Annotated in this window: 44 protein-coding genes and 3 pseudogenes (2 of these 47 cut by a window edge); 33 read left to right on the top strand and 14 right to left on the bottom strand. The window is 71.7% G+C overall.

All coding sequences use genetic code 11. The features are described from left to right. From IH54_RS0104245 to IH54_RS0104220, 6 genes are all read left to right on the top strand, one after another. A protein-coding gene (locus IH54_RS0104245; RefSeq protein ID WP_052397053.1) for an ABC transporter ATP-binding protein crosses the window boundary here: on the top strand, positions 1–182 show its final stretch. 817 nt of this gene lie to the left of the window's left edge; only the last 182 of its 999 coding nucleotides appear in the window; its start codon lies beyond the left edge, outside the window; its stop codon occupies positions 180–182. Between the two features lie 23 nt (positions 183–205). Further along, positions 206–928: an ABC transporter ATP-binding protein gene (locus tag IH54_RS0104240; RefSeq protein ID WP_031512913.1), complete on the top strand. Its 723-nt coding sequence runs from the start codon at positions 206–208 to the stop codon at positions 926–928. A 138-nt stretch (positions 929–1,066) separates the two neighbouring features. Continuing rightward, positions 1,067–3,616 (top strand): sensor histidine kinase, encoded by a 2,550-nt coding sequence (locus IH54_RS0104235; protein WP_031512912.1) that lies wholly within the window; start codon positions 1,067–1,069, stop codon positions 3,614–3,616. Positions 3,617–3,693: 77 nt separating this feature from the next. After that, a complete protein-coding gene (locus tag IH54_RS0104230; protein ID WP_031512911.1) occupies positions 3,694–4,377 on the top strand; it encodes a response regulator in 684 nt (227 codons plus the stop codon). A gap of 24 nt (positions 4,378–4,401) precedes the next feature. Further along, positions 4,402–4,800, top strand: coding sequence for an OB-fold nucleic acid binding domain-containing protein (locus tag IH54_RS0104225; RefSeq protein WP_078861927.1), 399 nt, complete (start codon positions 4,402–4,404; stop codon positions 4,798–4,800). Between the two features lie 3 nt (positions 4,801–4,803). After that, positions 4,804–5,589, top strand: a complete 786-nt coding sequence (locus tag IH54_RS0104220; RefSeq protein WP_420711706.1) for a DUF3159 domain-containing protein — start codon at positions 4,804–4,806, stop codon at positions 5,587–5,589. Between the two features lie 105 nt (positions 5,590–5,694). Here IH54_RS0104220 and IH54_RS0104215 read toward each other — a convergent pair whose 3' ends face one another. Together IH54_RS0104215 and IH54_RS0104210 are read right to left on the bottom strand one after the other, a co-directional pair. Then, a complete protein-coding gene (locus IH54_RS0104215) occupies positions 5,695–6,369 on the bottom strand; it encodes a potassium channel family protein (RefSeq protein ID WP_031512908.1) in 675 nt (224 codons plus the stop codon). Next, the gene (locus IH54_RS0104210) at positions 6,366–7,034 is read right to left on the bottom strand and encodes a potassium channel family protein (protein WP_078861926.1); all 669 of its coding nucleotides are present in this window, start codon (positions 7,032–7,034) and stop codon (positions 6,366–6,368) included. Before IH54_RS0104210 ends, IH54_RS0104215 begins: the two co-directional genes overlap by 4 nt. A gap of 254 nt (positions 7,035–7,288) precedes the next feature. Here IH54_RS0104210 and IH54_RS0104205 point away from each other — a divergent pair, with 254 nt between their 5' ends. From IH54_RS0104205 to IH54_RS47875, 4 genes are all read left to right on the top strand, one after another. Further along, a complete protein-coding gene (locus IH54_RS0104205) occupies positions 7,289–9,340 on the top strand; it encodes an APC family permease (protein ID WP_031512906.1) in 2,052 nt (683 codons plus the stop codon). A 206-nt stretch (positions 9,341–9,546) separates the two neighbouring features. After that, positions 9,547–10,866, top strand: coding sequence for a class I SAM-dependent RNA methyltransferase (locus IH54_RS0104200; protein WP_031512905.1), 1,320 nt, complete (start codon positions 9,547–9,549; stop codon positions 10,864–10,866). Between the two features lie 50 nt (positions 10,867–10,916). Further along, positions 10,917–11,111, top strand: coding sequence for a hypothetical protein (locus IH54_RS0104195; RefSeq protein WP_031512904.1), 195 nt, complete (start codon positions 10,917–10,919; stop codon positions 11,109–11,111). A gap of 108 nt (positions 11,112–11,219) precedes the next feature. Next, positions 11,220–11,360 carry a hypothetical protein gene (locus tag IH54_RS47875; protein ID WP_324607741.1) on the top strand — a complete coding sequence of 47 codons (141 nt, stop codon included), beginning with the start codon at positions 11,220–11,222 and terminating at the stop codon, positions 11,358–11,360. Between the two features lie 69 nt (positions 11,361–11,429). Here the strand turns inward: IH54_RS47875 and IH54_RS0104185 are convergent, their stop codons facing one another. Beyond that, positions 11,430–11,975 carry a DUF1697 domain-containing protein gene (locus tag IH54_RS0104185; RefSeq protein WP_031512903.1) on the bottom strand — a complete coding sequence of 182 codons (546 nt, stop codon included), beginning with the start codon at positions 11,973–11,975 and terminating at the stop codon, positions 11,430–11,432. Positions 11,976–12,189: 214 nt separating this feature from the next. Between IH54_RS0104185 and IH54_RS0104180 the strand changes: the two are divergent. The 9 genes and pseudogenes from IH54_RS0104180 to argF form a co-directional block, all read left to right on the top strand. Then, positions 12,190–13,371 (top strand): annotated as a pseudogene (locus tag IH54_RS0104180) (AAA family ATPase); the annotation flags it as partial. A 338-nt stretch (positions 13,372–13,709) separates the two neighbouring features. Beyond that, complete coding sequence (locus tag IH54_RS0104175) at positions 13,710–14,117, top strand: nucleotide pyrophosphohydrolase (protein WP_031512901.1); 408 nt, start codon at positions 13,710–13,712, stop codon at positions 14,115–14,117. A 148-nt stretch (positions 14,118–14,265) separates the two neighbouring features. Further along, positions 14,266–14,727: a DUF6099 family protein gene (locus tag IH54_RS0104170; protein WP_031512900.1), complete on the top strand. Its 462-nt coding sequence runs from the start codon at positions 14,266–14,268 to the stop codon at positions 14,725–14,727. 33 nt (positions 14,728–14,760) lie between these two features. Further along, entirely contained in the window at positions 14,761–15,681 is a 921-nt protein-coding gene (locus IH54_RS0104165; RefSeq protein ID WP_031512899.1) for an LLM class F420-dependent oxidoreductase, read from the top strand. 9 nt (positions 15,682–15,690) lie between these two features. Next, positions 15,691–16,671, top strand: coding sequence for a homocysteine S-methyltransferase (mmuM, locus tag IH54_RS0104160; protein WP_078861925.1), 981 nt, complete (start codon positions 15,691–15,693; stop codon positions 16,669–16,671). A 75-nt stretch (positions 16,672–16,746) separates the two neighbouring features. Next, a complete protein-coding gene (locus tag IH54_RS0104155) occupies positions 16,747–18,264 on the top strand; it encodes a 3' terminal RNA ribose 2'-O-methyltransferase Hen1 (protein ID WP_052397051.1) in 1,518 nt (505 codons plus the stop codon). Further along, the gene (locus tag IH54_RS0104150; RefSeq protein ID WP_031512896.1) at positions 18,261–20,852 is read left to right on the top strand and encodes a polynucleotide kinase-phosphatase; all 2,592 of its coding nucleotides are present in this window, start codon (positions 18,261–18,263) and stop codon (positions 20,850–20,852) included. Before IH54_RS0104155 ends, IH54_RS0104150 begins: the two co-directional genes overlap by 4 nt. A 107-nt stretch (positions 20,853–20,959) precedes the next feature. Next, positions 20,960–22,183 carry an arginine deiminase gene (locus IH54_RS0104145; RefSeq protein ID WP_031512895.1) on the top strand — a complete coding sequence of 408 codons (1,224 nt, stop codon included), beginning with the start codon at positions 20,960–20,962 and terminating at the stop codon, positions 22,181–22,183. Positions 22,184–22,333: 150 nt separating this feature from the next. Continuing rightward, positions 22,334–23,344 carry an ornithine carbamoyltransferase gene (gene argF, locus IH54_RS0104140; protein ID WP_031512894.1) on the top strand — a complete coding sequence of 337 codons (1,011 nt, stop codon included), beginning with the start codon at positions 22,334–22,336 and terminating at the stop codon, positions 23,342–23,344. Between the two features lie 150 nt (positions 23,345–23,494). Here argF and IH54_RS0104135 read toward each other — a convergent pair whose 3' ends face one another. Then, positions 23,495–24,367, bottom strand: coding sequence for a geranyl diphosphate 2-C-methyltransferase (locus tag IH54_RS0104135; protein ID WP_043179772.1), 873 nt, complete (start codon positions 24,365–24,367; stop codon positions 23,495–23,497). A 98-nt stretch (positions 24,368–24,465) separates the two neighbouring features. Continuing rightward, on the bottom strand, positions 24,466–25,521 hold the full coding sequence (locus IH54_RS0104130) for a family 2 encapsulin nanocompartment cargo protein terpene cyclase (RefSeq protein WP_031512892.1): 1,056 nt from the start codon (positions 25,519–25,521) through the stop codon (positions 24,466–24,468). Positions 25,522–25,880: 359 nt separating this feature from the next. Here IH54_RS0104130 and IH54_RS0104125 point away from each other — a divergent pair, with 359 nt between their 5' ends. Next, positions 25,881–26,300 (top strand): cold-shock protein, encoded by a 420-nt coding sequence (locus tag IH54_RS0104125; protein ID WP_031512891.1) that lies wholly within the window; start codon positions 25,881–25,883, stop codon positions 26,298–26,300. A 271-nt stretch (positions 26,301–26,571) separates the two neighbouring features. Here IH54_RS0104125 and IH54_RS0104120 read toward each other — a convergent pair whose 3' ends face one another. Continuing rightward, positions 26,572–28,998, bottom strand: coding sequence for a ricin-type beta-trefoil lectin domain protein (locus IH54_RS0104120; RefSeq protein WP_052397050.1), 2,427 nt, complete (start codon positions 28,996–28,998; stop codon positions 26,572–26,574). Between the two features lie 649 nt (positions 28,999–29,647). Here IH54_RS0104120 and IH54_RS46055 point away from each other — a divergent pair. Both IH54_RS46055 and IH54_RS0104115 read left to right on the top strand, forming a co-directional pair. Next, positions 29,648–30,247, top strand: a pseudogene (locus IH54_RS46055) (RICIN domain-containing protein); the annotation flags it as partial. A 3-nt stretch (positions 30,248–30,250) separates the two neighbouring features. Beyond that, the gene (locus IH54_RS0104115) at positions 30,251–31,774 is read left to right on the top strand and encodes a glycoside hydrolase 43 family protein (RefSeq protein WP_234343368.1); all 1,524 of its coding nucleotides are present in this window, start codon (positions 30,251–30,253) and stop codon (positions 31,772–31,774) included. A 156-nt stretch (positions 31,775–31,930) separates the two neighbouring features. Here the strand turns inward: IH54_RS0104115 and IH54_RS0104110 are convergent, their stop codons facing one another. The 3 genes from IH54_RS0104110 to IH54_RS0104100 form a co-directional block, all read right to left on the bottom strand. Next, complete coding sequence (locus tag IH54_RS0104110; RefSeq protein ID WP_031512888.1) at positions 31,931–33,460, bottom strand: helix-turn-helix domain-containing protein; 1,530 nt, start codon at positions 33,458–33,460, stop codon at positions 31,931–31,933. 270 nt (positions 33,461–33,730) lie between these two features. Then, positions 33,731–35,086, bottom strand: a complete 1,356-nt coding sequence (locus IH54_RS44300) for a hypothetical protein (protein ID WP_031512887.1) — start codon at positions 35,084–35,086, stop codon at positions 33,731–33,733. Next, the gene (locus tag IH54_RS0104100) at positions 35,083–35,904 is read right to left on the bottom strand and encodes a class I SAM-dependent methyltransferase (RefSeq protein ID WP_031512886.1); all 822 of its coding nucleotides are present in this window, start codon (positions 35,902–35,904) and stop codon (positions 35,083–35,085) included. The genes IH54_RS44300 and IH54_RS0104100 overlap by 4 nt, the downstream gene beginning before the upstream one ends. A gap of 250 nt (positions 35,905–36,154) precedes the next feature. On the opposite strand from IH54_RS0104100, the gene acnA reads away from it, so the two are divergent. The 10 genes and pseudogenes from acnA to IH54_RS0104050 all read left to right on the top strand — a co-directional run bounded on the left by acnA (position 36,155) and on the right by IH54_RS0104050 (position 50,650). After that, positions 36,155–38,872 (top strand): aconitate hydratase AcnA, encoded by a 2,718-nt coding sequence (gene acnA / locus IH54_RS0104095; protein WP_031512885.1) that lies wholly within the window; start codon positions 36,155–36,157, stop codon positions 38,870–38,872. Positions 38,873–39,295: 423 nt separating this feature from the next. Beyond that, a complete protein-coding gene (ngcE, locus tag IH54_RS0104090) occupies positions 39,296–40,723 on the top strand; it encodes an N-acetylglucosamine/diacetylchitobiose ABC transporter substrate-binding protein (RefSeq protein WP_031512884.1) in 1,428 nt (475 codons plus the stop codon). A 43-nt stretch (positions 40,724–40,766) separates the two neighbouring features. Then, positions 40,767–41,690, top strand: coding sequence for a carbohydrate ABC transporter permease (locus IH54_RS0104085; protein WP_031512883.1), 924 nt, complete (start codon positions 40,767–40,769; stop codon positions 41,688–41,690). A gap of 10 nt (positions 41,691–41,700) precedes the next feature. Next, entirely contained in the window at positions 41,701–42,624 is a 924-nt protein-coding gene (locus tag IH54_RS0104080; protein ID WP_031512882.1) for a carbohydrate ABC transporter permease, read from the top strand. 303 nt (positions 42,625–42,927) lie between these two features. Continuing rightward, on the top strand, positions 42,928–44,130 hold the full coding sequence (locus tag IH54_RS0104075) for an ROK family transcriptional regulator (RefSeq protein WP_031512881.1): 1,203 nt from the start codon (positions 42,928–42,930) through the stop codon (positions 44,128–44,130). Positions 44,131–44,269: 139 nt separating this feature from the next. Beyond that, positions 44,270–45,370: a sugar ABC transporter substrate-binding protein gene (locus IH54_RS0104070; protein WP_031512880.1), complete on the top strand. Its 1,101-nt coding sequence runs from the start codon at positions 44,270–44,272 to the stop codon at positions 45,368–45,370. Between the two features lie 264 nt (positions 45,371–45,634). Then, positions 45,635–46,423 (top strand): ATP-binding cassette domain-containing protein, encoded by a 789-nt coding sequence (locus IH54_RS0104065; RefSeq protein WP_031512879.1) that lies wholly within the window; start codon positions 45,635–45,637, stop codon positions 46,421–46,423. A 14-nt stretch (positions 46,424–46,437) separates the two neighbouring features. Beyond that, positions 46,438–47,703 carry a sugar ABC transporter permease gene (locus IH54_RS0104060; RefSeq protein WP_052397076.1) on the top strand — a complete coding sequence of 422 codons (1,266 nt, stop codon included), beginning with the start codon at positions 46,438–46,440 and terminating at the stop codon, positions 47,701–47,703. 257 nt (positions 47,704–47,960) lie between these two features. Then, positions 47,961–49,680 (top strand): annotated as a pseudogene (locus tag IH54_RS39285) (1-deoxy-D-xylulose-5-phosphate synthase). Positions 49,681–49,789: 109 nt separating this feature from the next. Continuing rightward, entirely contained in the window at positions 49,790–50,650 is an 861-nt protein-coding gene (locus IH54_RS0104050) for a DsbA family protein (RefSeq protein ID WP_159011635.1), read from the top strand. Positions 50,651–50,724: 74 nt separating this feature from the next. Here the strand turns inward: IH54_RS0104050 and IH54_RS0104045 are convergent, their stop codons facing one another. The 5 genes from IH54_RS0104045 to IH54_RS0104025 form a co-directional block, all read right to left on the bottom strand. Continuing rightward, complete coding sequence (locus tag IH54_RS0104045; protein WP_031512876.1) at positions 50,725–52,854, bottom strand: 3-hydroxyacyl-CoA dehydrogenase NAD-binding domain-containing protein; 2,130 nt, start codon at positions 52,852–52,854, stop codon at positions 50,725–50,727. Then, the gene (locus tag IH54_RS0104040) at positions 52,851–54,071 is read right to left on the bottom strand and encodes a thiolase family protein (protein WP_031512875.1); all 1,221 of its coding nucleotides are present in this window, start codon (positions 54,069–54,071) and stop codon (positions 52,851–52,853) included. The genes IH54_RS0104045 and IH54_RS0104040 overlap by 4 nt, the downstream gene beginning before the upstream one ends. Positions 54,072–54,180: 109 nt before the next feature. Continuing rightward, the gene (locus tag IH54_RS0104035) at positions 54,181–55,431 is read right to left on the bottom strand and encodes a ribonuclease D (RefSeq protein ID WP_031512874.1); all 1,251 of its coding nucleotides are present in this window, start codon (positions 55,429–55,431) and stop codon (positions 54,181–54,183) included. Positions 55,432–55,570: 139 nt separating this feature from the next. After that, positions 55,571–56,239 (bottom strand): response regulator transcription factor, encoded by a 669-nt coding sequence (locus IH54_RS0104030; protein ID WP_031512873.1) that lies wholly within the window; start codon positions 56,237–56,239, stop codon positions 55,571–55,573. A gap of 223 nt (positions 56,240–56,462) precedes the next feature. Then, positions 56,463–57,101 (bottom strand): DUF3000 domain-containing protein, encoded by a 639-nt coding sequence (locus IH54_RS0104025; RefSeq protein WP_031512872.1) that lies wholly within the window; start codon positions 57,099–57,101, stop codon positions 56,463–56,465. Positions 57,102–57,187: 86 nt separating this feature from the next. On the opposite strand from IH54_RS0104025, the gene hemE reads away from it, so the two are divergent. After that, a protein-coding gene (gene hemE, locus IH54_RS0104020) for a uroporphyrinogen decarboxylase (protein WP_031512871.1) crosses the window boundary here: on the top strand, positions 57,188–57,671 show its 5' end (the start). It continues 575 nt past the right edge of the window; 484 of the gene's 1,059 nt are visible here — the first part of the coding sequence; the start codon lies at positions 57,188–57,190; its stop codon lies beyond the right edge, outside the window.

The raw sequence follows: 57,671 nt of genomic DNA, 5'->3' as shown, positions 1-57,671 counted from the left end.
GGCGGCTCCAGCTCCCGCGGGAGTACACCGAGCGCTACGGCCTGAGCCGCCGCGTCCGGCTCACCGCGGAGCGCGACCACATCGGGGTGTGGCCCGACCGCGGCGCCGGGGAAATGGCGGCGGCGGGCGACGAGGCCGGGCAGCCGCCAGGCGGGGAGCAGCGGGGGCGGGACGAAGGATGAGCGACCAGGAGGGAGGCGCGGGGATGGCCGAGCAGTCCGCGACGGCGGTGGCGACGGTGCAGGGGACCGGCGAGATGGTGGTGGTCGAGGACCTGCGCCGGACGTACGGCAGCGGGGAGACGGCCGTGCACGCGCTGCGCGGGGTGTCCTTCTCGGTGGGGCGCGGCGAACTGGTCGCCCTCAAGGGCCGTTCCGGTTCCGGCAAGACCACCGTGCTCAACCTGGTGGGCGGCCTGGACTCGCCGGACGGCGGGCGGATATCGCTGGACGGCACCGACCTCGCCGGGCTCGGCGACGACGACCTGCTGGCCCTGCGCCGCGACCGCATCGGCTTCGTCTTCCAGTCCTTCGGTCTGATCCCGATCCTCACCGCCGCCGAGAACGTCGGTGTGCCGATGCGGCTGCGCAAGGCCCCGCCCAAGGAGCGCGAGGAGCGCGTGTCGCTGCTGCTCGCCCTGGTGGGCCTCGCCGACCACGCCGCCCAGCGCCCGGGCGAGCTGTCCGGCGGCCAGCAGCAGCGGGTCGCCATCGCCCGCGCGCTCGCCAACCGCCCGGACCTGATCATCGCCGACGAGCCCACCGGCCAGCTCGACGCGGACACCGGGCTCGCCGTGATGGAGCTGCTGCGGGCGGTGGTGCGCAGCGAGGGCGTCACCGCGCTGGTCGCCACCCACGACAGCCAGCTGATCGCCCTGGCCGACCGGGTGCTGGAGCTGCGCGACGGCCGGATCGTCTCGGACGGCTGAGCCGCGCCCGCGACGTCGGGCCCTTTCGGCGCTGCCGAGGGACCATGGACGTACGCAGGCGTCAAGACGGCGTCAAGGTGCGCCCGGACGGAGGCCCCGAGTCCGATGTGTCCGCTTCGGCCGATCTAAGGTCTGACCATGGCACGCGGCACGTTGCGCATCTACCTGGGGGCCGCCCCCGGTGTCGGCAAGACCTACGCCATGCTCTCCGAGGCCCACCGGCGGGCCGAGCGCGGCACGGACGTCGTGATCGGCTACGTCGAGCACCACCGCAGGCCGCGCACCGAGGTGATGATGCACGGCCTGGAGGAGATGCCGCGCCGGGAGTGCGAGTACCGCGGCACGGTCTTCACCGAGATGGACCTCGACGCGATCCTGCGCCGCGCCCCCGAGATCGCACTCGTCGACGAACTGGCCCACACCAACGTGCCCGGCTCGCGCAACGCCAAGCGCTGGCAGGACGTCGAGGAGCTGCTCAAGGCGGGCATCGACGTCGTCTCCAACGTCAACATCCAGCACCTGGAGTCCCTCGGCGACGTCGTCGAGTCGATCACCGGGGTGCGGCAGCGCGAGACCGTGCCGGACGAGGTGGTCCGCCGCGCCGACCAGATAGAGCTGGTCGACATGTCGCCGCAGGCGCTGCGCCGCCGCATGGCGCACGGCAACATCTACGCGCCCGACAAGGTCGACGCGGCCCTGTCCAACTACTTCCGCCCCGGCAACCTGACCGCGCTGCGCGAGCTGGCCCTGCTGTGGACCGCCGACCGGGTCGACGAGTACCTCCAGGAATACCGCGCCGAGCACCGCATATCCGCCGCCTGGCAGGCCCGCGAGCGCATCGTCGTCGGCCTCACCGGCGGGCCCGAGGGCCGCACCCTGATCCGGCGGGCCGCCCGGATGGCGGCCAAGGGCTCGGGCAGCGAGATCATGGCCGTGCACATCGTGCGCAGCGACGGCCCGGTGTCCGGCTCGACGAAGGAGCTGGCCGTCCAGCGCACCCTGGTCGAGGACCTCGGCGGATCCTTCCACCACGTCATAGGCGACGACGTCCCCGACGCCCTGCTGGACTTCGCCCGCGGGGTCGACGCCACCCAGATCGTGCTCGGCAGCAGCCGCCGCAAGCCCTGGCAGTACGTCTTCGGCCCCGGCGTCGGCAGCACCGTCGCCCGCGAGAGCGCCGACATCGACGTCCACATCGTCACCCACGAGCAGGCCGCCAAGGGCCGCGGCCTGCCCTCCGCGCGCGGCGCGAAGCTCGGCCGCTCCCGCGTCGTCGCCGGCTGGCTGACCGGCGTGGCGGGCCCGCTGCTGCTGACGCTGCTGCTCACCCAGTGGCACCCCGGCATGGGCCAGGCCACCGACATGCTGCTCTTCCTGGCCCTCACGGTGGCCGCAGCCCTCACCGGCGGGCTGCTGCCGGCCCTGGTGTGCGCGGTGGGCGGCTCGCTGCTGCTGAACTACTACTTCACCCGCCCCACGCACTCCTTCACGATCGCGCAGCCGGAGAACATCATCGCGATCGTGATCTTCGTGATGGTCGGCACAGCCGTCGCCTCGGTGGTGGACCTCGCCGCCCGGCGCACCCAGCAGGCCGCCCGGCTGCGCGCCGAGGCGGAGATCCTGTCGCATCTGGCGGGCAGCGTGCTGCGCGGCGAGAGCTCGCTGGACGCGCTGCTGGAGCGGGTGCGCGAGACCTTCGCGATGGATTCCGTGGTGCTGCTGGAGCGGGACGACGACAACCCCGCGAGCGACGCGTGGACCTGCGCCGCCTCCGTCGGCGCCGTCCCGTGCGTACGCCCGGAGGACGCCGACGTGGAGGTGGCCGTCAACGACCGGCTCTCGCTCGCGCTGCTCGGCCGGGTACTGCCCGCCGCCGACCGCCGGGTGCTGTCCGCCTTCGCCGCGCAGGCCGCGGTGGTGCTGGACCGCAAGCGGCTCGCCGACGAGGCCGGCCAGGCCCGCGAGCTCGCCGAGGGCAACCGGATACGCACCGCGCTGCTCGCCGCCGTCTCGCACGACCTGCGCACCCCGCTGGCCGGCATCAAGGCCTCGGTCAGCTCGCTGCGCTCCGCGGACGTCGCCTGGTCGCCGGAGGACGAGGCGGAGCTGCTGGCCGGCATCGAGGACGGCGCCGACCGGCTGGACCACCTGGTGGGCAACCTGCTGGACATGTCCCGCCTGCAGACCGGCACCGTCAACCCGCTGATCCGCGAGCTGGACCTCGACGAGGTGGTGCCCAGGGCGCTCGGCGGCGTCCCCGACGGCAGCGTCACCCTGGACATCCCCGAGTCGCTGCCGATGGTCGCCGTCGACCCGGGCCTGCTGGAGCGCAGCGTCGCCAACGTCGTCGAGAACGCCGTCAAGTACAACCCGCCCGGCGAGCCCGTGCTGGTCGCGGCGAGCGCGCTCGGCGACCGGGTCGAGGTGCGGGTCGCCGACCGCGGCCCGGGCGTCCCGGAGGACGCCAAGGAGCAGATATTCGAGCCGTTCCAGCGGTACGGCGACGCCCCGCGCGGCACCGGCGTCGGCCTCGGCCTCGCGGTCGCCCGCGGCTTCGCCGAGGCCATGGGCGGCACCCTGGTCGCCGAGGACACCCCCGGCGGCGGCCTGACGATGGTGCTCACCCTGCGGGCGGCGGCCGGCGGCGCGCCGGCCCGCCCCGGTCTGCCGGCGACGGCGACCACGTGAGCGGCGGGGCGGCGGGCCGGGAGCCCGCGGCGGGCGGGGGCGAGCGGCGCGAGCCGGGGAGCGGAAGAGAGCGGCGGATGTACCGGGTGCTGGTGGTCGATGACGAACCGCAGATCGTCAGGGCGCTGGTGATCAACCTGCGGGCGCGGTCCTACGAGGTGGACGCCGCGCACGACGGCGCGGCCGCGCTGCGGCTGGCGGCGGCGCGGCACCCCGACGTCGTGGTCCTGGACCTGGGGCTGCCCGACATGGACGGTGTCGAGGTCATCCGGGGCCTGCGCGGCTGGACCCGGGTGCCGATCATCGTGCTGTCCGCCCGGCACGCCTCCGACGAGAAGGTCGAGGCGCTGGACGCCGGGGCCGACGACTACGTCACCAAGCCCTTCGGCATGGACGAGCTGCTGGCCCGGCTGCGCGCCGCGGTCCGCCGCGCCGCGCCCACCGCGCCGGACGAGGGAGCCTCGGCCGTGGAGACCGACAGCTTCACCGTCGACCTGGCCGCCCGCAAGGTGCACCGCGACGGCGCCGACGTCCGCCTCACCCCCACCGAGTGGCACCTGCTGGAGGTGCTGGTGCGCAACCCCGGCCGGCTGGTGTCGCAGAAGCAGCTCCTCCAGGAGGTCTGGGGCCCGGCGTACGGCACGGAGAGCAACTACCTGCGGGTCTACATGGCGCAGCTGCGCCGCAAGCTGGAGGCGGACCCGGCCCGCCCGCGGCACTTCATCACGGAACCCGGCATGGGTTACCGCTTCGAGGCGTGAGGTCCGGCCGGTACGCTGGAACGCATGAGTGGTGCCATCCGTGACGAGCGACCCGCGGGCCGCTTCCGTCGTATGCTCGGCCGGCTGTCGTCCTCCCAGGAGGAACTGCACTCCGAGGAGCTCCAGGAGGAGTCCCGGGCGGTCGGCTGTACGCGGATCAAGGACTGCTCCGACCGCCAGATAGTGTCCGTCACCGGTACGCTGCGTACGGTCACTCTCCGTCCTCGGGCGGGGGTGCCCGCACTGGAGGCGGAGCTGTTCGACGGATCCGCCGCGCTGGACGTGGTCTGGCTCGGCCGCCGCAGCATCACCGGGATCGAACCCGGCCGCCGCATCATCGCCTCCGGCCGGATCTCCATGAACCATGGCCGTCCGGTGCTGTTCAACCCCAAGTACGAACTGCGTCCGGTCGGACAGGAGTAGCCGGTGGCGTCGATCGACAACACGGACCACGAGGACCACGAGCGCGCCCGCCCCGCGGGCGGCCCACCCGGCGGCGGTGGCGACCCCGACGTGCGGGCCGCGACCGAGGCAGCCCTGCTGGAGGCGTTCGGCGGGGTGCTGGGCATGGTGGAGACCACCGTCCCGGGCCTGGTCTTCGTGGTGATCTACACGATCAACCACAGCATCGCGCCCTCCGCGTTCGCCGCGCTCGCGCTGTCGCTGGTGCTGGCCGTCGTGCGGCTGGTCCGCAAGGACACCCTCAAGCACGCCTTCAGCGGCGTCTTCGGCATCGGCTTCGGCGTGCTCTTCGCGATGATGTCGGGCAACGCGAAGAACTTCTACCTGCCCGGCATGCTGTACACCCTGGGCCTGGGCATCGCGTACGTGGTCTCGGCGCTCGCCCGCTTCCCGCTGCTGGGCCTGATCCTCGGCCCGGTCTTCCGGGAGAACCTGTCCTGGCGCACCCGCAACCCCGGCCGCCTGGTGGCGTACACCAAGGCCAGCTGGGCCTGGGGCCTGATCCTGCTGGCCAAGTCGGCGATCCTCTTCCCGCTCTATTGGTGGGGCGACGCCACGCAGCTGGGCTGGGTCAAGGTCGCGCTCGGCATCCCGCCCTTCCTGCTGTCGGTCTACTTCACCTGGATCTTCCTGGTGAAGGCGCCGCCGCCGATCGACGTCTTCGCCGAGATGGAGGCGGCCGAGGAGGAGCGCAAGGCCGAGAAGGAGCGCGCCGCGTCGGCGGAGAGCGCCGAGCAGCCGGTCAAGTAGCCCGAAGGCCTCGCCAGCAGCCGGAGAGCCTCAGCACACGACGGCGGTGGCCCGGGTCCTTTCGAGGACCCGGGCCACCGCCGTCAGCACGCCCTGCGCGGCCGCTCAGGCGCCGCTGCGGTCCTGGACCGACAGCAGGTCCTCCAGCTGCTCCTCGCGGTGCGGTGCGGCCACGAACAGCAGCTCGTCGCCCGCCTCCAGCGCGTCGTCCTTGGAGGGGGTCAGCACCCGGTTGCCGCGGATGATGGTGACCAGCGAGGTGTCCTGCGGCCACTCCACGTCGCCGACGCGGGTGCCGACGAGTGCGGCCTCCTCGGGCAGCGTCAGCTCCACCAGGTTGGCGTCGCCCTGGCTGAAGCGCAGCAGCCGGACCAGGTCGCCGACGCTCACCGCCTCCTCGACCAGTGCGGACATCAGCCGCGGGGTGGACACGGCGACGTCCACGCCCCAGGACTCGTTGAAGAGCCACTCGTTCTTCGGGTTGTTCACCCGGGCGACGACCCGCGGCACGCCGTACTCCGTCTTGGCGAGCAGCGACACGACCAGGTTGACCTTGTCGTCGCCGGTCGCGGCGATCACCACGTTGCAGCGCTGCAACGCCGCCTCGTCGAGCGAGGTGATCTCGCAGGCGTCGGCCAGCAGCCACTCGGCCTGCGGGACCCGCTCCACCGAGATCGAGGTGGGGTTCTTGTCGACGAGCAGCACCTCGTGCCCGTTCTCCAGCAGCTCGGCCGCGATGGACCGGCCGACCGCGCCGGCGCCGGCAATGGCCACCCTCATGAGTGGGCCTCCTCGGGTCCCTTGGCGAAGGCCGCCTCGACGGCCGCGACCTCGTCGGTGCGCAGCATCACATGCACCAGGTCGCCCTCCTGCAGCACGGTCTGCGCTCCGGGCAGCATCGCCTCGCCGAGCCGGGTGATGAACGCCACCCGGGCGCCGGTCTCCTCCTGCAGCTGGCTGATCTTGTGGCCGATCCAGGCCGGCGACGTGTGCACCTCCGCGAGCTGCACCCCGCCGCTGGGATCGCGCCACAGCGGCTCCGCGCCGGAGGGCAGCAGCCGGCGCAGCATCTGGTCGGCCGTCCACCGCACGGTGGCCACCGTCGGGATCCCGAGCCGCTGGTAGACCTCGGCCCGCCGGGGGTCGTAGATCCGCGCCACGACGTTCTCGATCCCGAACATCTCGCGCGCCACCCGGGCCGCGATGATGTTGGAGTTGTCACCGCTGCTGACCGCCGCGAAGGCTCCCGCCTCCTCGATCCCGGATTCGCGCAGCGTGTCCTGGTCGAACCCCACCCCGGTCACCCGCCGCCCGCCGAACCCGGACCCGAGACGGCGGAAAGCCGTGGGGTCCTGATCGATCACCGCGACCGTGTGACCTTGCTGTTCGAGGGAGTGCGCGAGGGTGGACCCCACCCGCCCGCACCCCATAATCACGACGTGCACGACCGTCCTTCCGGCTGCCAACGTTTTCGCCCGAGACCGGCCCGCGACCGATCTGGTCGTCAGGGCCCTCGTCCAGCGTCTCAGACCGCGGCCAAAGCTACACACGCGCCCGGCACGGCAGAAGGTTGCGTCCCCCGGCGTCCCCCGGCGCAGGGTGCCGGCCGCGCGGGGCGCACGCCGGGCACACAAGATCACCACAGTCCGAGCCCGACCGGGGGGATCCGCACGTATTGACGATCCCTTAACATCGCGGGGTGTCCAAACTGACCGACCTGCCGAAGCGGATCCTCATCGGCCGGGCGCTGCGCAGCGACAAACTCGGCGAGACGCTGCTGCCCAAGCGGCTGGCGCTCCCGGTCTTCGCGTCCGACTCGCTGTCGTCGGTGGCGTACGCGCCGGGCGAGGTGCTGCTCGTCCTGTCGATCGCCGGCGGGGCGGCCTACCACTACAGCCCGTGGATCGTCGTCGCCGTCGCGGTGGTGATGTTCACCGTCGTCGCGTCCTACCGGCAGAACGTGCACGCCTACCCCTCCGGCGGCGGCGACTACGAGGTCGCCACCACCAACCTGGGGGCCAGGGCGGGCCTGACCGTCGCCAGCGCGCTGATGGTGGACTACGTCCTCACCGTCGCGGTGTCGATCGCCTCGGGCATCGAGAACCTCGGCTCGGCCGTGCCGTTCTTCGTCACGCACAAGGTGCTGGGCGCGGTCGTCATGATCATCGTGCTGATGCTGATGAACCTGCGCGGGGTGCGCGAGTCCGGCACGATCTTCGCGATTCCGACCTACGCCTTCGTCTTCGGCGTCTTCTGCATGATCGCCTGGGGCATCCTGCGGATCGCCACCGGGCACGACATGCATGCGCCCACGGCGCATCTCACCATCCATGCCGAATCCTCCGGGATCGGCGGCTTCGCCCTGGTCTTCCTGCTGCTGCGCGCCTTCTCCTCCGGCTGCGCCGCGCTCACCGGCGTCGAGGCCATCAGCAACGGCGTCCCGGCCTTCCGCAAGCCCAAGTCGAAGAACGCCGCGACCACGCTCGCGCTCATCGGCCTGCTGGCGGTCACCATGCTCCTCGGCATCATCGCGCTCGCGGTGAACACCAAGGTCCGGATGGCCGAGAACCCCGCCTCCGACCTGCTCGACCACGGCAGGCCGGTCGGCTCGGGCTTCACCCAGGACCCGGTGATCGCCCAGGTCGCCGAGGCGGTCTTCGGCCACAACTCGGTGGCGTTCATCTTCCTGGCCACCGCCACCGCCCTGGTGCTCTTCCTGGCCGCCAACACCGCCTACAACGGCTTCCCGGTGCTCGGCTCGATCCTCGCCCAGGACCGCTACCTGCCCCGCCAGCTGCACACCCGCGGCGACCGGCTGGCCTTCTCCAACGGCATCGTGCTGCTCGCGGCCTTCGCCTGCATCCTGGTCGTCGTCTACGGCGCCGACTCCACCCGGCTCATCCAGCTCTACATCGTCGGCGTCTTCGTCTCCTTCACCCTCAGCCAGACCGGCATGGTCCGGCACTGGAACCGGCTGCTGCGCACCGAGACCGACCAGGCCAAGCGCCGCCACATGGTCCGCTCCCGGGCCATCAACACCTTCGGCGCCTTCCTCACCGGCCTGGTGCTCGTCATCGTGCTGCTGACGAAGTTCACCCACGGCGCCTGGGTCGCCGTCCTCGGCATGTGCGTCTTCTACGCCACCATGACGGCGATCCGCCGCCACTACACCCGGGTCTCCGACGAGATCGCCGCCGAGGACCAGCCGGGCGACGACTACGTGCGCCCCTCGCGCGTGCACTCCATCGTGCTGGTCTCCAAGGTCCACAAGCCCACACTGCGCGCGCTGTCGTACGCCAAGCTGGTCCGCTCCGACACCCTGGAGGCGCTCAGCGTCAACGTCGACCCCGACGACACCAAGGCCCTCCAGGCCGAATGGCAGCGGCGCGGCATCGACGTGCCCCTCAAGGTCCTCGACTCGCCCTACCGCGAGATCACCCGGCCGATCATCGACTACGTCAAGGGCCTGCGCCGCAACAGCCCGCGCGACGTGGTGGCCGTCTACATCCCCGAGTACGTCGTCGGCCACTGGTACGAGCACCTGCTGCACAACCAGAGCGCGCTGCGGCTCAAGGGCCGGCTGCTCTTCACCTCGGGCGTGATGGTCACCTCGGTGCCCTACCAGCTGGAGTCCTCCGAGGTGGCCCGGCTCCGGGCGCGCCGCCGTGCCGACTGGAACGCCCCCGGCTCGATCCGCCGCGGCCCCGTCGGCTCCCAGCCGCGGCAGCCGGAGCGGCCGCGCGAGCACTGAGGTCGGCGGGGGCGGCGGCGGGCCCGTAGAGTGGACTGCCGCGCCCACGCCGCGACGCCGTGCCCGCGCCCCGCGGCCGTACCGTCCCGGCAGTACGCAGTACGCAGCACGCAGCACGCAGCACGCAGCACGCAGCATCCCTCAGCACCGCGCCGTCCCGGCATCCCTCAGCACCGCACCCACGCACCCGCAGGAGCACCACCGCCATGCAGACCGAGCCCGCCCCGTCACTGGTCGGCCAGGAGTACGAGGTAGAGATCGGGCCGGTGGCGCACGGCGGTCACTGCCTCGCACGCAACGAGGCCGGGCAGGTGCTCTTCGTACGGCACGCCCTGCCCGGCGAGCGGGTCGTCGTCCGCGTCACCGAGGGTGAGGAGGGCGCCCGCTACCTGCGGGCCGACGCCGTACGCGTCCTGACCGCGTCCAAGGACCGGGTCGAGGCCCCCTGCCCCTTCGCCGGGCCCGGCCGCTGCGGGGGCTGCGACTGGCAGCACGCCGCCCCCGGTGCGCAGCGCCGCCTGAAGGCCGCCGTCCTGACCGAGCAGCTCGCCCGCCTCGCCGGCCTCACCCCCGAGCAGGCCGGCTGGGACGGCACGGTGGAGCCCGCGCCCGGCGACAAGGTCGCCAAGGGCGAGGTGCCCGCGTGGCGCACCCGCGTGCAGTACGCGGTGGACGCCGAGGGGCGCGCGGGCCTGCGCCGGCACCGCTCGCACGACGTCGAGGTCGTCGACCACTGCATGATCGCCGCGCCCGAGGTCTCCGAGCTCGGCGTCGAGGCCCGGACCTGGCCGCAGATGGCCGCCGTCGAGGCGATCGCGGCGACCGGCTCCAGCGACCGCCAGGTTGTGCTGACCCCCCGCCCGGGCGGGCGGCTGCCCATCGTCGAGCTCGACCGCCCGGTCTCCGTACTGCGCATCGGCGAGCGCGACCACGCCGTCCACCGCGTGCACGGCCGCGACTTCGTGCGCGAGCGCGCGGCGGGCCGCACCTGGCGGGTCGGCGACGGCGGCTTCTGGCAGGTCCACCCCAAGGCGGCCGACCTGCTCGTCGAGGCCGTCATGCAGGGCCTGATGCCGCGCAAGGGCGACATGGCCCTCGACCTGTACTGCGGCGTCGGCCTGTTCGCCGGCGCGCTGGCCGAGCGCGTCGGCGAGAGCGGCGCCGTGCTCGGCATCGAGTCCGGCAAGCGCGCGGTCCAGGACGCCCGCCACAACCTCCAGGACCTCCCGCGGGTCCGTATCGAGCAGGGCAAGGTCGACCACGTCCTGCCCCGCACCGGCATCACCGAGGCCGACCTCGTCGTCCTCGACCCCCCGCGCACCGGCGCCCGCCGCCCCACCGTCCAGCACCTCGCCGGCCTCACCCCCCGCCGCATCGCCTACGTCGCCTGCGACCCCGCCGCCCTCGCCCGCGACCTGGCCTACTTCGCCGAATCCGGCTACCACCCGGTCCGGCTGCGCGCCTTCGACCTCTTCCCGATGACCCACCACATGGAGTGCGTGGCCATTCTGGAGCCGGCGAAGTAGGGCGGCCGCGGGCGCCTCGGCGCTCGGTACCGGTCCGGCATGATCGGGGTATGGCGACGACACTCCGACTCCCCGCCGACCCCGACGCGAAGCTCACCGAGCGTGCCCGCCGGGAGGGCCGCAGCAAGCAGGAGCCTGCCGTCGAGGCCGTCCGCGAAGCCCAGAACCGGGCCGAGCCGAAGGCCGACGACGTCCTGGCCGAACTCCTCGACAGCGATGCGGAGATCCTGCACTACCTGAAGTGACCGAAGTCCGCGACGCCGGACCGACGAGATCCCGGCCGTCGCCCGCGTGGGCGACGGCGGCGGGCCGGGCGTGCGTGACACGGGGCTTCCGGTGTCGGGGATCAAGCGGTGCCGGACGGACGTGTTCCGGGCGACACCGCCCCGCCGCCCGTCTCCGTGGCCGGCCCGTTCGTCGAGGAAGTGGCACAGGACGCCGTCGACGTCCCGGCCGTCGCCAAGCGCCTGGCGGCCTGGTTCCCCGTTTCCTGACGTTCGGCGGCCGGGGCCCGTGGGCCGAACGTCGGGTCGTCGCGTATCGAGCGGGTCGCGGCGTGCCGCTCAGGCGCCGCTGAGCTCCAGCAGTTTGGTGACCGTGTTCCAGTTGCGGGCCGTGGCCGCGACGCCGAGCCCGCGGTCGGTGAGGCGCGCGGCCAGTTTGGAGTCGCGGATCGAGTTGGGGAGGTGGGCGTAGATCTCCCGCTCGCCCGCGCGCAGTTCGTCCGGCGCGTAGGCCGGGAGGTCGAGCGCGGCGATGCGGTCCTGCGGGACGGGCCCGGCGAGGAAGACGACCAGGAAGCGCGATCCGTCGACACCGGTCATGTCGAAGGGGTTCGCCGCGACGACCCGCGCGAGATCCGCGGCCGTACGCACCATGCAGGTGATGTCCAGGCCCAGTTCGTCGGCGAGCGCCTGCCGCAGCGCGTCCTCCAGGCGGCGCGGGTCGCGCTCGGCGTGCGCGAAGACGGCGTTGCCGCTCTGCAGGTGCGTGCGGACGTCCGTGCCGCCGAGGGCGGTCAGCAGCTCACGCAGCGTCTGCATCGGGACCTTCGCCCTGCCCCCGACGTTGATCCCGCGCAGCAGCGCTACATACCTGGTGGTGGTCACCTTCGACACGGTAGCCGCCGGGTACGACAACGGGGCGCGGGCGGCAGGGCAGGCGAGGGGGTAGTGGGGCGTACCGGGGAGGGCCCGCGGGGGGCGGCGCCGGAGCGTGAAAGGGCGCGTCCAATCACGGAAACACGCGTAACGTCCCTCGTTCGGGTGATGTCGAGGACGGTGGAACGGTTCCGCACGCCGGACGCTGGCTACGTTCGCCGCCATGACCACCAGTGCCCCCCGGCGCGCGGGCCACCTCCGCCCTGCCGTCACCGAACTGCGGCTGTCCGCCTTCAAGTCGCACCGCGGGGCGACCTTCCGGCTGGGCCCCCTCACCCTGCTCACCGGCCGCAGCGGCACGGGCAAGTCCAGCGCCCTCGAAGGACTCGCCGCGCTCGGCAAGCTGGCCTCCGGCGCGGAACTGGCCGAGGTCTTCGACGCCGGCGTGCGCGGCGGCGCGGCCGCGTGCGTGCCGCAGGGCCTGCCGCCGGACGCCGAGGGGCGGCGCGGCTTCCGCCTCGGATGCACCGTCAACGGCCCGATGGGCCCGGTCCGGCTGGACGTCGCGGTGCAGGCCGAGCCGACGCTGCGGATCGTCGGCGAGCGGCTGATCGGTGCGGGCCGGACGCTGCTGACCACCGCGCTGCGCGACCCCTCCCGGCCCACGGTGCAGGCAGCCTGGCACACGGCGGGCGACGTTCCGGTGACGCGCGCCCCGCTGCCCGACAACGTCCTGGCCACCGCGCTGCTGCCGCTGCGCGTCTCGGGCCGTACGGACGGGCAGCGGCAGGTGCTCGCGGCCGCCGAGCAGCTGGTGGTGGCGCTGCGCGGCGTCTTCACCGTCGCGCCGCGGCCCGAGCTGATGCGCGCGCCCGTCGTGCCGGGTGACGGGCGGCTGCGGGCCGCGTGCGACAACCTGTCCGCCGTCCTGGCCAGGACCGAGGGCGAGTGCGTCACCCGGCACGCCGCGCTCGTCAACGCGGTGCGCGAGGTGTGCGCCCCGCCCGTCGAGGGGCTGACCGTCCTGCCCGCCTTCCTGCCGTCGCCGCGCGACGGGCTCGCGCCGCTGGACGCCGTGATCGCCGCCGTCGACCGCGGCTCGCTCGGCGTGGTGCCGGTCGACCGGCTCGGTGACGGCGAACTGCGCTTCGTGGCGCTCGCGCTGGTGCTGCTCACCGGACCGGGCGTGCTGGACGTCGACACGACCACGGAGCTGCTGCCCGCCGGCCAGGTGCTGACCGTGCTGGCGGACGGCTTCGACGTCGGGCTGGACCGCAGGCAGGTGCGCGAACTGCTCCGACTCGCACGGGTGGCCGCCGCCCGCGGGCACATCCGGCTGATCGGCACACTGCAGGACGCGGAATGCGCCGAGGGCTCGGCCGGGGTGACCCTCGCGCGGCTGGGCGTGAAGCGGCGCGTGCCGGCCCAGGACACGGGGGAGGGCTGCTCCGCGGGGGAGGGCGGCGATCCGGGTGCGGGCGGCTCGGCGGCGGGGGCCGCGGGCGGTTCCGGCGCGGGCAGCGATGGTGCGGGCGGCGCTCCGGGGGCGGACGGCGGTGCGGAGCTGGGCGGCTTCGCGCTGGGCGACGACCCCGAGCCGGAGGACGACCTGGTGCCGGGCGGGGCCTTCGGCCCGGGCGAGGCTCCCGCGCCGGGCGCGGGCATCCCGGAGGGTGACGAGCCGGTGGGGGGCGCGGGCGCCCGGGGTGAGGCCGGCGGGAGCGATGGGGTAGACCAGGCGGGGTGACCGGACAACCACTGGACGTCGCGGGCTTGCAGCGCCGCCTCGTCGACTTCGCCGCGGCCCGCGACTGGCAGCCCTTCCACACCCCCAAGAACCTCGCGTCGGCGCTGAGCGTCGAGGCGGCCGAGCTGCTGGAGATCTTCCAGTGGCTGACGCCCGAGCAGGCTGCCGCCGTGATGGCGGACCCGGAATCCGCGCACCGTGTGCGCGACGAGGTCGCCGATGTGCTGGCGTACCTGCTCCAGTTCTGCGCGGTGCTGGACGTCGACGTGCTGGCCGCGCTCGACGCGAAGATCGACCGCAACGAGCAGCGCTTCCCGAGGGCGCCACGGGGCGCGGGGGTGGAGGAGCCTGCGGGTGGGGCGGGCTCGGACCGGTCGGCGGGAGGGGCGCCGGAGCCAGGCTGACCTGCGCCGATTCCTCCCGGGCGCCGTCCGCGCGAGGTTATCCACAGGGGCAGGGAATTATCTTTCGCTGAACGTCCGCGATCTGTCACGCTGAGTGATGTCGGCAGGCGGTGAAAGGGTCACCGCCCCGTGGGCGAGGGGACAGGCGATGGATGCGGCACGGCTGGTGGCGGAGTCGGAGCGGGTGATGCGCGGTGCGCCGCGGCCCGAGGACGTCATCGAGGAGGCCTGGCAGGCGGGCGAGCTGGTCGAGGCGGTGTCGCGGCTGCTGGCAGCGGGGCGTGCGGCAGCCGGGTCCGTGGGGGAGGAGACGCTGCCGGGGCGGGTGGTGCCGCCGGTCGCGGTCGCGGGGGCAGGTCCGCCGCGCGCCGCCCGGCTGACGACGGTGCGCGATCCGGCGGGGGCGCTGCGGGCCCTGCGGGTGCTGCTGGGCGAGATCAACCAGGCGCTGGTGGTGCTGACATGCGCGGTGGAGGACGAAGGGGCGTACTGGAGCTGCGTCGAGGCGCTGGACGCGGTGGACGAGGCGAGGGAGCGGGTACGGGCGCTGGTCCGCGAGGGCGCGGGCGACGGCGGCGCGCGCGGCGGGGAGTCGTCATGCGGCGTTTGACGTGGTGGCGCGTGAGGAGTGCAGGATGGGGGAATGGACCTGCGAATCTTCACCGAGCCCCAGCAGGGGGCCGACTACGACACGCTCCTCCGTGTCGCCAAGGCGACGGAAGACCTCGGCTTCGACGCCTTCTTCCGCTCGGACCACTACCTGACGATGGGCGGCGACGGGCTGCCCGGGCCGACGGACGCGTGGATCACGCTCGCGGGCCTGGCCCGGGAGACGCGCCGGATCAGGCTCGGCACGCTGATGACCGCGGGCACCTTCCGGCTGCCGGGAGTGCTGGCGATCCAGGTGGCGCAGGTCGACGCGATGTCGGGCGGCCGGATCGAGTTCGGGCTCGGCGCCGGCTGGTTCGAGGCCGAGCACACGGCCTACGGCATCCCGTTCCCGAAGGAGAAGTTCGGCCGCCTGGAGGAGCAACTGGCCGTGGTCACCGGGCTGTGGGCGACCCCGGTGGGCAAGACCTTCGACTTCGAGGGGAAGTTCTACCGGCTCGCGGATTCCCCGGCGCTGCCGAAGCCCGCGCAGGAGAAGGTGCCGGTGCTGATCGGCGGTATGGGCGCCAAGCGCACCCCGGAGCTGGCGGCGCGCTACGCCGACGAGTTCAACGTGCCCTTCGCCTCGATCGCGGACACCGGTACGCAGTTCACCCGGGTACGGGAGGCGGTGCGGGCAGCGGGCCGCCCCGCGGAGAGCATGACGTACTCCAACGCGCTGGTGGTGTGCGTGGGCAAGGACGACGCGGAGGTGGCGCGCCGGGCGGCGGCGATCGGCCGCGAGGTCGCCGATCTGAAGGAGAACGGACTGGCCGGCTCCCCGGCCGAGGTCGTCGAGAAGATCGGGCGCTACGCGGAGCAGGGCGCCACGCGCTTCTACCTGCAGACCCTGGATCTGCACGACCTGGACCACCTGGAGCTGATCGCCTCCGAGATCAAGCCGCAGCTGGGCTGAGAGCACGCGATGACCCCGCCGCCCGTCCCGCCGTCCGCGGAGCCGCCGGACCCTCCCCGGGACCTTCCCCAGGCGCGTCCGCCGGCTCCCGGCGGGGAGCGGTGGCGGCCGGCGGCGGGCGCCACGCTGGTGCTCGACGGCGGGCTGTCCAACCAGCTGGCCGACCAGGGCTGCGACCTGTCGGACCAGTTGTGGACGGCCCGGCTGCTGGCCGACGACCCCGGGCAGATCCGCGCCGCCCACACCGCCTACGCACGGGCGGGCGCGGATGTGCTCATCACCTCGGGCTACCAGGCCGGTTACGAGGGCTTCGCCCGCCGTGGCATCGGCCGGGCGGAGGCGTCGGCGCTGCTGCGGAGCAGCGTCACGCTGGCCCGGCAAGCGGCAGCGGAGCGCCCGGGAATCGCGGTGGCCGCCTCGGTCGGGCCCTACGGTGCGGTGCTGGCCGACGGCAGCGAATACCGCGGGCGGTACGGCAGGACGGTGCGGGAGCTGACCGGCTTCCACCGGCCGCGGATCGAGGCGGTGGCGGAGGCGGCGCCCGACGTGCTGGCGCTGGAGACGGTGCCGGACATCGACGAGGCCGAGGCGATGCTGCGCGCGGCGGCGCCGACGGGGCTGCCGGTGTGGCTCTCCTACACCGTCGAGGGCGGCAGGACGCGGGCCGGCCAGCCGCTCGCCGAGGCCTTCGCACTGGCGGCGGGGCGGGACGAGGTGGTGGCGGTGGGCGTCAACTGCTGTGCGCCGCAGGACGTCCTGGCCGCCGTCGAGCTGGCGGTCGCGGTCACCGGCAAGCCTGCCGTGGCCTATCCGAACAGCGGCGAGCAGTGGGACGCCGCCGCGCGGCGCTGGGCGGGCCCGCACACCTTCACCGCCGAGTCGGCCCTCGCCTGGCAGGCGGCCGGCGCCCGGCTGATCGGCGGCTGCTGCCGTGTCGGGCCGGCGGCGATCGAGGACCTGCGCGGCCGGTTGGACCGCGGGCCGGGGTGAGCCCGGCCGGACCGCGTCGGGCCCGGCGGCGAAAACGCCTCGTCAAGGGGTCGGCGACGGGCGGATACTCGGCGGGTGTTCCTGACGATTTCGACGAGCGGTACGCCCGCGGGCCCGGCGACGGACCTCGGCTTCCTGCTGCACAAGCACCCGGGCAAGGCGCAGACGTTCGCCACCTCCTACGGCGACGCGCACGTCTTCTACCCCGAGGTGGACGCCGAGCGCTGCACCGCGGCGCTGCTGCTGGAGGTCGATCCGCCGGCGCTCGCCCGGCGCGGGCGGGGTCGGGACGGCAAGGGCGGCAAGGGTACTGCGCCCGACGCGGCGCTGGCGCAGTACGTGAACGACCGGCCGTACGCGGCGTCGTCGCTGCTGGCGGTGGCGCTGCGGACGGTGTTCGCGAGCGCGCTGCGCGGCGACTGCCGCGAGCTGCCCGAGCGGGCGGCGGCGCCGCTGCCGCTGCGGATCGAGGTGCCCGCGCTGCCCGCGCGCGGCGGGGCCGCGCTGGTGGCCCGGCTGTTCGAGCCGCTCGGCTGGCAGGTGACCACCGAACAGGTGCCGCTGGACGCCGCCTTCCCCGAGTGGGGTGCGTCGCGCTACGTGCGGCTGGTGCTGGAGGGCGAGCTGCGGCTCGCCGACGCCCTGCGGCATCTGTACGTCCTGCTCCCGGTGCTGGACGACGCCAAGCACTACTGGGTGTCGGCCGACGAGGTCGACAAGCTGCTGCGGTTCGGCGAGGGCTGGCTGGCCGCGCACCCCGAGCAGCGGCTGATCACCCACCGGTACCTGGCCCGCCGCCGCTCGCTGACCAGGGAGGCCGACGAGCGGCTGGAGCTGGTGCGGCTCGCTGACGCCGACGACGTGGAGGTCGAGGAGATCGACAACGCCGTCGCGCCCGAGGAGCCGGAGGACGCCGAGGAGGGGAAGGAGCGCCCCGAGCCACTCGCGGTGCAGCGCCGGGAGGCGATCCTCACCGCGCTGCGCACGGCCGGCGCCGCACGGGTGCTCGACCTGGGCTGCGGCCAGGGCCAGCTGGTGGCCGCGCTGCTGAAGGACCCGCGCTTCACCGAGATCGTCGGCATGGACGTATCGGTGCGGGCCCTGGAGATCGCGGCCCGGCGGTTGCGGCTGGACCGCATGGGCGAGCGGCAGTCGTCCCGGGTCACCCTGCTCCAGGGGTCGCTCGCGTACACCGACAAGCGGCTCAAGGGCTATGACGCGGCGGTGCTCAGCGAGGTGGTCGAGCATCTGGACCCCCCGAGGTTGCCCGCGCTCGAATACGCCGTCTTCGGCGCCGCCCGTCCCGGGACGGTGGTCGTGACGACGCCGAACGTCGAGTACAACGTGCGCTGGGAGACGCTGCCGGCGGGCCACCGCAGGCACCACGACCACCGCTTCGAGTGGACCAGGGGGGAATTCCGCGACTGGGCGCGGGCGGTGGCCGGACGGCACGGCTACGCCGTGGAATTCCACGCCGTCGGCCCGGACGACCCCGAGGTCGGCCCGCCGACCCAGCTCGCCCTGTTCACCACGCACGGACCGCACGATCCGCACGGACCGCACGACGACAAGAAGAAGGAGGAGGCGGCATGACCGGCACCGACGGCAGCAGCGGCAGCACCGCCCCCGCCGCATCCGCCGCGGGGCGCAGCATCGCGGTCACCGACCTGTCCCTGGTGGTGCTGATCGGCGCCACCGGCTCCGGCAAGTCCACCTTCGCCGCGCGGCACTTCAAGCCCACCGAGGTGATCTCCTCCGACTACTGCCGTGGCCTGGTCAGCGACGACGAGAACGACCAGAGCGCGACGGCCGACGCCTTCGACGTCCTGCACTACATCGCCGGCAAGCGGCTCGCCGCGGGCCGCCGGACGGTCGTGGACGCCACCAGCGTCCAGCCGGAGGCCCGCCGGCAGCTGGTGAAGCTGGCGCGGGAGCACGACGTGCTGCCCATCGCGATCGTCCTCGACGTCCCCGAGCGGGTGTGCGCCGACCGCAACGCCGCGCGCCCCGAGCGTGCCGCCCTGCCGCGGCACGTCATCCAGCGCCACCAGCGCGAGCTGCGCCGCTCGCTGCGCGGCCTGGAGCGGGAGGGCTTCCGCAAGGTCCACATCCTGCGCGGCACCGAGGAGATCGACGCCGCCCGGGTGGTGACCGAGCCCCGCTACAACGACCTGCGTCATCTCACCGGGCCCTTCGACATCGTCGGCGACATCCACGGCTGCAGCGTCGAGCTGGAGGCGCTGCTGGCCAGGCTCGGCTACGACGACGGCCGGCACCCCGAGGGCCGCACCGCGGTCTTCGTGGGCGACCTCGTCGACCGCGGCCCGGACAGCCCCGGCGTGCTGCGCCGCGTCATGAGCATGGTCGAGGCCGGCACCGCCCTGTGCGTGCCCGGCAACCACGAGAACAAGCTCGGCCGCCATCTCAAGGGCCGCCAGGTCCAGCTCACCCACGGCCTGGCCGAGACGGTGGAGCAGTTCGCCGCCGAGGACGAGCGCGACCCCGACTTCCGGCGCCGCGTCGCCGCCTTCATCGAGGGCCTGGTCAGCCACTACGTGCTGGACGGCGGCCGGCTGGTGGTCTGCCACGCCGGGCTGCCGGAGAAATACCACGGCCGCACCTCCGGCCGGGTGCGCTCGCACGCCCTCTACGGCGACACCACCGGCGAGACGGACGAGTTCGGCCTGCCCGTCCGCTACCCCTGGGCGGAGGACTACCGGGGCAGGGCGGCGGTCGTCTACGGCCACACGCCGGTGCCCGCCGCCTCCTGGATCAACAACACCATCTGCCTCGACACCGGCGCGGTCTTCGGCGGCCGGCTGACCGCGCTGCGCTGGCCGGAGCGCGAGCTGGTGGACGTCCCCGCCGAGCGCGTCTGGTACGAGCCGGTGCGGCCGCTGCTCAACGAGGCTCCCGGCGGGCGCGAGGGCCGTCCCCTCGACCTCGGTGACGTCGCGGGCCGCCGCATCGTGGAGACCTCCCGCATGGGGCGGCTCGCGGTGCGCGAGGAGAACGCCGCGGCGGCGCTGGAGGTGATGAGCCGCTTCGCGGTCGACCCGCGGCTGCTGTGCCACCTGCCGCCGACCATGGCGCCCTGCGCCACCTCCGCTGAGGAGGGCTTCCTCGAACACCCCGCGGAGGCCTTCGCCTACTACCGCGACGCCGGGGTGCGCGAGGTCGTGTGCGAGGAGAAGCACATGGGCTCGCGCGCGGTGGCCCTGGTGTGCCGCGACGAGAAGGCCGCCACCGAGCGCTTCGGCACCGCTGCGGGTGTGACGGGGACGCTGCACACCCGCACCGGGCGCCCCTTCTTCGACGACGCCGCGGTCACCGAGCAGGTGCTCGCCCGGCTGCGGTCCGCCGCGGAGACGGCCGGCCTGTGGGAGGAGCTGGACACCGACTGGCTGCTGCTGGACGGCGAGCTGCTGCCCTGGTCCCTCAAGGCCTCCGGCCTGCTGCGTACCCAGTACGCCGCGGTCGGGGCCGCCGCGGGCGCCGCCTTCCCGCCGGCGCTCGCCGCCCTGGAGTCGGCGGCCGGCCGCGGCGCCGACGTGGGCGGACTGCTGGCCCGGCAGCGCGAGAGAGCCGCGGACGCGCAGGCGTTCACCGACGCCTACCGCCGCTACTGCTGGACCACCGACGGCCTGGCGGGCGTCGAGTTCGCACCCTTCCAGATCCTGGCAGCCCGCGGCCGCAGCCTCGCGGCCGAGCTGCCGCAGGACCGGCAGCTCGCGCTGCTCGACCGGCTGGCCGCCGGCGACGGCTCCGGGCTGCTGCGCACCACCCGGCGGCTGCGGGTCGACACCGCCGACGAGGCGTCCGTCGCCGCGGGCACCACCTGGTGGCTCGACCTCACGGCGGCGGGCGGCGAGGGCATGGTCGTCAAGCCGCTCGCGACCGGGCTGCGCGAGCCCGGCGGCGCGCTCGTCCAGCCGGGCCTGAAGTGCCGCGGCCGGGAGTACCTGCGGATCATCTACGGACCCGAGTACACCCGCCCCGACCACCTCGTCCGCCTCCGGCAGCGCGCCCTGGGCCACAAGCGGTCGCTCGCCCTGCGCGAGTACGCCCTCGGCCTCGAAGCCCTGGACCGCCTGGCGGGCGGCGAGCCCCTGTGGCGCGTCCACGAGCCGGTCTTCGCCGTCCTGGCCCTGGAGTCCGAACCCGTCGACCCGCGTCTGTGACCCGGCGGGCCCGCACCCCACCGAGGTACGGGCCCGCCCGGGCGCAGGCCTGGCAGGCGCGAGCCGGCAGGTGATAAAGCCCACCCCGGGTGGGAAGGTCTGATCCCATGGGATTCCACGTCGACTCCGAAGCCGGGCGGCTGCGCCGCGTCATCCTGCACCGCCCGGACCTGGAGCTGAAGCGCCTGACGCCCAGCAACAAGGACGCGCTGCTCTTCGACGACGTGCTGTGGGTGCGCCGCGCGCGGGCCGAGCACGACGGCTTCGCCGACGTGCTGCGCGACCGCGGTGTCGAGGTGCACCTGTTCGGCGACCTGCTGACCGAGGCCCTGGAGCGCCCCGCGGCCAAGGCGCTCGTCCTGGACCGGGTCTTCGACGAGAAGGAGTACGGCCCGCTCGCCACCGAGCACCTGCGGGCCGCCTTCGACGAGCTGACCACCCCGGAGCTGACCGAGGCGCTGGTCGGCGGGATGACCAAGCGCGAATTCCTGGCCCGCCACGAGGAGCCGGTCTCGGTCCGCTTCCACGCCCTGGAGCTGGACGACTTCCTGCTCGCCCCGCTGCCCAACCACATCTTCACCCGCGACACCTCGGCCTGGGTCTACGACGGGGTCAGCATCAACGCGATGCGCTGGCCCGCCCGGCAGCGCGAGACCGTGCACTTCGAGGCGATCTACCGGTACCACCCGCTCTTCGAAGGCGGCCGCTTCCACGTCTGGTCCGAGGGGCAGAGCGCCTACCCCTCGACGATCGAGGGCGGCGACGTCCTGGTGCTGGGTTCCGGCGCGGTGCTCATCGGGATGAGCGAGCGCACCACCCCGCAAGCGGTGGAGATGCTGGCCCGCAGGATGTTCGCGGCCGGCTCGGCCCGCTCCATCGTGGCGCTGGACATGCCCAAGCGGCGCGCGTTCATGCACCTCGACACGGTGATGACCATGGTCGACGGCGACACCTTCACGCAGTACGCGGGCCTGGGGATGCTGCCGTCCTACACCATCGAGCCCGGTGGCGAGGAGAGCGAGCTGAAGGTCACCGACCACCCGCCGGAGCACATGCACCGGGCGATCGCGGCCGCGCTCGGCCTGGACTCGGTCAAGGTGCTGACCGCGACGCAGGACGTGCACGCCGCCGAGCGCGAGCAGTGGGACGACGGCTGCAACGTGCTGGCGGTGGAGCCCGGCGTGGTGGTGGCCTACGAGCGCAACGCGACGACCAACACCTTCCTGCGCAAGCGCGGTATCGAGGTCATCGAGATCCCGGGCAGCGAGCTGGGCCGCGGTCGCGGCGGCCCGCGCTGCATGAGCTGCCCGATCGAGCGGGACCCGGTGTGAGACGGGACCCCGTGTGAGCCGTGCTCCCGCCGGGCATCGCAGTGGTAGGAAAACGGCAGACGGGGTCCCGAAAGAGGCACTGTATAAGCATGTCAGGTCTCGTATAGACTTCCATGGTTGCCGTGTACCACCAACCGAGGAGTCCCCGTCATGGCCGTCGACCTCAAGGGCCGCCCCTTCGTCAAGGAGCTGGACTGCACGCCCGAGGAGTTCCTGGGCCTGGTGGAGCTGGCCGCCGAGCTCAAGGCGGCCAAGAAGGCCGGCGCCGAGGAGCCGCGGCTGCGCGGCCGCAGCATCGCGCTGATCTTCGAGAAGACCTCGACCCGTACGCGCTGCTCCTTCGAGGTCGCCGCCGCCGACCAGGGCGCCGCCACCACGTATCTGGACCCGGCGGGCTCGCAGATAGGGCACAAGGAGTCGGTCAAGGACACCGCCCGGGTGCTCGGCCGGATGTTCGACGCCATCCAGTACCGCGGCGCCAGCCAGGCCGCGGTCGAGGAACTGGCCGCGCACGCCGGGGTCCCCGTCTACAACGGCCTCACCGACGACTGGCATCCGACCCAGATGCTGGCCGACGTGCTCACCATGGCCGAGCACACCGGCGGCGTCGCGGGCCTTCGCGACCGCGGCGTCTCCTTCGCCTACCTCGGCGACGCGCGGTTCAACATGGGCAACTCCTACCTGGTCACCGGCGCCCTGCTCGGCCTCGACGTGCGGATCGTCGCCCCGCGCGCGTACTGGCCGGCCGACGACGTCATCGCCGAGGCCCACAAGCTCGCGGAGACCTCCGGCGCCGCGATCACCCTCACCGAGGACATCCCGGAGGGCGTGCGGGGCTGCGACTTCGTCGTGACCGACGTCTGGGTCTCGATGGGCGAGCCCAAGGAGGTCTGGGCGGAGCGGATCACCGCGCTCGCGCCCTACGCGGTCACGATGGACGTGCTGCGCGCCACCGGCAAGCCGGACGTGAAGTTCCTGCACTGCCTGCCCGCCTTCCACGACCTCGGCACCGAGGTCGGCCGGCTGATCCACGACCAGTACGGGCTGAGCGAGCTGGAAGTCACCGACGAGGTTTTCGAGTCGGCGCACTCGGTCGTCTTCGACCAGGCGGAGAACCGTATGCACACCATCAAGGCGATCATGGTCGCCACCCTGGCCTGAGGCGCGGCCCGAGGCCCCGGGCCCGAAGCCGCCGGCCCGGCAGCGCCCTCGTGGCCGGGCCCGGTCCGGGGCCCGGCCACGAGGGCGGCGTGTGACGGCGTCAGCGGGTGTCAGACGGTGTCAGCCGATGCCAGGTGGCGTCGCACCGGGTCAGACACGGTCGGCCACGATCAGCAGGTACTGGAAGCTGCCGTTCCGGTAGGCGTCGAGGAAGGCGTCCTCGATCCCCGTCACCAGGTGGTCGGCGGTCTTGCGCAGCTCCCAGTACGGGATCGTGGCCGGCGTCAGGTCCTCCACGTGCACGGGTACGAGGCGGTGCCGGGCCATCGCGCGGAAGTACTCCGACCGCGGGTGGATGTCGCAGATGTAGTGCGCGTTGATCAGTGACACCTCGCGCGAGGCGCGCCCGTAGGTGTCGTTGTAGCAGCCGGTGACCACCACGTAGCGGCCACCCCGGCGCAGCAGCCGGGAGTGCTCGGCGAAGAGCAGGTCGAGCTCGACGTACATGGTCGACTCGTTGTTCCACGAGGCCGCGTAACCGCCGGTTTCGAAGCCGGTGTCCAGCATGTTGCGGTGGTGGTAGCGCACCTTGCCGTCGATGCCGCGGGCGCGCGCCTGCTCGTTGGCGAAGTCCGCCTGCTTGGTGGAGAGCGTCACACCGTCGGCGTGGCAGCCGTAGCGCTGGTTCGCCACCACGCTGCCTCCGCCGCGCCCGCAGCCGGCGTCGAAGACCCGGTCGGCGGGGGAGAGCGGCCCGAGGTGCGACGCGAGGAGTTCCGCCTGCGCGTGCTCCAGACGGTGCAGCTCGGCGGTCACCCGTTGCTGCCGCCGCGCCGCGTCCGGCTCGTCCACCACGGACCAGTCGACGTCACCGACCCCGTAGTGGTGGTGGTAGAGGTCGTCGATCTTGCCGAGTTCGAGATTGACCGGATTCTCCTCGGCGTTCCAGTAGTCCGCGACGCGGGACTGGTACGTCGACTGGGCGGGCAGCGAGACGGTGGCGCCGGACTGGGGGATGGCCAACGGTGGCTCCTAGCGGTGCTGGTACCGGTGTACTGATATGGGTGCGGGCACGGAGTGTCGCCCGCGGTGAACCCGCCCGCCGTTGCGGCAGGGCCCGCTCACCAGTAGTGGGGCAGGTGGTAGCGGTGGCTGTTGGTCGCGTGCCACTCGTGGTTGCCGGCCACCCAGTCGGACAGGCCCTGGGCGTAGCGGCCGACCAGCGGCGAGGTCAGCGACAGCGCCGCGGCCTCCTCCTCGAAGGCGTCCATCACCTGGTTGTGGATCTCGATGCTGCGGAAATAGGCGTGCTTGAGCCCGCGGCCCTCGTTGCGGGCCACCACCTGCGGCAGGTTGAGGTGGTCGGGGTCGCTCTCCAGCTCCTTGGCGAAGGAGTAGAGGTCGTTGACGATCGTCGTCGCGTTGCAGGCCAGGGCCGTGATCCGCTGGATCTCGGGGCGCGCGTAGAGGGCCTCGGGCAGCTCGTAGCCGTCGACCGCGTCCACGATCGACAGGCACGGGCGGAAGTTGTTGAACTGCCGCATCACCACGTACTCCCACACCTGGGGGGCGTGGCGCGTCTCGGCCCAGGCGGCCTCGGCCAGATACCCCAGGTGCAGCCGGGCGATGTCGTGCACGAAGCGGTCGGTCTGGCTCGGGGTGGCGAAGCGCCCGAGGTCCTTCATCGCCCAGTGGTACGAGCGCAGCGGGCCGTCCGCCTGCACCCCGCGCTGCCATTCCCGCTCCAGCTCCGGGGTGCCGTGGAAGGGGTCGATCGCGGACTGCGCCAGCAGCAGCGGGCCGCCCAGGCCGTGCCGGGAGGCGCCGCGGCCCTCGTCCTCCTCGCAGTAGCAGCTGTCGACCAGGTTCTCCGCGAGCAGCAGCTCGCCGGCGACCGTCAGACGGTCCAGGTCGAGGGCGTTCGGGTGCTGGAGCACCACCGCCCGGCCGAACTGGAAGCCCGCGAAGTCGCCGTTCCAGGACGGCGGGAAGAGGTCCAGCTCGCGCGCCCACGCCTCCAGCCGCTCGTCGACGGCCGCGGCCTTCTGCGGGTCGGCGGGAGGCACGGGTCGGTGCCTGATGCCGGGGATCACCCCGCGGCGGCGCAGGCCGGCGGGCCGGAGAACCGGCGGCCCGGGCAGCGGGCGCCGGGGCCCGGCGTTCGCGGGGGCGCTCATCGCGTACTCCACTCGGTCACTCGGCCGCGGGGCCGATCCGGATCTTCCCGCGGACGCCGCCGCCCTTACGGCGCCTGAGCCGCCGGCCCGGTGGCCACCCGCGGGATCAAGTCAAGCAGCGGGTGGTGCCGCCGGGTATGGCGCGAAAGGGGGAGCTACGCGCAACTGGTGGTGTAAACATGCGAGTTGAGGCAGAGCGCTCCGGCGTACGCCTCCGCGCGCCGGGGGTGTACGGGAACCTTCGCACTGCTTCCCGCGCCGGGCGCGCCCGTTTGTCCACCGGGCGGATGACGCTGCGATCGCGTGCTCGATACGATGGTGCCGGGTTCGTGTCGGGTTCGTGTCGGGTGGGGGTCGCTGTGGTTGCCGGTCGAGTGCTGCGTTTCGACAGTGCCCGGGGTTACGGGTTCATTGCTCCGGCGTTCGGCGGTGAGGACGTCTTCCTGCACGTCAACGATCTGCTGATCCCGGAGTCGTACCTTCGCTCCGGACTGCAGGTCGAGTTCGAGATCGAGGAGGGCGACCGCGGTCTGAAGGCCTCGTCCGTACGCCTCGCCGAGGGCGCCGAGCGGCCGCCGGCCGAGGGCCACGCGCCCGGGATCTCCGGCCCGGTCGTCGACGGCGAGCCGATGTGCGACGTGCTCTCCCGGGAGGATTTCACCCGTGAGTTCACCGAGGCCCTGCTTGTGGCGGCCCCCTCCCTCACCGGCGAGCAGATCCTCCAGATCCGGCGCCGCGCGGTGGATTTCGCCCGCGGCCACGGCTGGGTCGAGGACTGATCCGGCGGCCCCGGCGAATGCCGGGCCGCGGGTGCGCGACCTCCCGGCACCAGGGGGCGCGGGGGCCAGACGTCGCGGAAGGGACGACTCGGCGCGCGCCGACCCGGGCCGCGGGTCGGCTGTGCGGTCCTCCCGGGCCAGGTGGGGTGCGGCTTGCCTGTCTGGCCCCGCAGCACGGTCGGTCGGTGCCGCAGGGCCAGGATCCCCAGGTACGCCCGGGGGCCACGGGGGCGCCCGGCGTTGCCGGGCGCCGCACCGCGTCAGTGGGGGGTCAGTTGCGGGTCCACTTCTGGTTGGCGCCTCCGTTGCAGGTCCAGATCTCCAGCAGGGTGCCGTTGGCGGTGGAGCCGCCGGAGGCGTCCAGGCACTTGCCCGAACCGGCACCGACGATCGTGCCGTCGGAGTTCAGGGTCCACTGCTGGTTGGTGCCGCCGTTGCAGTCGTAGATGTCGACAGGTGTGCCGTCGGCGGTGCCCCGGCCGTACACGTCGAGGCACTTGGTGCCGTAGACCGTGAGCTGCTTGGCTGAGGTGGCGGTCCAGATCTGGTTCGCGCCACCGTTGCAGTCCCACAGTTCGGTCACGGTGCCGTTGGCTTGCGTCGCGTTGGGGACGTCGACGCAGCGGCCGGAGTCCGCGCTCCGGATCTGGCCGACGCTGCCGCCGTTCCCGCCGCTGGTCGCGGTCACCGAGAGGTTGTCGAACATGTCGGACTGGTAGCCGACGACACCCAGTCCCACCTGGCCGGTGGAGTAGGAGCCGTCCGTGACGGAGCCGAGGGCGGTGCCGTCGAGGGTGGCGCTGATCTGGCTGCCGGTGAAGCTGAGCGTGGCGGTGTGCCAGGTGCCCAGCCCCAGCGAGGCGCGGGTCCCCGAGGCGAGGGTGGTCAGGGTGCCGGAAGTGGTGTTCTTGGCGATCGACCAGGCGCCGGTGTCGCTCAGCCGCAGTTGATAGGCGGCCTGGTGCGACTGCGGACGCTGCTGGGTGTTGGCCCGGCCGAGCAGGGTGACGGTGCCGGACTGCTGGAAGTTCACATCGGTGCTGACCGTGTAGTTGCTCCAGGAGGGGTCACCGAGCAGGCCGAACGCGTCGCTGTCGTCCTGCCACTCGATCGGCTTGCCGGGAGTGACCTGCTGGAGGCACTGGCCCGTCCGGCCTCCGGCGCAGGGCCGTACCTCGAAGGAGCCCTGCATGTCGGAGAAGTACTTCGCCTCGGTGCGGGAGGCGTTGGCGTCGTAGGTGTCGCCGTAGGGGAGTGCGAGGGGCGCGGTCGCGGGGCCGGCCGCCGTGCCCTTGCCCTGGCCGGTGGTGGTGGTCACCGAGTAGATGTGGTTGGGCTGGAGGGTGAGCGAGTAACTGCCGCCACTCGGCGTGACGTCGGACTGCTTGACGAACCAGTTGGCCGAGCTGGACGAGCCCAGGTCGGTGGACCACACGTGGACGGTGCCGGTGTTCAGTCCGCCCGTCACGTTGATGTTCACCGTCTGCGCCGCGGATGCGGTGGTGGTCTCGTAGATCGTCGAGTAGTCGGTGCCGTTGGTGGACTTCAGTGAGATGTAGCTGCCGTTGCCGCGGTTGCCGCCGAGGTAGCCGGAGGCGGAGCCGGTGAGGAAGCGCCAGCCGGGCTGGGTGAACTGGGCGACCTGGGCGTTGGCCCAAAGGCTCTTGCCGAGCTGATAGGCGCCGGACCACGGCGAGGAGGCCACGGCCAGCGCGTCGGTGGCGAAGGGAAGGTTCGGGGTGAGCGCGGCGATGAGCGGCCAGTTGATGAAGCCGGTCATCTGGCCGTCGAGGTAGCCGCGGGTGATGCTGCGGATGTACGGGCCCGAGCCGGTCATGTAGTCCTGCGAGCCGAACTCGCTGGCCCACAGCTGCTTGCCGCTGGCGACCGCGTTGGAACTCGACGAGCAGGAGGTGGCATCGCCGAGGTAGCCGCACGGGTAGTGGGCGCCGACCACGCCGACCGCGGCCTTGAACGCCGAGTCGCTCTGCGCGTCGTCCGCCGCGCCCCAGCCGAAGCTGTCGTCCGCGACGATCTGGACGTTGCTGTAGCCGTGGGAGTTGAGGGCGGTGCGCAGGTTCTCGTACCAGGTCTTGTTGTGCCCGCGCTCGTTCCACCCGCCTATGTAGCTGATCGGCAGGCCGTGCTGCTTTGCGCAGTCCAGCCACTGGACGTCGTAGTCGATCATGTCCTGCGACCAGAAGTTGCCACCTCCGATCCAGCCGGGCGCGGCCCAGGGGAGAGCGACGATCTTGATGTTCGGGTTGCGGGCGACGGCCTGCTCTCCCAGCCAGAACTCGTAGCCCACGTTGCAGTTGACGTCGCCGCGGGCGTGTTCGATGCTCGGCTCGCTGCCGTCGGTGGAGTTGGCGTCACCACCGATCTCCAGCTTCAGCAACTGCACCGCGGCGCCGTAACCGGGCTTGAACAGGTAATCGAGGATCTGGGAGCGCTGCGCGGACGGATAGTCGATCAGCAGGCGGGAGTTGCCGCCGCCGCCGCTGATCGCCCCCACGCCGTCGAAGGCCCGGCCGGTGGAGGCGCCGTTGACCGTGATCGCCGTGGCCGCCTGGGCCGCCGGGGCGGCCGCCATCACGGCGCCGCCCCCCGCGGCGACGCTGAGGACGAGCGCCAGACCCAGCCTCAGCCAGCGTTTCCCTGAGGCCGCCCGGCGCGGTCGCCATCGCCTTCTGTTCATGTGTCACCGGTCCCTTTTCCGAGGTTGAGGCCCAGCACCGGCTCGTGGGCGCCGGAGTCGAGCCGTGAGTCGATGCGTGTCCGTGTACCGCCCCGCCGCCCCGCGCGCAGGGGAACGCTCCCCTGCGCGCGGGGGCCGTTCTCCGCCGTGGAGCGCCCGCAGTTGGCGGGCCCGAAGCGGCCACCCTTCGTGGTCGCCGGTGCACTTGGGGCCCGTGTTGCCTCAGCGGTGGCCGATCGTAGGAACGCCGTGATCGCAGGTCAAGGGTTTTGTCCGACCTTGTTGTTCGATCATGTTTGATTCGGTGCTTTCCTGCAGGTGGTGCGATGCCATGGGATGAATCTCCGGCGGTTCGGCCTTCTGTGGGGCTCGTCCGGGCTGCGGGGGTTGGCGAACACCTATTGACACCGAGTCAGTCCGCATGGGATCCGTAGAGCGACATGGGATGTCTCGTCGCCTCTTCCTCGTCGCTCTCTCCCCCCACCCCCTGGAGAGCGGCCCGACGGCCCCACCAAGGTCCGAGGAGGACGACCGCCCGGACGCGCCTCGTGTCGCCGCGCATCCTTGCCGGCGAAGAGAGCGCTGCGCAGGCACGGATGCGGATTCCGGAGCGAATCCCACTTCTTCCCCATCGTGAGAGGAGACCGGCATGCTCTTGCTGCCATGGGCCAGGGCGAGGCGCTCGCCAGGACGACGCCGTCCGAAGCCGGGACCGCCGGGCCGGCGCCTCATGAGGCGGCCGAGCCGCCGCGCCGCTCTGGTCGTCGCACCGCTGCTGCTGGCCGGGGCGGCAGGTCTGGCGGGTGTCCAGCCCGCTTCCGCGGACGTGGTGCCCGGCACGGTGTACACGGTGTCGAACGTCGCGGCGGGCCGGGTGCTGGACGAGCCGGGCGGGCAGACGGCCAACGGCACCAAGGTGGAGGTGTGGGACGGCAACGGCGGTACGAACCAGCAGTGGCGGTTCGGCCAGAACAGCGACGGCACATACACGCTGACGAATCTGGCCAGCGGCCGGGTGCTGGACGAGCCGGGCGGACAGACGGCCAACGGCACCAAGGTGGAGGTGTGGGACGGCAACGGCGGTACGAACCAGCGCTGGCGGGTCGGCCAGAACAGCGACGGCACGTACACGCTGGTCAACGTCGCCTCCGGCCGGGCCCTGGAGACGCCCGGCAGCCAGACTGCCAACGGCACCGCGGTCCAGGTGTGGGACTCCACCGGCGGCGCCAACCAGCACTGGAGGCTCAGCCCCCTGGGCACCACCACGCCGCCGACCGGGCAGTACAGCAATCCGGTCCTGTGGGAGGACCTGGCCGACGCGGACGTCTTCCGGGTCGGCGACACGTACTACTACTCGGCCTCCACCATGCACTACTCGCCGGGCGCGCCGATCCTGCGTTCGTACGACCTGGTCCACTGGGAGTTCGCCGGCCACTCGGTGCCCTCGCTGGACTTCGGGTCGAAGTACGACCTGAACGGCGGCCGCGGTTACGTACGCGGAGTGTGGGCCTCGTTCCTCAACTACCGCAAGAGCGACAAGACGTTCTACTGGGGCGGTTGCATCGACTTCGACAAGACGTACATCTACACGGCCACTTCGGTGGAGGGCCCGTGGAGCAGGCGCACCACGATCGACAACTGCTACTACGACGCCGGGCTGATGATCGACGACGACGACACCATGTACGTCTCGTACGGCAACACCAACATCAGCGTGGCCCAGTTGTCGGCCGACGGACGGACCCAGGTGCGCACCCAGCAGGTGTTCACCACTCCGTCCAGCGTCGGGACGCTCGAGGGCTCGCGGATGTACAAGATCAACGGGAACTACTACATCTTCCTGACCAGGCCGGCCAACGGCCAGTACATCCTGAAGTCGACCAGCGGTCCGTTCGGCCCCTACACCATGCACCAGGTTCTGCTCGACCTGCCCGGGCCGGTCGCGGGGGGCGGCGTGCCGCACCAGGGAGGGCTGGTGCAGACGCAGAACGGCGACTGGTACTACATGGCCTTCCAGGACGCCTACCCCGGCGGTCGGGTCCCGGTCCTCGCCCCCGTCACCTGGACGTCCGACGGCTGGCCGGTCGTGCAGACCGTCAACAACGCGTGGGGCTCGTCCTATCCTCTGCCGAACATCCCCGCCTCGACGCAACAGGTGAAGCCCCCCACCGGGACCGATACCTTCAGCGGTACCGCGCTCGGACCGGAGTGGGAGTGGAACCACAACCCCGACACGACCAAGTACACCGTGAACAACGGCCTCCAGCTGCGGACGGCGACCGTCACCGGCGACCTCTACTCGGCCCGCAACACCCTCACCCACCGCATTCTCGGCCCTTCCTCCACCGCGACGGTCACGATGGACTACTCCGCGATGCACGACGGCGACAGGGCGGGCCTGGCCATGCTGCGGAACTCCTCGGCCTGGATCGGCCTCAGACGCGACGGCGGCCAGACCCGGGTGGCCATGGTCGACAACATCACCATGGACGGCAACTGGAACACCACGGCGACCGGCACGGAAGTGGCCTCCGCCCCTGTGTCCGGAGGGAAGATCTGGTTGCGTGCCACCGCCGACATCCGGCCGGGCTCCGGCCGCCAGGCACGCTTCTCCTACAGCACCGACGGATCGAACTTCACCCCCCTGGGATCCGCCTTCACCATGGACAGCAGCTGGCAGTTCTTCATGGGCTACCGTTTCGCCCTGTTCGACTACGCCACCCAGTCCCTCGGCGGTTCCGTGAACGTCGGTCGCTTCGACCTGACCACGCCATGACCCCGGCTGCTGCGCGGCACCGGCCGGCCTGAGGCCGTCCGTCCCGACAGCAGGCGAACGGGGCCCGAGCGCCGTTTCCCGCCGCTGCCACCGCGGACCGCACCCCGTCCGACCCACCACTCAGTGGGTCGGACGGGGTGCGGCGGCATCGTTGTGTCAGATGTCGCGGAAGATCTCGATCTGGGCGCCGATCGAGTTGAGGCGCTCCGCCAGGTCCTCGTAGCCGCGGTTGATCACGTAGACGTTGCGGAGCACCGAGGTGCCCTCGGCGGCCATCATCGCGAGCAGCACGACGACGGCGGGGCGCAGCGCGGGCGGGCACATCATCTCGGCGGCGCGCCAGCGGGTCGGGCCCTCGACCATGATGCGGTGCGGGTCGAGAAGCTTGACGGACGCGCCGAGCCGGGTCAGCTCGGTGAGGTAGATCGCCCGGTTGTCGTAGACCCAGTCGTGGATGAGTGTGGAACCCTGCGCGGTCGCGGCGATGGCCGCGAAGAAGGGCACGTTGTCGATGTTCAGCCCGGGGAAGGGCATCGGGTGGATCTTGTCGATCGGCGAGCGCAGCTTGGAGGGGCGCGCGGTGAGGTCGGTCAGCCGGGTGCGGCCGTTGTCCGCGCGGTATTCGGGGGCCAGCTCGAAGTCCAGGCCCATCTCCTCCAGCACCGCCAGCTCGATCTCCAGGAATTCGATCGGCACCCGGCGGATCGTCAGCTCGGACTCGGTGACGACGGCCGCGGCGAGCAGGCTCATCGCCTCGACCGGGTCCTCGGACGGGGCGTAGTCGACGTCGCGGTCGATGTGCGAGACGCCGTGCACGGTGAGCGTCGTGGTGCCGATGCCCTCGACCCGGACGCCCAGCTCCTCCAGGAAGAAGCACAGGTCCTGGACCATGTAGTTGGAGCTTGCGTTGCGGATGACGGTGACCCCGTCGTGCCGGGCCGCGGCCATCAGCGCGTTCTCGGTCACGGTGTCGCCGCGCTCGGTCAGCACGATCGGGCGGTGCGGGGTGATCCCGCCGGCCACTTCGGCGTGGTAGGAGCCGTCGGTCGCGGTGATGTCGAGGCCGAAGTGCCGCAGCGCGTTCATGTGCGGCTGGACGGTACGGGTGCCGAGGTCGCAGCCGCCCGCGTAAGGGATGCGGAAGCGGTCGGTCCGGTGCAGCAGCGGGCCCAGGAACATGATGACGCTGCGCGTGCGGCGGGCCGCCTCCGTGTCGATCGCGGCAAGGTCGAGGGTCGCGGGCGGCACGATCTCCAGGTCGTTGCCGTCGTTGATCCAGCGGGCCTTCACGCCGATGCTGCCGAGCACTTCGAGGATGCGGTAGACCTCCTCGATCCTGGCGACCCGGCGGAGCGTGGTGCGGCCGGCGTTCAGCAGCGTCGCGCACAGCAGCGCCACACCGGCGTTCTTGCTGGTCTTGACGTCGATGGAGCCGGACAGCCGGCGGCCGCCCACCACCCTCAGATGCATCGGGCCGGCGTAGCCGAGGGACACGATCTCGCTGTCCAGTGCCTCGCCGATTCTGGCGATCATCTCAAGGCTGATGTTCTGGTTGCCACGCTCGATCCGGTTCACCGCGCTCTGGCTGGTGCCGAGGGCCTCCGCGAGCTGCGTCTGCGTCCAGTTCCGGTGCTGCCGGGCGTCCCGGATGAGCCTGCCGATACGTACCAGGTAGTCGTCGGTCATGACAGTGACCCTATCTCATATATGAGATGAGGCAACGCCGGTACCGCCATTCGTGGCGTGCCCCATACGCAGGTGGCGTGTCCGCTGGTGCCGACGGATCCACCGTATCCACGCGCTTCCCGCACGCAACCTCCGCACCAGCCGTCACACCCGGGCTGACCAGCGGGGCCGCCGCGTGCCACGCCGTGGCCGCACCGGGATCCCCGCGCTCCCCGGTCCGTCTTCCCCGCTTCGCCGCCCGCAGCCGTCCGGGTGAAGCCCGGCATCCGCTCACCCCTCGTTCGGCACGGCCGCCGCCCCGCCGCCCGGCTCGGCTCCCGGCAGCGCCGCGGCGGCTCCCGGCAGCGCGGCGGCGGCCCCGGCCACGGCCTGCCGGGCCTCCCGCGCCGCCCGGCGGGCGGCCGACCGGCGGCGGGCGGCGACGGCAGGGGCGCGCCTGATCCGTGGCACGATCACGGCCATCAGGCACGACAGCGCCAGCCCGATCAGGCCCGTGACCACGCCCAGCTTGGTCGCGAGCGAGACCTGCGGCAGCAGGAAGACCGCTATGTCCAGGCCGAACGACGCGGCGCTCACCACGGCCAGCGCCGCGGCCACCCGGTTGAGCCGGGTGTCCAGCTCCTCCGCCCGTTGCGACGAGGCGGCCTGCAGCGAGTTGCTGACGTAGCCGAGCAGCCGGTCGGCCCGCTCCTGCGTGTCGTCGAGGCCGATCACCTGGCGCGCGGAGAGGTAGCTCGCACGGTGCGTCTGCGTCGACTCCATGCGGTAGCCGTCGAGGTGGTGGAAGTCGGCCCACAGCCCGTCCAGGAAGCGGCGGAAGGCGTGCACGTCGGTGCCTTCCGGGTGCCCGTGGGCGAGGTCCGCCAGCACCCAGCGCCCCGCTGTGAGCGCCCCGATCAGCAGCGACTGCTGGGCCACGGCGATGTCGGTCGGCTCGGTCATGGCGAGCAGGTCGTCCAGCGGCACGGCCGGGTCGGCGTCCCAGGCGTAGGTGTACGGCAACAGGATCCGGCAGCCGGGACCCGCGATCAGCTCCGGCACCCGCGGGTCGGGTGCCCACGGCGGGTCCTGGGTGACGAGGTGGCAGTTGTAGCGGGCGGACCGGCGGTCGACGGGCGACTGCTCGCCGCTCAGCGCGAGGTCCGGCCGCAGCGCGACGTCCCGGAGCAGCCCGCTGTTCACCGCGGCCGCGAGCACCGCCGTGAGCAGCGGCGCGTCCGCCTCCCGCAGGCTCCGGTTGACCTCGGCGTCCAGTGCGTCGAGCGCCGCGAGGTCGAGAGCGCGCAGATCCTGCTCGTGCCGCAGCGCGTAGACGACCAGGATCGTGCCGGCGGTCAGGACCCGGGCGTGGCAGGCGACGATCTCGGTGCCCGGCAGCGACACCGCGCGGCCGATCAGCGGCGTCAGGTCGATCTCCACGGTGCCGTCCGGATTGTAGGCCAGCGTGCGCAGGGTCCCCGCGACCGGCCGCAGGTCGCCCAGCCCCGGCACGGGCAGCGGCTCCAGGACCGCGCCGGGGGAGCTGTGGTGCAGCGGATAGGCGCGGCTCTGCAGGTGCAGCACCGGGTACGCGGCGCCCCCCGGCGTGCCCTCAGGCCCCGGCGCGGGCGGTACGGACCCGCTCATCCGGCCACCGCCACGGCGACGTACTCCGGGATCAGCTCGGACTCCGGCACCTGCACGCCCCCCAGATAGCGGCGCTGGAGGTCCTCCGGCCCCAGGTCCCGCAGCGGGCGCCCGAACAGCCCGGTCAGCTCCGCGTTGGTCTGGTACGACGCCTCCGGCGGCACCGCGCGGCTGCGGAACCACTCCCGCTGCGCGGCCAGCACCCGGCTGCCGGACGCCGCGGCCGGCCAGTAGCTCACCGCGCTCACCGAGGTGCCGCCGAAGTCCGCGCCCAGCCCGGCCACCGCGAGCGCGTCCGCGGGCGGCAGGTAGAACAGCACGCCCTCCACGACGTAGGCCACCGGTCGCCCGGCGGACAGCTCCCGCACGGCGGCGGCCACCGCGTCCCGGTCGGCGGCGCTGCCCAGATCGGCCCCGAGGTGCCGCACCTCGCGGCGCGGCAGGGTCCCCTCGGCCGTCAGCTCGGCGGCACGGTGCTCCTTGGCGGCGGCCATGTCCGGCAGGTCGACCTCGACGGCGGTGCGGAAGGGCAGCAGCCAGGGGTAGGAGGAGAAGCCCGCGCCGCACACCACCAGCACCGTGTCTGGATCCGTGGCGAGCGCCTCGGCGAGCACGTCCGCGATGAAGCGGCCACGCAGCGCGACGACCAGGTCGTCGTGCGGGTAGACGGTGTCCGCGAAGCCCTGCCACAGCTCCTTCACCCCCGGCCGGTCGGGCTCCGGGATCCATGCCGCGGCCAGCGGATCGGCAGCCAGCTCGGGCCGCCGGGCCCGGGATTCGTTGACTAGGTAGGCGGTGAGTGCTACTCCGGCCTGCATGTGGCGGTCCCCCCAGGGTGGCTTGTGCGCAAAGGGACATGACGTCCCGTCATCCCCTTTCGTACCATCGCGCCACCCGTCCGGCGCAAGGCGGGAGCCCGGACACCGTGGCCCCACATGAACCTCCGGCGGTCATGTACTAGAGTTATCTCGACATCGAGATATCTGCCGAGCCGTTCCGGGACCGTGGTGCAGACGGTCGCGGGGACACGCGCGCACGCACGCAACACGACGCATGAAGGAGACTGCCGTGTCGGCGAACAGCTTCGACGCCCGCAGCACGCTGCAGGTGGGCGACGAGTCGTACGAGATCTTCCGGCTGGACAAGGTCGAGGGCTCCGCCCGACTGCCCTACAGCCTGAAAGTGCTGCTGGAGAACCTGCTCCGCACGGAGGACGGCGCGAACATCACCGCCGACCACATCCGCGCGGTCGGCGGCTGGGACTCGCAGGCGCAGCCCAGCCAGGAGATCCAGTTCACGCCGGCCCGCGTGATCATGCAGGACTTCACCGGCGTGCCCTGCGTGGTGGACCTGGCCACGATGCGCGAGGCGGTCAGGGAGCTGGGCGGCGACCCAGCGCGCATCAACCCGCTCGCGCCCGCCGAGCTCGTCATCGACCACTCGGTCATCGCCGACCGCTTCGGCACCCCCGACTCCTTCGCGCAGAACGTGGAGCTGGAGTACGGCCGCAACAAGGAGCGCTACCAGTTCCTGCGCTGGGGCCAGACCGCGTTCGACGAGTTCAAGGTCGTCCCGCCCGGCACCGGCATCGTTCACCAGGTGAACATCGAGCACCTGGCCCGCACCGTCATGGTCCGCGGCGGCCAGGCCTACCCCGACACGCTGGTCGGCACCGACTCGCACACCACCATGGTCAACGGCCTGGGCGTGCTCGGCTGGGGCGTGGGCGGCATCGAGGCCGAGGCCGCGATGCTGGGCCAGCCGGTCTCCATGCTCATCCCGCGCGTCGTCGGCTTCAAGCTCACCGGTGAGCTGCCCGCCGGTACCACCGCCACCGACCTGGTGCTGACCATCACCGAGATGCTGCGGGGGCACGGCGTCGTCGGCAAGTTCGTGGAGTTCTACGGCGAGGGCGTCGCCGCGACCTCGCTCGCCAACCGCGCCACCATCGGCAACATGTCGCCGGAGTTCGGCTCGACCGCCGCGATCTTCCCGATCGACGCCGAGACGGTGAGCTACCTGCGGCTGACCGGCCGCTCCGAGCAGCAGGTCGCGCTCGTCGAGGCCTACGCCAAGGAGCAGGGCCTGTGGCTGGACCCGGCCGCCGAGCCGGACTACTCCGAGAAGCTGGAGCTGGACCTGTCGACGGTGGTGCCCTCCATCGCCGGCCCCAAGCGCCCGCAGGACCGCATCGTGCTGGCGAAGGCCGCCGAGCAGTTCGCCGTCGACGTGCGCAACTACGTCACCGACGACCAGGAGGCGGGCAAGGAGTCCTTCCCGGCCTCCGACTCCCCGGCGCCCTCCGGCAACGGCGTACCGACGAAGCCGACCCTGGTCACGGCCGAGGACGGTTCGACCTATGAACTCGACCACGGCGCGGTGACGGTCGCCGCCATCACCTCGTGCACCAACACCTCCAACCCGTACGTGATGGTCGCCGCCGCGCTGGTGGCCAAGAAGGCGGTCGAGCGGGGCCTGACCCGCAAGCCGTGGGTCAAGACCACACTGGCCCCCGGCTCGAAGGTGGTCACCGACTACTTCGACAAGGCCGGCCTGACGCCGTACCTGGACAAGCTCGGCTTCAACCTCGTGGGCTACGGCTGCACGACCTGCATCGGCAACTCCGGCCCGCTGCCGGAGGAGGTCTCCAAGGCGGTCAACGAGGCCGACCTCGCGGTCACCTCGGTGCTCTCGGGCAACCGCAACTTCGAGGGCCGGATCAACCCGGACGTCAAGATGAACTACCTGGCGTCCCCGCCGCTGGTCGTCGCGTACGCCATCGCCGGCTCGATGAAGCTGGACATCACGCGGGACGCGCTGGGCACCGACCAGGACGGCAAGCCGGTCCACCTGGCGGACATCTGGCCGTCGGAGTCCGAGGTCAACGACGTGGTCGCGTCGGCGATCGGTGAGGACATGTTCCGCACCTCCTACAGCGACGTCTTCGCGGGCGACGCCCAGTGGCAGGCGCTGCCGGTGCCCACCGGCAACACCTTCGAGTGGGACGCGGAGTCCACCTACGTCCGCAAGCCCCCGTACTTCGAGGGCATGACGATGGACCCGGCGCCCGTCACCGACATCGCCGGCGCCCGTGTGCTCGCCAAGCTCGGCGACTCGGTCACCACCGACCACATCTCCCCGGCCGGTGCCATCAAGGCCGACACGCCGGCGGGCCAGTACCTCACCGAGCACGGCGTGCAGCGCCGCGACTTCAACAGCTACGGCTCGCGCCGCGGCAACCACGAGGTCATGATCCGCGGCACCTTCGCCAACATCCGGCTGCGCAACCAGATCGCGCCCGGCACCGAGGGCGGCTTCACGCGCGACTTCACCCAGGCGGACGCACCCGTGGCGTTCATCTACGACGCCTCGCGCAACTACATCGACCAGGGCATCCCGCTGGTCGTCCTGGCGGGCAAGGAGTACGGTTCGGGCTCGTCGCGCGACTGGGCGGCCAAGGGTACGGCGCTGCTGGGCGTCAAGGCGGTCGTCGCGGAGTCCTACGAGCGCATCCACCGCTCCAACCTGATCGGCATGGGCGTGCTGCCGCTCCAGTTCCCGGAGGGCGAGAGCGCGCTGACGCTGGGCCTGACGGGTGAGGAGACGTACTCCGTCACGGGCGTCACCGCGCTCAACGACGGCAGCACCCCGCGCACGGTGAAGGTCAGCACGGACACCGGCGTGGAGTTCGACGCGGTGGTCCGCATCGACACGCCCGGCGAAGCGGACTATTACCGCAACGGCGGCATCATGCAGTACGTCCTGCGGTCGTTGATCCGTCAGTAGGACAGCGCCTCCACGGCTGTTGTAACTCGCGAGTAACACGGACCGCGTTCCCCTTGTCGGGGGACGCGGTCCGTCCGTTTTGTGCGAGCCAATCGGTCGATCGTCCGCCATCGGCCCGCTGGCATTGCTCTGACCTGCAGTTTTGCTGTCCCATATTTCGGACAGGTCTCAACTCGGGAAAGCTTGCCGCCCAAACACGCACTTGATCTTGCCCTGCCGGAGAGAAGTGGACTATACCTGTCGGCGTCCAAGGAACCTGCTTCTGAGCAGGTTCGGGCGGGGGAATCGGCAAGCCGGCGCAGCCGGTGTTCGGATAGCGTCCCTGCCTCACTGGATGCACGGTTTCACTCAAGCTTCAACGTTCGCGGTCGTCGGCGGGTGTCGCTGCACCGCATGAGTCCTGGAGAAGGCGAGGACTTGAGCATGGGATCCGAGATCAACCGGCGCGATGCAATCAAGCGGGCGATGGCGATCGGCGTGGTGGCGATTCCGTCGGCGTCGGTGCTGACGGCGTGCGCCACGTCCAGCGGCGGGGACTCCGACAAGAAGAAGCCGGCCCCCGCCGGCACGAAGTCGGCCAGCAATCCGCTCGGTGTCAAGAACGGCGCGCCGCTTGAGGCATTCGTCTTCAAGGGCGGCTTCGGCGACGACTACATCAAGGCCGCCGAGGCGCAGTACAACAAGACCTACGGCACCACGGTGAAGCACACCGGCACGCAGGGCATCGGCCCGAAGCTGCAGCCGCGCTTCGCCAACAACACGCCGCCGGACTTCATGGACAACTCCGGTGCCGACAACCTCGACACCGCGGCCCTGGCCAAGGAGAACAAGCTCCTCGACCTCACCCCGCTGCTCGACGCGCCGACCATCGACGACCCGTCGAAGAAGGTCCGCGACGTCCTGATCGCCGGCACGGTCGAGCAGGGCCAGTTCGGCTCGCAGCAGATGTACGCGCTGAACTACGCCTTCACCGTCTACGGCAGCTGGTACAGCAACAAGCTCTTCAAGGAGAAGGGCTGGACCTACCCGCAGACCTTCGACGAGGCCGTCGCGCTCGGCGCCAAGGCCAAGGCCGCCGGCATCGCGCTGTTCACGTACCCGGGCAAGTACCCGTACTACGTGCACTTCGACATGTTCCACCAGTTCGGCAAGGTCGGCGGCAAGGACGTCCTCAACGCGATCGACGACCTGGAGGACGGCGCCCTCCAGGTCGACGCGGTCAAGCAGGTCGTGGAGTACTACGAGGAACTGGCGGCCAAGAAGCTCTTCCTGACCGGCTCCGAGGGCAAGACCCACATCCAGATGCAGACCGACTGGACGAAGGGCAAGGCCGCCCTGGTGGCCGACGGCTCGTGGGTGGAGAACGAGGCCGCCCCGACCATGCCCAAGGACTTCGACCTCGCGGTCGGCCCGCTGGTCGGCGGTGGCCCGAGCGACAAGCTGCCCTTCGGCACCGTCTACGCGGCCGCAGGCGAGCCGTTCATCGTCGCTGCCAACGGCAAGAACCCGACCGGCGGTATGGAGCTGCTCCGCATCATGCTGTCGAAGCAGCAGACGGACAACTTCACCAACACCATCAAGTCGCTCACCTGCGTCTCCGGCTCCTCCGAGGGTCTGACCCTCACCCCGGGTCTGGCCTCGGCGAGCGCGGCGCTCAAGGCCGCCGGTCCCAACGTGCTCAACGCGCGCATCCAGGACTGGTACAAGAAACTCAACAACGAGACCCTCGGCAACCTGACCGCGAAGCTGCTGACCGGGCAGATCAAGGCGGCGCAGTGGATCGAGCAGGCCCAGAAGGCCTGTGACGACACCAAGAAGGACTCGTCCGTGCCCAAGTTCAAGCACGTCTGATCCGCATTCCCCTCTAACGGCTGAGACGAGAGCGACCGGCGACATGCGACACGGCAAGTACCGGTTCATCATCGGATTTCTGGCGATTCCTGTAGCGCTGTACGGGGTCTTCGTGATCTCGCCATTCGTCCAGGACTTCCAGATCTCCATGACGGACTGGACCGGACTCACACCCGACAAGCACTACATCGGCTTCGAGAACTACCGGAAGATCATTCACAATCACCTCTTCTGGCAGTCGCTGTGGCACAACGTGCTGCTGCTGCTGATCGTGCCGGTCGTGACGCTGGCACTCGGTCTGTTCTTCGCTTTCATGCTCAACGTCGGTGGCCGGCGCAGAGGCGCGTCGGTCACCGGCGTCCGGGGCTCGGGCGCGTACAAGATCATCTTCTTCTTCCCGCAGGTGCTGTCGGTCACCGTGATCGCCATCCTGTGGCAGCAGATCTACAACCCCGACCCCGACGAGGGCGTGCTCAACGCCCTGCTGTCGAACGTCGGCCTCAGCTCGCTGACCCAGTCCTGGCTCGGCGACCCGCACCTCGCCCTCGGCTGCATCATGGCCGTGATGGTGTGGGCGAACGTCGGCTTCTACGTGGTGCTCTTCTCGGCGGGCATGGCCTCCATCCCGACCGAGATCTACGAGGCCTCGCTGCTGGACGGGGCGGGCCGCGCGGTCACCTTCTTCAAGGTCACCCTGCCGCTGCTGGCGGACACCGTGGCCACCGGATGGGTGTACATGGGCATCATCGCCATGGACGCCTTCGCGTTCGTCCAGCTGATGTCGGTCAACTACGGCGGTCCCGACGAGAAGACCGACGTGGTGCCGCTGCTGCTGTACAAGACCGCCTTCCGGGACAACAGCCAATACGGCCTGGCGGCAGCCATGGGTGTCGCCATGCTGGTCGTCACACTGCTGTTCGCCGTACTGACGCTGCGGCTGTCGCGCCGCGAGCGCATCGAGTTCTAGGGGTTCCGCGATGACCACCGAGACGATCGACGAGCTCCCGGAGTCGGCACCCCGCAAACCGGGCTCGCCCAGCACCTCCGCCTCCCGCTGGAAGTGGCGCTACAGCGAGGGCGGCGTGCTGAACGCCTTCAGCCACATCTTCCTGCTGGTGTGGGGCCTGATGGTCGGCCTGCCGCTGCTGTGGGCGCTGTGGAGCTCCTTCAAGAGCTCCGGCGACATCCTCAGCCACCCGCTGTCCTTCCCGACCCACTTCCACTTCGACAACTGGTCCCACGCCTGGACGAAGGCCCACATGGGCCGGTACTTCATCAACACGATCATCGTGGTCGGCTTCTCGACCTTCGGCACGATGCTCTTCGGGTCGATGGCCGCCTACGTGCTGGCGCGGTTCGAGTTCCCGTTCAACCGGCTGATCTACTTCATCTTCGTCGCCGGCATGGCCTTCCCGGTCGTGATGGTGCTGGTGCCGCTGTTCTTCGTGACCACCAACCTCGGCATCATCAACACCCTGCCGGGCCTGATCCTGGTCTACATCGCGTACTCGCTGCCCTTCACGGTCTTCTTCATGACCTCCTTCTTCCGCACCCTGCCCACCTCGGTGGCCGAGGCGGCACTGGTGGACGGCGCGTCGCACACCAGGACGTTCTTCCAGATCATGGTGCCGATGGCCAAGCCCGGCATCATCAGCATCGGGATCTTCAACGTCCTCGGGCAGTGGAACCAGTACCTGCTGCCACTGGTGCTGAACCAGGGCAACACGGATAAATGGGTGCTCACCCAGGGTCTGGCGGACCTGGCCGTGCAGCAGGGCTACCAGGGTGACTGGGGCGGACTCTTCGCCGGCCTGTCGATCGCCATGCTCCCCGTGCTGGCCGTCTACGTGGTCTTCCAGCGCCAGGTGCAGGCCGGGCTCACCGCGGGGGCGCTCAAGTAGCGGACCCGGAGAACGGCTGCCGGAGAACGGCTGCCGGAGCGGCGGCCCCGTCCTCGTACGGGGCCGCCGCTCGGCGTTCCGGCAAGCCTGCGGAGCCGGGGATTCCGATAACGGTGTGGTTCTCCCCCTTGACGGGACATCACGCCAAACACTCAACTTAGAGTTCACATGTTGTAGACGACGGGGTCCAACTGGTGTGCTGCTGCCGTCAAGGGGCCATCAGGGTCCATCCGGCCGCACCAGCCGGCCCCGTCCCGTGCGGGCAGGCGGACACGGGCCGCCTGCCGGGCAGGAGTGGATGTCGTGGAGACACCGGGCTCGCAGTCGTCGCTGCACCGGGCCAACCTGGAGCGCGTCGTGCGCGCGGTACGGCTGGCCGGATCGCTCACCCAGGCGGAGATCGCCCGCAGCACCGGCCTGTCGGCCGCGACCGTGTCCAACATCGTACGTGAGCTGCGGGACAACGGGACGGTGCAGGTCACGCCGACCTCCTCGGGAGGTCGGCGGGCCCGCAGCGTGGCGCTGTCCGGGGACGCCGGTATCGTCGTGGGCGTCGATTTCGGCCACTCCCACCTGCGGGTCGCCGTCGGCAACCTGGCGCACCAGGTGCTGGCCGAGCAGTCCGAGCCGATCGACGTGGACGCCTCCGCCTCGCAGGGCTTCGACCGCGCGGAACAGCTGGTCGCACGGCTCGTGGAGTCCACCGGGATCAGTCCCGGCAAGGTGCTCGGTGTCGGCCTCGGCGTGCCCGGTCCGATCGACGTGGAGACCGGCGCGCTCGGCTCGACGGCCATCCTGCCCGGCTGGAGCGGCATCAATCCGCGCCAGGAGATGTCCGACCGGCTCGGCGTCCCGGTGCAGGTCGACAACGACGCCAACCTCGGCGCGCTCGGCGAGCTGGTCTGGGGCGGCGGCCGCGGGGTCAAGGACCTCGCCTACATCAAGGTGGCCAGCGGCGTCGGCGCGGGCCTGGTGATAGACGGCCGGATCTACCGCGGTCCGGGCGGCACGGCGGGCGAGATCGGCCACATCACGCTGGACGAGTCGGGCCCGGTCTGCCGCTGCGGAAACCGCGGCTGCCTGGAGACCTTCACCGCCGCCCGCTACGTCCTGGAGCTGCTGCGCGGCAGCCACGGGGAGGGTCTGAGCATCCCGCGGATGGTGCAGCTGGCGCGCGAGGGGGACCCCGGCTGCCGCCGGGTGACGGGCGACGTCGGGCGGCACATCGGGATGGGCGTGGCGAGCCTGTGCAACCTGCTGAACCCCTCCCGGGTGGTCCTCGGCGGCGACCTGGCAGAGGCCGGTGAGCTGGTACTCGGCCCCATAAGGGAATCCGTGTCCCGTTACGCGATCCCCAGTGCCGCCCAGCGGCTGTCCGTGGTGCCGGGCGCCCTCGGGGCGCGGGCGGAGGTCCTTGGGGCACTTGCCCTGGTTCTGAGTGAAATGGGCGATTCCACCCTGCTGGACGGCAACCAGCCGGTCGACACACCGGCCTTTTCGGCATAACTGAGCGTTCACACTGCTAACGAAACGCGCCGTTGCCATCTCGTTAAGTGTTTACTTCTTGACGACAGGCCGTCGGCCGGAGTTGACTCACGTCCACCTCGGCCGCGGTGTTGCGGCCCTGTCAGGGAGGCAACCTCAGATGAACGCAATGACGCGTCGGATCGTCATCGGCACGGCGGCCGTTTCGCTCGCCCTCGGCATGGCGGCGTGCGGCAAGGCCGGCGGCGACGACAAGGGCTCCGACAAGGCGTCCAAGGGTGGTGCCGGCAAGTCGATCGGCCTGCTGCTCCCGGAGAACGCGACCACGCGCTACGAGAAGTTCGACCGCCCGCTGATCACCAACAAGATCAACGAGCTGTGTCCCGACTGCTCGGTCGAGTACGCGAACGCCGCGGCCGACCCGGCCAAGCAGGCGCAGCAGGTCAGCACCATGATCGCCAAGGGCGTCAAGGTCCTGATCGTGGACGCGCAGGACTCCAAGGGCATCAAGTCGTCGATCCAGGCGGCGAAGGCCAAGGGTATCAAGATCGTCGCCTACGACCGCCTCGCCGAGGGCCCGATCGACGCGTACGTCTCCTACGACAACGAGAAGATCGGCGAGCTGCAGGGCCAGGCGCTGCTCGACGCGATGGGTTCCAAGGCGACGCCGTCTGCCAACGTTGTCATGATCGACGGTGACCCCGCCGACCCGAACGCCGCCATGTTCAAGGCAGGCGCGCACAAGGTCCTCGACGGCAAGGTGAAGATCGCCTACGAGCAGTCGGGTCTGTGGAAGGGCGACATCGCCAACCAGAAGATGACGGCCGCCATCCAGCTCATCGGCAAGGACAAGATCGCCGGCGTCTACTCCGCCAACGACGGCATGGCCGGCGGTGTCGCGACCGCCCTCAAGGGTGCGGGCATCAACCCGCCGCTCACCGGCCAGGACGCCGAGCTCGACGGTCTGCAGCGGATCCTGGCGGGCACCCAGACCGCCACGATCTACAAGGCCTACCAGCCGGAGGCCGACGCCGCCGCCGAGATCGCGGTCGACCTGCTCCAGGGCAAGGACTTCAAGACCGTCGCGGACGCCACCGCCAAGCAGCTGACCGGCACCGAGGTGCCCGCCAAGCTCCTGCCGGCGACCTCGGTCACCGTGGCCAACATCAAGGACACGGTCGTCAAGGACGGCCTGTACACCGCCGCCCAGATCTGCACCGCGGACTACGCCGCCAAGTGCACCGCCGCCGGCATCAACTGACCCGACGGCACATCCGGTCCGCACGGTCCGCGCCGATCCCACGGCCTGAACCGTCCCCGTGAACCTGTCCGGTGCCCGCCCCGCACAAAACACCCCGCTAACGGGGCGGGCGCCGGACGGAAACGCTTGCGGCCGGAGCTTTCGTGAACGGGGGTCTACCCGTTCCCCGTTCACTTTGTAATCTTGTAACCCGTGCATTGCGCAATCCCTCCGCGGCTGTTCGACGCAGTACGCGGCATCCCCGCCGGTCAGGCGGCGAAGGAGATGGTTCACGTGTCCGCTACGCCCGTGCTGGCGTTGCGCGGAGTCTCCAAGCGATTCGGTGCGGTCCAGGCCCTCACCGATGTCGATCTGGAGGTTCACCCCGGAGAAGTGGTCGCCCTGGTGGGCGACAACGGCGCCGGAAAGTCAACTCTGGTCAAGACCATCGCGGGCGTGCACCCCGTGGACGAGGGCGTCATCGAGTGGGAGGGGCGGTCGGTGCACATCAACCGCCCGCAGGACGCCCAGCAGCTCGGCATCGCGACCGTCTACCAGGACCTCGCGCTCTGCGACAACCTCGACGTCGTCGGGAACCTGTACCTCGGCCGGGAGCTGCTGCGCTTCGGCAGCCTCGACGAGGTCACGATGGAACAGCGCTCCCGCGAACTTCTGAACACACTGTCCATCCGGATCCCCAGCGTCCGGATCCCGATCGCGAGCCTCTCCGGTGGCCAGCGGCAGGTCGTGGCCATCGCCCGCGCGCTGATCGGCGACCCCAAGGTCGTCATCCTCGACGAGCCGACGGCCGCCCTCGGTGTCGAGCAGACGGCGCAGGTCCTGGACCTCGTCGAGCGGCTGCGTGAGCGCAACCTCGGCGTCATCCTGATCAGCCACAACATGGCTGACGTCATGGCGGTCTGCGACACCGTTCACGTGCTGCGCCTCGGCAGGAACAACGGTGCCTTCCCGGTCAAGGACACCACCAACGAAGAGATCATCGCGGCCATCACCGGCGCCACGGACAACGCCGTGACCCGCCGTCTGGCGCGCAACGCGGAGGCAGCCCAGTGAGCGACAAGACCACGATGAGCAAGCCGGTGGACGAGGTGCCGCCGCCGGCGGTCGCGACCGTCGACCCCCGGCTGCTGGTCCGGGAAGAGGGCTTCAAGGGCTACATCACGGAGTTCAAGCGCAAGCTGAAGGGCGGCGAGCTGGGCTCGCTCCCGGTGATCGTCGCGCTGATCATCATCTGGACCGTCTTCCAGGTCCAGAACAGCCTGTTCCTGAGCTCCCAGAACATGGTCAACATCGGCTTCTTCATGGCCGGTACGGGCATGCTGTCGATCGGCCTGGTCTTCGTGCTGCTGCTCGGCGAGATCGACCTGGCGGTCGGCTCGGTCAGCGGTCTGGCCTCCACGGTCTTCGCCATCCTGACCGTCCAGCACGGGGTCAACCCCACCCTGGCAGTCCTCCTGACGCTGCTCACCGGCATCGTCATCGGCGCCTTCCACGGCTTCTTCTTCGCCAAGATCGGCGTCCCGGCGTTCGTCGTCACCCTGGCCGGCTTCCTCGGCTGGGCGGGCGTCATGAAGTACCTGCTGCGTAGCACCGGCAGCCTCACGATCCAGGACAAGGGCCTGCTGCACACCCTGGGCCAGCGCTCCTTCTTCATGAACCAGAGCATCGCCGGCGCGTACATCCTCGCCACGCTCGCCGTCGCCGCCCTGCTGGTCGGCTCGGTCATCGAGCAGCAGCGCCGCCGCAAGGCCTCGGTGCCCTACCGGCCCACCAGCGAGATCCTCTTCCGCACGGTCGCGCTCGCGGTCGTCGCCTACGTGTCGGCGTACGTGCTGAACAAGTCCTCCGGCGTGCCGAACTCCCTGGTGATCTTCCTGGCCGCGCTGGTGATCTGCGACTTCGTGCTGCGCCGCACCACCTACGGCCGCAAGATCTTCGCGGTCGGCGGTGGCATCGAGGCCGCCCGCCGCGCCGGTATCAACGTGGCGATGGTCCGGATATCGGTCTTCGCGATCTCCGGCTTCTTCGCGGCCCTCGGCGGCCTCTTCCTGGCCGCCCAGCAGTACACCGCGACGCTCCAGGCCGGCAGCGGCAACCTGCTGATGCTCGCCATCGCGGCAGCCGTCATCGGCGGCACCAGCCTCTTCGGCGGGCGCGGCAGCGTCTGGTCGGCGCTGCTGGGCATGCTGGTCATCGAGTCCATCCAGATGGGCCTGAACCTGCTGAACAAGGACGACTCGATCAACGACATGATCACCGGCGCGGTGCTGCTCGCCGCCGTGGTCGTCGACTCGATCTCGCGCCGCACCCAGCGCAGCTCCGGCCGCGCCTGACCCGCGGCACGCACCACCCGGACCGCCGGGCGGACCTGGAACCCCAGGTCCGCCCGGCGGTCCGCCGTTTCCGGGGCCGTGCGGGCGTACGGGGGATACGGGGTCGGGGCCCGGGTGGGGGCGCCGACACGCCGCCGGGGGCCCGCGGGCGCGGCGCGTGACGGACATCGCACGGGGCGCCCGACGCGCCGGTAACCCGAACATTAGACTCTTGCGAAGGCCAGATCGGCCGGGAGCGACAGGCTAAGGAGGAACGGGTGGCACTGCTGACCCGTATCAACGGACCGCGCGACCTCGACCGGCTCAGCCCGCAGCAGCTCGTGGAGCTGTCCGCCGAGATCCGCTCCTTCCTCGTCGACGCGGTCTCGAAGACCGGCGGCCACCTCGGCCCCAACCTGGGCGTCGTGGAGCTGACCGTGGCCCTGCACCGGGTCTTCGACTCCCCGCGCGACCGCATCCTCTTCGACACCGGGCACCAGGCCTACGTCCACAAGCTGCTGACCGGACGGCAGGACTTCAGCCGGCTCAAGAGCACCGGCGGCCTGTCGGGCTACCCCTCGCGGGCCGAGTCCGAGCACGACGTGATCGAGAACAGCCACGCCTCCACGGTGCTGGGCTGGGCCGACGGGCTGGCCAAGGCCAACGAGCTGCTGCGCCGCGACGACCACGTGGTGGCCGTCATCGGCGACGGGGCGCTCACCGGCGGCATGGCCTGGGAGGCGCTCAACAACATCGCCGCGGCCAAGGACCGCCCGCTCGTCATCGTCGTCAACGACAACGAGTGGTCGTACTCGCCCACCATCGGCGGCCTCGCCAACCACCTGGCCACGCTGCGCACCACCGACGGCTACGAGCAGTTCCTCGCCCGCACCAAGGAGGTGCTGGAGCGCACCCCGCTCATCGGCCGCCCGCTCTACGAGACGCTGCACGGCGCCAAGAAGGGCCTGAAGGACTTCATCACCCCGCAGGGCATGTTCGAGGACCTGGGCCTGAAGTACCTCGGCCCGATCGACGGCCACGACGTCGAGGCCGTGGAGTCCGCCCTCCAGCGCGCCAAGCGCTTCCACGGGCCCGTCCTGGTGCACTGCATCACCGAGAAGGGCCACGGCTACACCCCGGCCGAGCGGGACCGCACCGACCGCTTCCACGGCATCGGCCCGATCCACCCCGACACCGGCCTGCCGCTGTCCGAGGGCGGCGCCGACTGGAGCGACCTTCCTCAACCGCGCCTTCGACCAGGTGCTGATGGACGTCGCCCTGCACAAGTGCGGCGTCACCTTCGTCCTGGACCGGGCCGGCGTCACCGGCAGCGACGGGCCCTCGCACAACGGCATGTGGGACATGTCGATCCTGCAGGTCGTCCCGGACCTGCGGATCGCCGCCCCGCGCGACGCCGAGCAGGTGCGGGCGCAGCTGCGGGAAGCCGTCGAGGTCCGCGACGCCCCCACCGTGGTCCGCTACTCCAAGGGCGCGGTCGGCCCCTCGGTGCCCGCGGTCGGCCGGATCGGCGGCATGGACGTGCTGCGCGAGCCGTCCGGCGGCGAGCGGCCCGACGTGCTGCTGGTGTCGGTCGGCGCGCTGGCCCCGATGTGCCTGGAGGTCGCCACGCTGCTCGACGCCCAGGGCATCACCAGCACCGTCGTCGACCCGCGCTGGGTCAAGCCGGTCGATGCCGAGCTGCCGGCGCTCGCGGCCCGGCACCGGCTCGTCGTCACCGTCGAGGACAACGGGCGGGCCGGCGGTGTCGGCTCGGCCGTCGCCCAGGCGCTTCGCGACGCCGAGGTGGACGTGCCGCTGCGGGACTTCGGCATCCCGCAGCGCTTCCTGGAGCACGGCTCCCGCAAGGACGTGCTGGCCGCCGTCGGCCTGACCGCGCCGGCCGTCGCACGCCAGGTCACGGGCGTGGTGGCGACCATCGACGGGCGCTTCGCCGACGAGGCCGCCGAGACGGTGTCCGCCGAGCCCGAGGCGGGCTGACCCCCGGCCCCGCCGCGGCCCGCGTCCCCCGGGAACCCCGTTTCCCGGGCGCGCGCGGCCGATGGTAGAAATGCGCGAAGGCAGTGCGGATGATCGAGGTGGCGTAGCAATGACGGAGTCCAAGGGGCCCGACACCAAGGGCGGTTCGGCAGCCCCGAAGAAGCAGCGCAAGGGCCCCGTCGCCCGGCTGCGGCCGTACGCGGTGGGGATAACGGCCATGGTCGTCGTCTTCGGCGTCTCCGCGCTGATCGGCGCCCATGTCCGGGCCGGCAAGGGTGACAAGGTCTCGGAGCCCACCGGCGCCGTGGCCGCGGCGCAGCCGCAGTCCGCGCAGGACGGCGCGACCCCGACGGCCACCCCCAGCGGCCCGAACCTGGACATCCCCGTGGCCCCGTCGGTGCCGGTCACCGTCACCGTGTTCGAGGATCTGCGCAGCCCCGACGCCAAGGCCTTCCAGGACGAGTACGCGGCGACCGTCCGGGAGCTGCTGGCCACCGGGCAGGTGCGCTTCCAGTACCGCCTGGTCACCGCGTCCGACGCGCAGTACGGCGGCACGGGAGCGGAGGTGGCGGCCAACGCCGCCGCGTGCGCGCAGGACCAGGGCCGCTTCAGCAGCTTCGTCGCCGAGGTGTGGAAGGTCCAGCCGACCGACCCCGAGGACGACGCGCTGGCGAGCGAGAGCCTGATGAAGAAGCTGGCCCGCAAGGCCGGCAAGATCAAGGCCGGCACCTTCGAGCCGTGCGTGGAGCAGCGCGACCACGCGGGCTGGGTGAAGAAGTCCCAGAGCGACTTCACCGCCTCCGGTTACGGAGCCGCGCCCGTCGTCCTCATCGACGGTGTCCAGGTCAAGGACGTCAAGACCCACCTGACGCCGGCGACGCTGCGCTCCCAGGTCGAGGCCGAGGTCGACAAGGTCGTGGCGGAGCGGGCCGCGAAGAGCACGGCCACCCCGCAGGCGGAGGCGAGCTGACCGCCCGCGCGCAGGCATGACGAAGGGGGGCCGGTCCACCGCGGTGGACCGGCCCCCCTTTCGCGTACCGCCCGTCAGACGGCCGGCACGCTCGCCACGCCCGGCGCCAGGAACGGCTTGCCGTTCACCCGCTGCGAGACGCCCTCGCGGTCCAGGTACGGCGTGATGCCGCCCAGGTGGAAGGGCCAGCCGGCGCCCGTGATGAGGCACAGGTCGACGTCCTGGGCCTCGGCGACGACGCCCTCGTCGAGCATCAGCCCGATCTCCTGGGCCACCGCGTCCAGCACCCGTTCGCGCACCTGCGTCTCGGTGAGGACGCTGTCGCCCTGCTCCAGCAGCGCGGCGACCTCCGGGTCCAGTTCGGGGCGGCCCGAGTCGTAGACGTAGAAGCCGCGCTTGCCGGCCTTGACGACGGTCGCCAGGTTCGGCGAGACGGTGAAGCGGTCCGGGAAGGCGGCGTGCAGGGTCTCCGAGACGTGCAGGCCGATCGCCGGGCCGACCAGCTCCAGCAGCACCAGCGGCGACATCGGCAGCCCCAGCGGCTCCACGGCCTTCTCGGCGACGGCGACCGGGGTGCCCTCGTCGATGACGTTCTGGATCTCGCCCATGAAGCGGGTCAGGATGCGGTTCACCACGAAGGCGGGCGCGTCCTTGACCAGCACCGCGGTCTTCTTCAGCTTCCTGGCCACGGCGAAGGCGGTCGCGAGCGACGCGTCGTCGGTGGTCTCGCCGCGGACGATCTCCAGCAGCGGCAGGATCGCGACCGGGTTGAAGAAGTGGAAGCCGACGACCCGCTCGGGGTGCTCCAGCTTCGCGGCCATCTCCGACACCGACAGCGACGAGGTGTTGGTCGCCAGGATCGCGTCCGGGCGCACCACCGCCTCAAGCTCGGCGAAGACCTGCTGCTTGACGCCCATCTCCTCGAAGACCGCCTCGATGACGAAGTCGGCGTCCCCGAAGGCCGCCGCCTTGTCCAGGTGCCCGGTCACGAGCGCCTTGTAGCGGTTGGCGGCGTCCTGCTTCAGCCGCCCCTTGGCGAGCAGCTTGTCGATCTCGGCGTGCACGTAGGCCACGCCCTTGTCGATACGCGGCTGGTCGATGTCGGTCAGCACGACCGGCACCTCCAGGCGCCGCACGAACAGCAGCGCCAGCTGCGAGGCCATCAGGCCCGCGCCCACGACGCCGACCTTCGCCACCGGGCGGGCCAGCGCCTTGTCGGGAGCGCCGGCCGGGCGCTTGGCGCGCCGCTGCACCAGGTTGAAGGCGTAGATGCCGCTGCGCAGCTCCCCGCCCATGATGAGGTCGGCGAGCGCCCGGTCCTCGGCCTCGAAGCCCTGCCGCAGGTCGCCGCCGCGGGCCGCCGAGACGATCTCCAGCGCGCGGTAGGCCGCGGGGGCGGCGCCGTGCACCTTGCCGTCGGCGATGGCGCGCCCGCGGGCCACCGCGGCGTCCCAGGCCTCGCCGCGGTCCACCTCGGGGCGGACGACCTCGATCTCGCCGGTGAGGACGGACGCGGTCCACGCGAGCGACTGCTCCAGGAAGTCCGCGGCCTCGAACAGCGCGTCGGCGATGCCCAGTTCGAACACCTGCGGGCCCTTGAGCTGGCGGTTCTGGTTGAGAGAGTTCTCGATGATCACGGTGACCGCGCGGTCGGCGCCGATCAGGTTCGGCAGCAGGGTGCAGCCGCCCCAGCCGGGCACCAGGCCGAGGAAGACCTCGGGCAGCGAGAAGGCGGGCACCGACGCGGACACCGTGCGGTAGGTGCAGTGCAGGCCCACCTCGACGCCGCCGCCCATGGCCGCGCCGTTGTAGTACGCGAAGGTGGGCACGGCGAGGGTCGACAGCCGCTTGAAGACGTCGTGGCCGCCGCGGCCGATGGCCAGCGCGTCCTCGTGCCGCCCCAGCAGCTCCACGCCCTTGAGGTCGGCGCCGACCGCGAAGATGAACGGCTTGCCGGTGATGCCGACACCCGTGATCGCGCCCTCGGCGGCCTCCTTCTCGACCTGGTCGATCGCCGCGTCCAGGTTGGCGAGCGACTGCGGGCCGAAGGTGGTGGGCTTGGTGTGGTCCAGGCCGTTGTCGAGGGTGATGAGCGCGAAGCGCCCGGCGCCGGGCAGCTCCAGGTGCCGCACCTGCGCGGACGTGACGACCTCGCCGGGGAAGAGCTCGGCCGCGCCCTTGAGGAGTTCGGTGGTGGTGCTCACTTGACGCTCCCGTCGAAGTTCGGGTTCTCCCACACGACCGTGCCGCCCATGCCGAAGCCGACGCACATGGTGGTGATGCCGTAGCGCACCTCGGGGTGCTCCTCGAACTCCCGGGCCAGCTGCGTCATCAGCCGCACCCCGGAGGAGGCCAGCGGGTGGCCGTAGGCGATGGCGCCGCCGTACGGGTTGACGCGCGGGTCGTCGTCGGCGATGCCGTAGTGGTCGAGCAGCGACAGCACCTGCACCGCGAAGGCCTCGTTGACCTCGATGAGGCCGATGTCCTCCATGGTCAGCCCCGCGCGGGACAGCGCCTTCTCGGTGGCCGGGATCGGGCCGATGCCCATGACCTCCGGCTCGACGCCCGCGAAGGCGTACGCCACCAGGCGCATCCTGACCGGCAGCGCCAGCTCGCGGGCGACCTCCTCCGCGGCCAGCAGCGAAGCGGTGGCGCCGTCGTTGAGGCCCGCGGAGTTGCCCGCCGTGACGCGGCCGTGCGGCCGGAAGGGGGTCTTGAGGGCGGCCAGCTGCTCCAGTGTGGTGCCCGGCCGCATCGGCTCGTCGGCGGTGGCCAGGCCCCAGCCCGTCTCCCCGCCCTCGGGCGTGGTGCGGCGGATCGCGACCGGGACCAGGTCCGGCTGGATCTTGCCGTCGGCGTACGCCTTGGCGGCCTTCTCCTGGCTGCGCACCGCGTACTCGTCCGCGCGCGCCTTGGTGAGGGCCGGGAAGCGGTCGTGCAGGTTCTCCGCCGTCATGCCCATGAACAGCGCGGACTCGTCGACCAGCTTCTCCGACACGAAGCGCGGGTTCGGGTCGACGCCCTCGCCCATCGGGTGCCGTCCCATGTGCTCGACACCGCCCGCGACCACCACGTCGTAGGCGCCGAACGCGATGCCGCCGGCCGTCGTCGTCACGGCCGTCATGGCGCCCGCGCACATGCGGTCGATCGAGAAGCCGGGCACGGTCGTCGGCAGCCCCGCCAGGATGCCGGCCGTGCGGCCCAGGGTCAGGCCCTGGTCCCCGATCTGCGTGGTCGCGGCGACCGCGACCTCGTCGATACGGGCCGGGTCCAGGCCCGGGTTGCGCCGCAGCAGTTCCCGGATGCACTTGATGACCAGGTCGTCGGCCCTGGTCTCGTGGTAGATGCCCTTCGGGCCCGCCTTGCCGAACGGGGTACGGACGCCGTCGACGAAGACGACGTCCCTCGCAGAACGCGGCACGACTAGCTCCCTCATATGTGTGTTCACTCGCCTCCCGGGACATGCTACTCGCGGGTAACCGAACGGGACAGTGCGACCCCGCGAAGCGGCGCAGGTCACACCGGAAGGGTTACTGGCCCGCGGCGGGGCGGGCGGTGAGGGCCTTCGTGATGAGCGGAGTGGTCAGCTGCACCTGCCAGGGGCGGGCACCCAGGTCGGCCAGTACCGCGGCCACCGCTTCGGGGGTGAGGTCGGCCGGCGGGGCCCAGCAGACCCGGCGGACGGTGTCCGGGGTGATCAGGTTCTCCTGCGGCATGTGCAGCTCGTCGGCCATGGCCGACACCGCGGCGCGGGCCGCCGACAGCCGGGCGGCCGCGGCCGGGTCCTTGTCCGCCCACGCGCGCGGCGGCGGCGGGCCGGTGTAGGCGGCGGTGGGCTGCGGCAGCTCGCGCTCCGGCAGGCCGCGGGCGCGGTCCACCGCCGCCTGCCACTGGTCGAGCTGGCGGCGGCCCATGCGGTGCCCGAAACCGGGCAGCGCGGCCAGGGCGTGCACGTTCGGCGGGCTCTCCAGTGCGGCGGTGACGATCGCGGCGTCGCTCAGCACCCGGCCGGGGGAGATGTCCCGCTCGCGCGCCGCCCGGTCGCGGGCCAGCCACAGCTCGCGCACCACACCGATCTGCCGCCGGCGGCGCACCTTGTGCATTCCCGACGTGCGGCGCCACGGGTCCACCCGGGGAGCCGGCGGCGGGGCCGCGGCGATGGCCGCGAACTCCTGCAGCGCCCACTCCAGCTTGCCCTGCTCGCGCAGCTCCTGCTCCAGCGCGTCCCGCAGGTCCACCAGCAGCTCGACGTCCAGCGCGGCGTACCGCAGCCAGGGCTCGGGCAGCGGGCGGGTCGACCAGTCCACCGCGGAGTGGCCCTTCTCCAGCGCGTAGCCGAGCACCTGCTCCACCATCGCGCCGAGCCCCACCCGCGGGAAGCCGGCCAGCCGGCCGGCCAGCTCGGTGTCGAAGAGCGAGGAGGGGCGCATGCCCAGCTCCGCGAGGCACGGGAGGTCCTGGGTGGCGGCGTGCAGCACCCACTCCGTGCCGCTCAGCGCGGCGTCCAGCGTGGACAGGTCGGGGCATCCCACGGGGTCGATCAGCGCGGTCCCTGCTCCGGCGCGGCGCAGCTGGACCAGGTAGGCCCGCTGCCCGTAGCGGTAGCCGGAGGCACGCTCGGCGTCGACGGCGACCGGACCCGTACCCGCGGCGAAGGCCGCGACGACCTCTGCGAGAGCCTCCGGGTCTGCGGTCACCGGCGGGATTCCCTCGCGCGGGTCCAGCAGCGGGACCGGCGCCGCCGCGGTCTCAGCGGATGCGATGTCTTGGGCGTCGGTCACCTGTCAAGGGTAGCCTTGCGCCGCACCTGCCGGTGGGGCTTGCCCTGTTCGTCCGGTTACGCCGGATTCGTCGGGTGGCGCGGCGCGGGTGCGTCGGCCAGGGGGCGGAACGTTACGCCCCCTGCGGCGGCGCGTCGGGTCAGTGGATGATGCCGGTGCGCAGTGCGACGGCGACCATCCCCGCGCGGTCGCCCGTCCCGAGCTTGCGCGCGATCCGCGCGAGGTGGCTCTTGACGGTCAGCGCGGACAGGCCCATCGAGACGCCGATGGCCTTGTTGGACTGCCCCTCGGCGACGAGCCTGAGCACCTCCACCTCGCGCCCGGACAGCTCGCGGTAGCCGTTGCCGGGGTGGCCCCCTGCGCCCGGCGGGCGGCGCTGCATGCGGGCGGCGGTCGCGCCGAGCGGGGCGAGCCCGGGGCGGCCGGCGAGGGAGCCGGGGGTGTTGCGGGTGCCGGTCACCACATAGCCCTTCACACCGCCCGCGAGGGCGTTGCGCACCGCGCCGATGTCGTCGGCGGCGGAGAGGGCCAGGCCGTTGGGCCAGCCCGCCGCGCGGGTCTCGGCGAGCAGGGTGAGCCCGGAGCCGTCGGGCAGGTGGACGTCGGCGACGCAGATGTCGCGGGGGTTACCGACCCGGGGACGGGCCTCGGCGATCGACGAGGCCTCGATCACGTCGCGAACCCCGAGCGCCCACAGGTGTCGGGTCACCGTGGAGCGTACGCGGGGGTCGGCCACGACGACCATGGCCGTCGGCTTGCTGGGACGGTAGGCGACCAGGCTCGTGGGCTGCTCGAGAAGAACGGACACCGGGCCTCCTGTGGCAAAGGGGACTGAAAGGGTCACAGTTTCCTTCGGCAGCAAGTGGCCCGGCCTTTAGGGAAAGATCACGATTTGTTGCACATTATTTCCGGCAAATCGGACGGCCGATCGAACGCCAGAGCTGCCCGCCCCGCACGGCCCTCCCGACGCCCCCTCAGGCGGGGCCCGCACGGCGCCCGTACGGGCCCCGGCACGGCCCGCGCCCGGGCCCTCAGGTGCGGCGCTTGGGGAGCGGCACGACGCCCGCCGTGCCGCGCGCCGGGGAGTCCTCGGCCGGCGGCAGGCCCGCGCACGCGCACAGCAGGTCGCACCACGCGGCCAGGTGCGCGGTGACGTCGATCAGCCCGCCTGCCCGCTCCTGCGGCGTCCACGAGGCGCGCAGCTCGATCCTGGTCTCGTCGGGGCGGTCGCCCAGGCCGCCGAAGAAGTGCGACGACGCGCGCGAGACCGTACCGCTCGGCTCGCCGTGGCCGGCGCCGCGCGCGGCGAGCGCACCCGTCAGCCACGACCAGCTGACCTCCGGCAGCAGCGGGTCGCCGGCCATCTCCGGCTCCAGCTCCGCCCGGGCCAGCGTGACCATCCGGAAGGTGCCGGACCAGGCGTCGTGGCCCTGCGGCTCGTGCAGCAGCACCACCCGCCCGTCGGCCAGCTCCTCCCCGTCCGCGTCCGCGAGCACCGTCGCCTCCAGCGCGTAGGCGTACGAGGCGAGCCGGCGCGGCGCGGCCACCTCCTCGATCCGCACCTGCGACCGCACCCGCGCCTCCCGCAACGCGTCCACCGCATGCCGAAAAGGAAAGGGGACCCCGCTGTCCTCGCCGACCTCGCCGACCCGTCCATGCACCGCTGCCATGCCCGGAAGACTAGGGCGCGCCCGGCGTCCGCGTGCGCAACAACACCCGAGGCCCCGTAACCGGTCTCTCCGCGCCCCGTGGGAGGATGCGGGGTGTGAGCACGCATCAGCAGACCGCTGCATCCCCGTTCATCCGCGCCTGCCGGAACGAGCCGGTACCGCACACCCCGGTGTGGTTCATGCGCCAGGCGGGCAGGTCGCTGCCCGAGTACCACAAGGTGCGCGAGGGCGTCCCCATGCTGGAGTCGTGCATGCGGCCCGACCTGATCGCGGAGATCACACTGCAGCCGGTCCGGCGGCACAAGGTGGACGCGGCGATCTACTTCAGCGACATCATGGTGCCGCTCAAGGCGATCGGCCTGGACCTGGACATCAAGCCGGGTGTGGGGCCCGTCGTCGCCGACCCCTTCCGCAGCCGGGAGGACCTGGCGCGGCTGCGCGACCTCGAACCCTCCGACGTCGCCTACGTCACCGAGGCCGTCGGCATGCTCACCGCCGAACTGGGGGAGACCCCGCTGATCGGCTTCACCGGCGCGCCCTTCACGCTGGCCAGCTACCTCGTCGAGGGCG

Source organism: Streptomyces sp. NRRL F-5123 (assembly GCF_000721495.1).
In the GTDB taxonomy this organism is placed as follows: Bacteria; Actinomycetota; Actinomycetes; order Streptomycetales; family Streptomycetaceae; genus Actinacidiphila.
The sequence above is the reverse complement of the archived record's forward strand: the minus strand, read 5'-3'. Positions and strand labels throughout refer to the sequence as shown.

Coding starts and splice junctions, on each gene's coding strand:
- IH54_RS0104240 (WP_031512913.1), top strand. CDS start 206: ATGGCCGAGCAGTCCGCGACGGCGGTGGCGACGGTGCAGGGGACCGGC.
- IH54_RS0104235 (WP_031512912.1), top strand. CDS start 1,067: ATGGCACGCGGCACGTTGCGCATCTACCTGGGGGCCGCCCCCGGTGTC.
- IH54_RS0104230 (WP_031512911.1), top strand. CDS start 3,694: ATGTACCGGGTGCTGGTGGTCGATGACGAACCGCAGATCGTCAGGGCG.
- IH54_RS0104225 (WP_078861927.1), top strand. CDS start 4,402: ATGAGTGGTGCCATCCGTGACGAGCGACCCGCGGGCCGCTTCCGTCGT.
- IH54_RS0104215 (WP_031512908.1), bottom strand. CDS start 6,369: ATGAGGGTGGCCATTGCCGGCGCCGGCGCGGTCGGCCGGTCCATCGCG.
- IH54_RS0104200 (WP_031512905.1), top strand. CDS start 9,547: ATGCAGACCGAGCCCGCCCCGTCACTGGTCGGCCAGGAGTACGAGGTA.
- IH54_RS0104195 (WP_031512904.1), top strand. CDS start 10,917: ATGGCGACGACACTCCGACTCCCCGCCGACCCCGACGCGAAGCTCACC.
- IH54_RS0104170 (WP_031512900.1), top strand. CDS start 14,266: ATGGATGCGGCACGGCTGGTGGCGGAGTCGGAGCGGGTGATGCGCGGT.
- IH54_RS0104165 (WP_031512899.1), top strand. CDS start 14,761: ATGGACCTGCGAATCTTCACCGAGCCCCAGCAGGGGGCCGACTACGAC.
- mmuM (WP_078861925.1), top strand. CDS start 15,691: ATGACCCCGCCGCCCGTCCCGCCGTCCGCGGAGCCGCCGGACCCTCCC.
- IH54_RS0104150 (WP_031512896.1), top strand. CDS start 18,261: ATGACCGGCACCGACGGCAGCAGCGGCAGCACCGCCCCCGCCGCATCC.
- IH54_RS0104145 (WP_031512895.1), top strand. CDS start 20,960: ATGGGATTCCACGTCGACTCCGAAGCCGGGCGGCTGCGCCGCGTCATC.
- argF (WP_031512894.1), top strand. CDS start 22,334: ATGGCCGTCGACCTCAAGGGCCGCCCCTTCGTCAAGGAGCTGGACTGC.
- IH54_RS0104130 (WP_031512892.1), bottom strand. CDS start 25,521: ATGAGCGCCCCCGCGAACGCCGGGCCCCGGCGCCCGCTGCCCGGGCCG.
- IH54_RS0104120 (WP_052397050.1), bottom strand. CDS start 28,998: ATGAACAGAAGGCGATGGCGACCGCGCCGGGCGGCCTCAGGGAAACGC.
- IH54_RS0104110 (WP_031512888.1), bottom strand. CDS start 33,460: ATGACCGACGACTACCTGGTACGTATCGGCAGGCTCATCCGGGACGCC.
- IH54_RS44300 (WP_031512887.1), bottom strand. CDS start 35,086: ATGAGCGGGTCCGTACCGCCCGCGCCGGGGCCTGAGGGCACGCCGGGG.
- IH54_RS0104100 (WP_031512886.1), bottom strand. CDS start 35,904: ATGCAGGCCGGAGTAGCACTCACCGCCTACCTAGTCAACGAATCCCGG.
- ngcE (WP_031512884.1), top strand. CDS start 39,296: ATGGGATCCGAGATCAACCGGCGCGATGCAATCAAGCGGGCGATGGCG.
- IH54_RS0104085 (WP_031512883.1), top strand. CDS start 40,767: ATGCGACACGGCAAGTACCGGTTCATCATCGGATTTCTGGCGATTCCT.
- IH54_RS0104080 (WP_031512882.1), top strand. CDS start 41,701: ATGACCACCGAGACGATCGACGAGCTCCCGGAGTCGGCACCCCGCAAA.
- IH54_RS0104070 (WP_031512880.1), top strand. CDS start 44,270: ATGAACGCAATGACGCGTCGGATCGTCATCGGCACGGCGGCCGTTTCG.
- IH54_RS0104065 (WP_031512879.1), top strand. CDS start 45,635: ATGGTTCACGTGTCCGCTACGCCCGTGCTGGCGTTGCGCGGAGTCTCC.
- IH54_RS0104060 (WP_052397076.1), top strand. CDS start 46,438: ATGAGCAAGCCGGTGGACGAGGTGCCGCCGCCGGCGGTCGCGACCGTC.
- IH54_RS0104050 (WP_159011635.1), top strand. CDS start 49,790: ATGACGGAGTCCAAGGGGCCCGACACCAAGGGCGGTTCGGCAGCCCCG.
- IH54_RS0104025 (WP_031512872.1), bottom strand. CDS start 57,101: ATGGCAGCGGTGCATGGACGGGTCGGCGAGGTCGGCGAGGACAGCGGG.